The 57,671-nt window shown below is 72.5% G+C and carries 49 protein-coding genes and 1 pseudogene (1 of these 50 running past the window's edge); 20 read left to right on the plus strand and 30 right to left on the minus strand.

The genetic code is table 11. The annotated features are described in order from the left end of the window. Positions 1-222: 222 nt before the first annotated feature. Positions 223-3,117 (minus strand): vitamin B12-dependent ribonucleotide reductase, encoded by a 2,895-nt coding sequence (locus AB0N31_RS27270; RefSeq protein WP_366061078.1) that lies wholly within the window; start codon positions 3,115-3,117, stop codon positions 223-225. Between the two features lie 164 nt (positions 3,118-3,281). Continuing rightward, positions 3,282-3,848 carry a transcriptional regulator NrdR gene (nrdR, locus tag AB0N31_RS27275; RefSeq protein ID WP_366061079.1) on the minus strand — a complete coding sequence of 189 codons (567 nt, stop codon included), beginning with the start codon at positions 3,846-3,848 and terminating at the stop codon, positions 3,282-3,284. 645 nt (positions 3,849-4,493) lie between these two features. Between nrdR and lexA the strand changes: the two genes are divergently transcribed. Beyond that, on the plus strand, positions 4,494-5,273 hold the full coding sequence (gene lexA, locus AB0N31_RS27280; protein ID WP_366061080.1) for a transcriptional repressor LexA: 780 nt from the start codon (positions 4,494-4,496) through the stop codon (positions 5,271-5,273). A 211-nt stretch (positions 5,274-5,484) separates the two neighbouring features. Here lexA and AB0N31_RS27285 read toward each other — a convergent pair whose 3' ends face one another. From AB0N31_RS27285 to AB0N31_RS27300, 4 genes are all read right to left on the minus strand, one after another. Then, the gene (locus AB0N31_RS27285; RefSeq protein ID WP_366061081.1) at positions 5,485-7,458 is read right to left on the minus strand and encodes an ATP-dependent DNA helicase; all 1,974 of its coding nucleotides are present in this window, start codon (positions 7,456-7,458) and stop codon (positions 5,485-5,487) included. A gap of 174 nt (positions 7,459-7,632) precedes the next feature. Beyond that, on the minus strand, positions 7,633-8,364 hold the full coding sequence (locus AB0N31_RS27290) for a GNAT family N-acetyltransferase (RefSeq protein ID WP_366061082.1): 732 nt from the start codon (positions 8,362-8,364) through the stop codon (positions 7,633-7,635). Positions 8,365-8,391: 27 nt separating this feature from the next. After that, on the minus strand, positions 8,392-10,275 hold the full coding sequence (locus tag AB0N31_RS27295; protein WP_366061126.1) for an IucA/IucC family protein: 1,884 nt from the start codon (positions 10,273-10,275) through the stop codon (positions 8,392-8,394). Between the two features lie 77 nt (positions 10,276-10,352). Continuing rightward, entirely contained in the window at positions 10,353-11,840 is a 1,488-nt protein-coding gene (locus tag AB0N31_RS27300; RefSeq protein WP_366061083.1) for a diaminobutyrate--2-oxoglutarate transaminase family protein, read from the minus strand. A gap of 381 nt (positions 11,841-12,221) precedes the next feature. Between AB0N31_RS27300 and AB0N31_RS27305 the strand changes: the two genes are divergently transcribed. Next, entirely contained in the window at positions 12,222-13,451 is a 1,230-nt protein-coding gene (locus AB0N31_RS27305; protein ID WP_366061084.1) for a hypothetical protein, read from the plus strand. 58 nt (positions 13,452-13,509) lie between these two features. Here AB0N31_RS27305 and hflX read toward each other — a convergent pair whose 3' ends face one another. From hflX to miaA, 6 genes are all read right to left on the minus strand, one after another. Beyond that, positions 13,510-15,003: a GTPase HflX gene (hflX, locus tag AB0N31_RS27310; RefSeq protein ID WP_366061085.1), complete on the minus strand. Its 1,494-nt coding sequence runs from the start codon at positions 15,001-15,003 to the stop codon at positions 13,510-13,512. Between the two features lie 134 nt (positions 15,004-15,137). Next, entirely contained in the window at positions 15,138-16,679 is a 1,542-nt protein-coding gene (locus tag AB0N31_RS27315; protein WP_366061086.1) for a M1 family metallopeptidase, read from the minus strand. A gap of 127 nt (positions 16,680-16,806) precedes the next feature. Beyond that, positions 16,807-19,014 carry an HD domain-containing protein gene (locus AB0N31_RS27320; protein ID WP_366061087.1) on the minus strand — a complete coding sequence of 736 codons (2,208 nt, stop codon included), beginning with the start codon at positions 19,012-19,014 and terminating at the stop codon, positions 16,807-16,809. A 298-nt stretch (positions 19,015-19,312) separates the two neighbouring features. Beyond that, complete coding sequence (gene dapF, locus AB0N31_RS27325) at positions 19,313-20,182, minus strand: diaminopimelate epimerase (RefSeq protein ID WP_366061088.1); 870 nt, start codon at positions 20,180-20,182, stop codon at positions 19,313-19,315. A 67-nt stretch (positions 20,183-20,249) separates the two neighbouring features. Beyond that, a complete protein-coding gene (locus tag AB0N31_RS27330) occupies positions 20,250-20,852 on the minus strand; it encodes a hypothetical protein (RefSeq protein WP_366061127.1) in 603 nt (200 codons plus the stop codon). A 108-nt stretch (positions 20,853-20,960) separates the two neighbouring features. Next, positions 20,961-21,899, minus strand: coding sequence for a tRNA (adenosine(37)-N6)-dimethylallyltransferase MiaA (miaA, locus tag AB0N31_RS27335; protein ID WP_366061089.1), 939 nt, complete (start codon positions 21,897-21,899; stop codon positions 20,961-20,963). Positions 21,900-22,090: 191 nt separating this feature from the next. Between miaA and AB0N31_RS27340 the strand changes: the two genes are divergently transcribed. Together AB0N31_RS27340 and AB0N31_RS27345 are read left to right on the plus strand one after the other, a co-directional pair. Next, positions 22,091-22,351, plus strand: coding sequence for a hypothetical protein (locus AB0N31_RS27340; RefSeq protein ID WP_366061090.1), 261 nt, complete (start codon positions 22,091-22,093; stop codon positions 22,349-22,351). Positions 22,352-22,375: 24 nt separating this feature from the next. Continuing rightward, a complete protein-coding gene (locus AB0N31_RS27345) occupies positions 22,376-22,645 on the plus strand; it encodes an antitoxin (protein WP_366061091.1) in 270 nt (89 codons plus the stop codon). Between the two features lie 187 nt (positions 22,646-22,832). Here the strand turns inward: AB0N31_RS27345 and AB0N31_RS27350 are convergent, their stop codons facing one another. The 3 genes from AB0N31_RS27350 to AB0N31_RS27360 all read right to left on the minus strand — a co-directional run bounded on the left by AB0N31_RS27350 (position 22,833) and on the right by AB0N31_RS27360 (position 27,255). Continuing rightward, positions 22,833-23,549, minus strand: a complete 717-nt coding sequence (locus tag AB0N31_RS27350) for a class III extradiol dioxygenase subunit B-like domain-containing protein (protein WP_366061092.1) — start codon at positions 23,547-23,549, stop codon at positions 22,833-22,835. An 86-nt stretch (positions 23,550-23,635) separates the two neighbouring features. Continuing rightward, positions 23,636-25,165: a tRNA (N6-isopentenyl adenosine(37)-C2)-methylthiotransferase MiaB gene (miaB, locus tag AB0N31_RS27355; RefSeq protein WP_366061093.1), complete on the minus strand. Its 1,530-nt coding sequence runs from the start codon at positions 25,163-25,165 to the stop codon at positions 23,636-23,638. 308 nt (positions 25,166-25,473) lie between these two features. Continuing rightward, on the minus strand, positions 25,474-27,255 hold the full coding sequence (locus AB0N31_RS27360) for a M20/M25/M40 family metallo-hydrolase (RefSeq protein ID WP_366061094.1): 1,782 nt from the start codon (positions 27,253-27,255) through the stop codon (positions 25,474-25,476). Between the two features lie 414 nt (positions 27,256-27,669). On the opposite strand from AB0N31_RS27360, the pseudogene AB0N31_RS27365 reads away from it, so the two are divergent. Both AB0N31_RS27365 and AB0N31_RS27370 read left to right on the plus strand, forming a co-directional pair. Next, positions 27,670-27,999: pseudogene (locus AB0N31_RS27365) on the plus strand (LysR family transcriptional regulator); the annotation flags it as partial. Next, entirely contained in the window at positions 27,887-28,456 is a 570-nt protein-coding gene (locus tag AB0N31_RS27370; RefSeq protein WP_366061128.1) for a CHAT domain-containing protein, read from the plus strand. The pseudogene AB0N31_RS27365 and the gene AB0N31_RS27370, both read left to right, overlap by 113 nt. A 30-nt stretch (positions 28,457-28,486) precedes the next feature. On the opposite strand, the gene AB0N31_RS27375 is transcribed toward AB0N31_RS27370, so the two are convergent. Together AB0N31_RS27375 and AB0N31_RS27380 are read right to left on the minus strand one after the other, a co-directional pair. After that, a complete protein-coding gene (locus tag AB0N31_RS27375; protein ID WP_366061095.1) occupies positions 28,487-29,158 on the minus strand; it encodes a response regulator transcription factor in 672 nt (223 codons plus the stop codon). Positions 29,159-29,234: 76 nt separating this feature from the next. Then, complete coding sequence (locus tag AB0N31_RS27380; RefSeq protein ID WP_366061096.1) at positions 29,235-30,236, minus strand: sensor histidine kinase; 1,002 nt, start codon at positions 30,234-30,236, stop codon at positions 29,235-29,237. Positions 30,237-30,574: 338 nt separating this feature from the next. On the opposite strand from AB0N31_RS27380, the gene AB0N31_RS27385 reads away from it, so the two are divergent. Further along, the gene (locus AB0N31_RS27385; protein ID WP_366061097.1) at positions 30,575-31,060 is read left to right on the plus strand and encodes a TrkA C-terminal domain-containing protein; all 486 of its coding nucleotides are present in this window, start codon (positions 30,575-30,577) and stop codon (positions 31,058-31,060) included. Positions 31,061-31,064: 4 nt separating this feature from the next. Then, positions 31,065-32,291, plus strand: coding sequence for a cation:proton antiporter (locus tag AB0N31_RS27390; protein WP_366061098.1), 1,227 nt, complete (start codon positions 31,065-31,067; stop codon positions 32,289-32,291). 216 nt (positions 32,292-32,507) lie between these two features. Here the strand turns inward: AB0N31_RS27390 and AB0N31_RS27395 are convergent, their stop codons facing one another. Continuing rightward, complete coding sequence (locus AB0N31_RS27395) at positions 32,508-32,915, minus strand: MazG nucleotide pyrophosphohydrolase domain-containing protein (RefSeq protein ID WP_366061099.1); 408 nt, start codon at positions 32,913-32,915, stop codon at positions 32,508-32,510. Between the two features lie 99 nt (positions 32,916-33,014). Between AB0N31_RS27395 and AB0N31_RS27400 the strand changes: the two genes are divergently transcribed. Next, complete coding sequence (locus tag AB0N31_RS27400) at positions 33,015-34,010, plus strand: TAXI family TRAP transporter solute-binding subunit (protein ID WP_366061100.1); 996 nt, start codon at positions 33,015-33,017, stop codon at positions 34,008-34,010. 11 nt (positions 34,011-34,021) lie between these two features. On the opposite strand, the gene AB0N31_RS27405 is transcribed toward AB0N31_RS27400, so the two are convergent. Both AB0N31_RS27405 and AB0N31_RS27410 read right to left on the minus strand, forming a co-directional pair. Beyond that, a complete protein-coding gene (locus AB0N31_RS27405; RefSeq protein WP_366061101.1) occupies positions 34,022-35,434 on the minus strand; it encodes a HAMP domain-containing sensor histidine kinase in 1,413 nt (470 codons plus the stop codon). A 9-nt stretch (positions 35,435-35,443) separates the two neighbouring features. Next, positions 35,444-36,127, minus strand: a complete 684-nt coding sequence (locus AB0N31_RS27410) for a response regulator transcription factor (protein WP_363091952.1) — start codon at positions 36,125-36,127, stop codon at positions 35,444-35,446. A gap of 325 nt (positions 36,128-36,452) precedes the next feature. Between AB0N31_RS27410 and AB0N31_RS27415 the strand changes: the two genes are divergently transcribed. The 8 genes from AB0N31_RS27415 (at position 36,453) to AB0N31_RS27450 (ending at position 42,998) form a co-directional block, all read left to right on the plus strand. Then, the gene (locus AB0N31_RS27415) at positions 36,453-37,229 is read left to right on the plus strand and encodes an amino acid ABC transporter ATP-binding protein (RefSeq protein ID WP_366061102.1); all 777 of its coding nucleotides are present in this window, start codon (positions 36,453-36,455) and stop codon (positions 37,227-37,229) included. Between the two features lie 91 nt (positions 37,230-37,320). Next, entirely contained in the window at positions 37,321-38,166 is an 846-nt protein-coding gene (locus AB0N31_RS27420; RefSeq protein WP_366061103.1) for a glutamate ABC transporter substrate-binding protein, read from the plus strand. A gap of 132 nt (positions 38,167-38,298) precedes the next feature. Then, positions 38,299-38,967 carry an amino acid ABC transporter permease gene (locus AB0N31_RS27425; protein WP_366061104.1) on the plus strand — a complete coding sequence of 223 codons (669 nt, stop codon included), beginning with the start codon at positions 38,299-38,301 and terminating at the stop codon, positions 38,965-38,967. After that, positions 38,964-39,863: an amino acid ABC transporter permease gene (locus AB0N31_RS27430; protein ID WP_366061105.1), complete on the plus strand. Its 900-nt coding sequence runs from the start codon at positions 38,964-38,966 to the stop codon at positions 39,861-39,863. The genes AB0N31_RS27425 and AB0N31_RS27430 overlap by 4 nt, the downstream gene beginning before the upstream one ends. Positions 39,864-40,038: 175 nt before the next feature. Next, positions 40,039-41,634 carry an FAD-dependent monooxygenase gene (locus AB0N31_RS27435; protein ID WP_366061129.1) on the plus strand — a complete coding sequence of 532 codons (1,596 nt, stop codon included), beginning with the start codon at positions 40,039-40,041 and terminating at the stop codon, positions 41,632-41,634. A gap of 233 nt (positions 41,635-41,867) precedes the next feature. Further along, positions 41,868-41,939 carry a putative leader peptide gene (locus AB0N31_RS27440; RefSeq protein WP_309544753.1) on the plus strand — a complete coding sequence of 24 codons (72 nt, stop codon included), beginning with the start codon at positions 41,868-41,870 and terminating at the stop codon, positions 41,937-41,939. An 82-nt stretch (positions 41,940-42,021) separates the two neighbouring features. After that, complete coding sequence (locus AB0N31_RS27445; RefSeq protein WP_366061106.1) at positions 42,022-42,561, plus strand: cysteine dioxygenase; 540 nt, start codon at positions 42,022-42,024, stop codon at positions 42,559-42,561. A 23-nt stretch (positions 42,562-42,584) separates the two neighbouring features. Then, positions 42,585-42,998 (plus strand): rhodanese-like domain-containing protein, encoded by a 414-nt coding sequence (locus AB0N31_RS27450; protein ID WP_366061130.1) that lies wholly within the window; start codon positions 42,585-42,587, stop codon positions 42,996-42,998. Between the two features lie 336 nt (positions 42,999-43,334). Here the strand turns inward: AB0N31_RS27450 and recX are convergent, their stop codons facing one another. The 4 genes from recX to AB0N31_RS27470 all read right to left on the minus strand — a co-directional run bounded on the left by recX (position 43,335) and on the right by AB0N31_RS27470 (position 47,105). Further along, positions 43,335-44,123, minus strand: a complete 789-nt coding sequence (gene recX / locus AB0N31_RS27455) for a recombination regulator RecX (RefSeq protein WP_366061107.1) — start codon at positions 44,121-44,123, stop codon at positions 43,335-43,337. A gap of 8 nt (positions 44,124-44,131) precedes the next feature. Then, positions 44,132-45,268 carry a recombinase RecA gene (gene recA / locus AB0N31_RS27460; protein WP_366061108.1) on the minus strand — a complete coding sequence of 379 codons (1,137 nt, stop codon included), beginning with the start codon at positions 45,266-45,268 and terminating at the stop codon, positions 44,132-44,134. 325 nt (positions 45,269-45,593) lie between these two features. Next, positions 45,594-46,850: an AI-2E family transporter gene (locus AB0N31_RS27465; RefSeq protein WP_366061109.1), complete on the minus strand. Its 1,257-nt coding sequence runs from the start codon at positions 46,848-46,850 to the stop codon at positions 45,594-45,596. Positions 46,851-46,910: 60 nt separating this feature from the next. Next, positions 46,911-47,105 carry a DUF3046 domain-containing protein gene (locus AB0N31_RS27470; RefSeq protein ID WP_366061110.1) on the minus strand — a complete coding sequence of 65 codons (195 nt, stop codon included), beginning with the start codon at positions 47,103-47,105 and terminating at the stop codon, positions 46,911-46,913. Between the two features lie 79 nt (positions 47,106-47,184). Between AB0N31_RS27470 and AB0N31_RS27475 the strand changes: the two genes are divergently transcribed. Continuing rightward, on the plus strand, positions 47,185-48,129 hold the full coding sequence (locus AB0N31_RS27475) for a hypothetical protein (protein WP_366061111.1): 945 nt from the start codon (positions 47,185-47,187) through the stop codon (positions 48,127-48,129). Between the two features lie 54 nt (positions 48,130-48,183). Here AB0N31_RS27475 and AB0N31_RS27480 read toward each other — a convergent pair whose 3' ends face one another. From AB0N31_RS27480 to AB0N31_RS27490, 3 genes are read right to left on the minus strand one after another with little or no spacing between them, the layout of a single operon-like run. Further along, positions 48,184-48,492, minus strand: coding sequence for an AzlD domain-containing protein (locus tag AB0N31_RS27480; RefSeq protein ID WP_366061112.1), 309 nt, complete (start codon positions 48,490-48,492; stop codon positions 48,184-48,186). Next, complete coding sequence (locus AB0N31_RS27485) at positions 48,489-49,211, minus strand: AzlC family ABC transporter permease (RefSeq protein ID WP_366061131.1); 723 nt, start codon at positions 49,209-49,211, stop codon at positions 48,489-48,491. The genes AB0N31_RS27480 and AB0N31_RS27485 overlap by 4 nt, the downstream gene beginning before the upstream one ends. Further along, complete coding sequence (locus AB0N31_RS27490) at positions 49,109-50,101, minus strand: AraC family transcriptional regulator (RefSeq protein WP_366061113.1); 993 nt, start codon at positions 50,099-50,101, stop codon at positions 49,109-49,111. The genes AB0N31_RS27485 and AB0N31_RS27490 overlap by 103 nt, the downstream gene beginning before the upstream one ends. A 200-nt stretch (positions 50,102-50,301) precedes the next feature. Between AB0N31_RS27490 and AB0N31_RS27495 the strand changes: the two genes are divergently transcribed. Then, entirely contained in the window at positions 50,302-55,284 is a 4,983-nt protein-coding gene (locus tag AB0N31_RS27495) for an ATP-dependent helicase (protein WP_366061114.1), read from the plus strand. Positions 55,285-55,335: 51 nt separating this feature from the next. Further along, positions 55,336-56,178, plus strand: coding sequence for a DNA-formamidopyrimidine glycosylase family protein (locus tag AB0N31_RS27500; protein ID WP_366061115.1), 843 nt, complete (start codon positions 55,336-55,338; stop codon positions 56,176-56,178). Between the two features lie 65 nt (positions 56,179-56,243). Here the strand turns inward: AB0N31_RS27500 and AB0N31_RS27505 are convergent, their stop codons facing one another. The 3 genes from AB0N31_RS27505 to AB0N31_RS27515 form a co-directional block, all read right to left on the minus strand. Next, entirely contained in the window at positions 56,244-56,519 is a 276-nt protein-coding gene (locus AB0N31_RS27505) for a hypothetical protein (RefSeq protein ID WP_366061116.1), read from the minus strand. 377 nt (positions 56,520-56,896) lie between these two features. Continuing rightward, positions 56,897-57,277 (minus strand): helix-turn-helix transcriptional regulator, encoded by a 381-nt coding sequence (locus AB0N31_RS27510; RefSeq protein WP_366061117.1) that lies wholly within the window; start codon positions 57,275-57,277, stop codon positions 56,897-56,899. Positions 57,278-57,386: 109 nt separating this feature from the next. Then, positions 57,387-57,671, minus strand: partial view of a nicotinamide-nucleotide amidohydrolase family protein gene (locus tag AB0N31_RS27515; protein WP_366061118.1) — the 3' portion only. Its footprint extends 261 nt past the window's final position; only the last 285 of its 546 coding nucleotides appear in the window; its start codon lies off the right edge, out of view; the stop codon is at positions 57,387-57,389.

The raw sequence follows: 57,671 nt of genomic DNA on the forward strand, positions 1-57,671 counted from the left end.
CGTGATCTCCTCGACCGCCGCGTCCAGGAAGGCGCGGTCCACCGGGAACTGGTCCGCCACCACGTCGGCGCGCTCGCTCCGTCCCGGCCGAAGTCTCCGGGAGGTCCGCAGCTCCGGATCCCGCGCCACCGAACGCCGAGGGCGGTGGAGCCGGAAACCGGCTCCACCGCCCTCGCCAGGTCGTTCACCCCGGGCAGGCCCTACCGCCCGGGGTCACCGGGGTCAGCTGCAACCGCTGGTCGAGCCGCAGCCCTCGCAGATGTAGCAGGAACCGGCGCGCTGCATCTTCGTACCGCAGGAGAAGCACAGCGGGGCGTCGGCGTGGATGCCCAGCTGCATCTCCACCAGCTCGGCGCTGGTGTGGGCCTGCTGCGGGGCCGGCTTGGCGGCCTCCACCTCGGCCTTCGGCGTGGCCACGGCCTTCAGGTCCTGGGCGCGCGGGGCCGACTGGGCCAGACCCTCGACGTCGACGTCCTCCTCGGACGGCTCGTACGAACCGGTCTCCAGGTGGCGCTGACGCTCCTCGGCGGAGTGGATGCCGAGCGCGGAACGGGTCTCGAAGGGCAGGAAGTCGAGTGCCAGGCGGCGGAAGATGTAGTCGACGATCGACTGGGCCATCCGCACGTCGGGGTCGTCCGTCATACCGGCCGGCTCGAAGCGCATGTTGGTGAACTTCGAGACGTACGTCTCCAGCGGTACGCCGTACTGGAGGCCGACGGAGACCGCGATGGAGAAGGCGTCCATCATGCCGGCGAGCGTCGAGCCCTGCTTGGACATCTTCAGGAAGACCTCGCCGAGACCGTCGTCCGGGTAGGAGTTGGCGGTCATGTAGCCCTCGGCGCCACCGACCGTGAACGAGGTCGTGATGCCGGGACGGCCCTTGGGCAGGCGCTTGCGGACCGGACGGTACTCGATGACCTTCTCGACCGCGGCGCGGATCGTGTCCTCGGCCTTCTCGGTGACCTCGGTCTTCTCCTTCTCCTTGGTCTTGGCGGAGAGGGGCTGGCCGACCTTGCAGTTGTCGCGGTAGATCGCGAGCGCCTTGACGCCGAGCTTCCAGGCCTCGAAGTAGATCTCCTCGACCTCCTCGACGGTCGCCGTCTCCGGCATGTTGACCGTCTTGGAGATGGCGCCGGAGATCCACGGCTGGATCGCGGCCATCATGCGGACGTGGCCCATCGGGGAGATGGCGCGCTCGCCCATGGCGCAGTCGAACACCTCGTAGTGCTCGTGCTTGAGGCTGGGGGCGTCGATCACATTGCCGTGCTCGGCGATGTGGGCGACGATCGCCTCGATCTGCTCCTCCTGGTAGCCCAGGCGGCGCAGGGCCTGCGGCACGGTGCCGTTGACGATCTGCATCGAGCCGCCGCCGACCAGCTTCTTGAACTTGACCAGGGCGAGGTCGGGCTCGACACCGGTGGTGTCGCAGGACATCGCCAGACCGATGGTGCCGGTCGGGGCGAGAACGGACGCCTGGGAGTTGCGGAAGCCGTTCTTCTCGCCGAGGTGCAGCACGTCCTGCCAGGCCTCGGTGGCGGCGGCCCAGACGGGGCTGTCCAGGTCGTCGATGCCGACGGCCTTCTGGTTGGCGTCGGAGTGCTGCTTCATGACGCGGTTGTGGGCGTCGGCGTTGCGGGCGTAGCCGTCGTAGGGACCGACGACCGCGGCCAGCTCGGAGGAGCGGCGGTAGGCCGTACCCGTCATCAGGGAGGTGATGGCGCCGGCCAGCGAGCGGCCGCCGTCCGAGTCGTACGCGTGGCCGGTCGCCATCAGCAGGGCGCCGAGGTTGGCGTAGCCGATGCCGAGCTGGCGGAACGCGCGCGTGTTCTCGCCGATCTTCTGGGTCGGGAAGTCCGCGAAGCAGATGGAGATGTCCATCGCGGTGATGACCAGCTCGACGACCTTCTGGAAGCGTTCGGCCTGGAAGGACTGGTTGCCCTGGCCGTCGTCCTTCAGGAACTTCATCAGGTTCAGCGAGGCGAGGTTGCAGGACGTGTTGTCCAGGTGCATGTACTCGCTGCACGGGTTCGACGCGGTGATCCGGCCGGACTCGGGGCAGGTGTGCCAGGTGTTGATGGTGTCGTCGTACTGGATGCCCGGGTCGGCGCAGGCCCAGGCGGCTTCGGCGATCTTGCGGAAGAGCGACTTGGCGTCGACCTCCTCGATCACATCACCGGTCATCCGCGCGCGCAGGCCGAACTTGCCGCCCTGCTCGACGGCCTTCATGAACTCGTCGTTGACGCGGACGGAGTTGTTGGCGTTCTGGTACTGGACGGACGTGATGTCGTCGCCGCCCAGGTCCATGTCGTAACCCGCGTCGCGCAGGACGCGGATCTTCTCCTCCTCCTTGACCTTGGTCTCGATGAAGTCCTCGATGTCGGGGTGGTCCACGTCGAGGACGACCATCTTGGCGGCGCGGCGGGTGGCACCACCGGACTTGATGGTGCCGGCGGAGGCGTCGGCGCCGCGCATGAAGGAGACCGGGCCGGAGGCGTTGCCGCCGGAGGAGAGCAGCTCCTTGGAGGAGCGGATGCGGGAGAGGTTCAGGCCGGCGCCGGAGCCGCCCTTGAAGATCATGCCCTCTTCCTTGTACCAGTCGAGGATCGACTCCATGGAGTCGTCGACGGACAGGATGAAGCAGGCCGAGACCTGCTGGGGCTGCGGCGTGCCGACGTTGAACCAGACAGGGCTGTTGAAGCTGAAGATCTGGTGCAGGAGGGCGTACGCCAGCTCATGCTCGAAGATCTCGGCGTCGGCGGGCGACGTGAAGTACTTGTGGTCCTCCCCGGCCTTCCGGTAGGTCTTCACGATGCGGTCGATCAGCTGCTTGAGGCTGACCTCGCGCTGCGGGGTGCCGACGGCACCCCGGAAGTACTTGCTGGTGACGATGTTGACCGCGTTCACCGACCAGAAGTCGGGGAACTCGACGCCACGCTGCTCGAAGTTGACCGAGCCGTCGCGCCAGTTGGTCATGACGACGTCACGGCGCTCCCAGGCCACCTCGTCATACGGGTGCACGCCGGGGGTCGTGTGGATGCGCTCGATACGCAGGCCCTTGGTCGCCTTGGCGCCCTTGGCTCGGGAACCCCGTGCCGGACCGCTCGCCGTCTCTGTCATGCCGCCTCCCTGTACGGGCTAAAACGCCCTGAAATGCCACGCTGTTCCCGTGACACGGTGTTCTGTCTTGTGCTGCGGGCACCACCGTTCGCCACGCCCGCAGCAGGTCTCGTCCGCCGTCGCCCGGCCCGGTCCGGAACCTGTGTTCCGGTTCCGGACCGCGGTCAGTCGGCGGAGTGGGCGGGCTCGGGAACCTGCACGGTTCCTCCGCGCCCGCCGTCGTCCTCCCGGCCCCCCGCGACAGCGTCTGCCGCGCCCTCGCGGCCGCCGTCGTCCGTCTCGGGGTGCCGCGCCTGCCTGAGTTCCGCGATCGCGGCCTCGAAGTCGTCGAGCGAGTCGAACGCCCGGTAGACGGAGGCGAACCGCAGATAGGCGACGAGGTCCAGTTCCTGCAACGGGCCGAGTATGGCCAGCCCCACGTCGTGGGTGGTCAGCTCGGCGCTCCCGGTGGCCCGCACGGCTTCCTCGACCCGCTGACCCAGCTGGGCGAGCGCGTCCTCCGTGACGGGCCGTCCCTGGCAGGCCTTGCGCACGCCGTTGATGACCTTGGTGCGACTGAAGGGCTCGGTGACCCCGGACCGCTTGACCACCATGAGCGAGCACGTCTCCACGGTCGTGAAACGACGGGAGCAGTCAGGGCACTGGCGGCGCCTGCGGATCGACGTGCCGTCGTCGGTCGTACGACTGTCGACGACACGGCTGTCGGGGTGCCTGCAGAAGGGGCAGTGCATGATCCATCCCTCCTCACAGCAGTCTCCATGGCCTCGCGGGCCTCACGGGCCCCTCGAAGCAGCCCCCAGCATAGGTGATTCCGGAGGGTGCGAAGTCCCGGGGGAACACAACTTGTGGGCTGCGGGGGACATCCAACCACTAGATGTAGGGCTTGGCTTATTCACCCAGGCCGTGTCGCGTGTCGCGCCGACGGCCCTCACAGGACGCGTTCCGGCGGTCACGGCGAGCACACGGAACCGGTCGCGCACGGCCCGCCGCGCACGCGCGCGTACGGCTGCATACGGCCGCGTCGTCGCGCGCACGACCGCGCGGCCGCCCGCACACGACCGTGCCGCCGGGCCGCGCACGGGGATACCGTGAGCGCCAGGAGGAGGAGGGGTGGGACTCTCGCACAGAGTCGGGCCCGGCTCCCGGCCCGCCGGGGTACGGGTGGCAGACTGGGGCCACCTCTCACAAGGCGATCGGCTCCGGCGGCGAAGAGTACAACAAGCACCCTTCACGTCCAGTGGGCGGCGCGTCAGCTATACACCCCGACACATGATCAAGTCAGGCTATCCACGCTTTTTCACTCGAACGTGTGTTTGGCGCAACCTTTCGAAAGCAACTACCGTTGTGCAGCAGGGAGACAACCGAGAGGGGCCGACGTGACCACCACCGCAGACAGTGCCACCATCACTGCCCAGGACCGCTCCCAGGGCCGACTCGAGCCGGTGCACGCGATGAACGAACCCATGAATCCGGAGGGGCACAAGCGCTCCCTGCCGGGCCGACCTCCAGGCATCCGGGCGGACAGCTCGGGGCTCACCGACCGTCAGCGGCGGGTGATCGAGGTCATCCGGGATTCCGTGCAGCGGCGCGGATACCCGCCGTCGATGCGGGAGATCGGCCAGGCGGTCGGCCTGTCCAGCACCTCGTCGGTCGCACACCAGCTGATGGCACTGGAGCGCAAGGGCTTCCTGCGCCGTGACCCGCACCGTCCCCGCGCGTACGAGGTGCGCGGGTCCGACCAGGCCGCGACGGTGCAGCCCACGGACACCGCCGGCAAGCCCGCCGCGTCCTACGTCCCCCTGGTCGGCCGGATCGCCGCCGGTGGCCCGATCCTCGCCGAGGAGTCGGTGGAGGACGTCTTCCCGCTCCCCCGGCAGCTCGTCGGCGACGGTGAGCTGTTCGTGCTCAAGGTCGTCGGTGACTCGATGATCGAGGCCGCGATCTGCGACGGCGACTGGGTCACCGTCCGCCGCCAGCCGGTCGCGGAGAACGGCGACATCGTGGCCGCCATGCTGGAGGGTGAGGCCACCGTGAAGCGCTTCAAGCGCGAGGACGGCCATGTGTGGCTGCTCCCGCACAACGCGGCGTACGAGCCGATCCCCGGCGACGACGCGACCATCCTCGGCAAGGTGGTGGCCGTTCTGCGCCGCGTCTGAGTGCGGCGGCGGACGGGCCTCCTCGACCGCCCCCCTGACTGGGCCCCGGGATCCCTGCGCCGGTTCCGGGGCCCTGTGCTGTCCGGGCGCCGGTCGGTCCAGGGCCTGGTCGGTCCTGTGGCGTGGGGCGGTCCGGTCACCGGGCGGAACCGACGGGACGGAAGGGGGCCTGTCCTCACGGGGACAGGCCCCCTTTCTCATGCCCCGTGCCCTATGCGTCGGCCTGCTTCGCAGCCGCGTCGATCGCCGCCAGCGACCTGCGGACCTGGTTCGGGTCCGTCGTGAACCAGAAGTCGGGCATCGAGGCCTTCAGATAGCTGCCGTAGCGGGCCGTGGCGAGCCGCTGGTCCAGCACGGCGACGACTCCGCGGTCGCCCGACGCGCGGACGAGCCGGCCCGCGCCCTGGGCCATCAGCAGCGCGGCGTGGGTGGCGGCGACCGCCATGAAGCCGTTGCCGCCGGCCTCCTCGACCGCCTTCTGGCGAGCGCTCATCAAGGGATCGTCCGGACGCGGGAAGGGGATCTTGTCCATCACCACCAGCTGACAGTTCGGGCCGGGCACGTCGACACCCTGCCAGAGCGACAGCGTGCCGAAGAGGCAGGTCTCCGGGTCGGCCGCGAAGTTCTTGATCAGCTCGCCGAGCGTCTCCTCGCCCTGCAACAGGATCGGGAACTCGGGGATGCGGGCGCGCAGCTCCTCCGCGGCCAGCTGCGCGGCGCGCATCGAGGAGAAGAGACCGAGGGTGCGTCCGCCGGCCGCCTGGATCAGCTCCGTCAGCTCGTCCAGCATGTCCGCGCGGTCGCCGTCGCGCGCGGGGCGGGCCAGGTGCTTGGCGACATACAGGATGCCCTGCTTGGGATAGTCGAAGGGGGAGCCGACGTCGATGCCCTTCCACTGGGGGACGTCCTCGCCCTGGGTGCCCTCCGGGGCGAGCCCCATGGAGGCGCCCACGCCGTTGAAGTCGCCGCCCAGCTTCAGTGTCGCCGAGGCCAGGACCACGGAGCGGTCCGCGAAGAGCTTCTCGCGCAGGAGGCCCGAGACGCTCATGGGGGCGACGCGCAGGGAGGCGCCGAAGCGATCGTGCCGCTCGTACCAGACGACGTCGTACTCGGAGCCGTTCACGAGGCGCTCCGCCACGTCGTGGACGCTCTCCACCGACGCCAGCGCCTGCTTGCGGACCGAGTCCTCGTCCTGGACGGACTTGTCGCGGGTCGCGCCGATCGCGGAGATCACCGTGCGGGCGGCGTCGCGCAGCGCCATGAGGGCGTAGCCGAGGTCTTCCGGGATCTCTTCCAGGCGGCCAGGAAGGGCCAGCTCCATCAGTCGCTCGAAGCCCTCGGCGGCGGTCTGGAGCTGATCGGCCGCCTTCTCGTCGACGAGCTTCGCGGCGCGGCGCACGGCCCTGTTGACCTGGCCCGCGGTCAGCTCGCCGGTGGCGACGCCGGTGACCCGCGAGACCAGCTCGTGGGCCTCGTCGACGATCAGCACCTCGTGCTGGGGAAGGACGGGGGCGCCCTCGATGGCGTCGATGGCCAGCAGAGCGTGGTTGGTGACGACGACCTCGGCCAGTTTGGCCCGCTCGCGGGCCATCTCCGCGAAGCACTCGGCACCGTACGCGCACTTCGTGGCGCCGAGGCACTCGCGGGACGAGACCGAGACCTGGCCCCAGGCGCGGTCGGAGACGCCGGGGGTCAGGTCGTCCCGGTCGCCGTCCTCCGTCTCGTCGGCCCAGTCGCGCAGCCTCAGCAGGTCCTGGCCCAGCTTGCTGGTGGGCGCGGCGGCCTCGAACTGGTCGAAGAGGCCCTCCTCCTCGTCCTGGGGCATGCCCTCGTGCAACCGGTGCAGGCACAGGTAGTTCGACCGGCCCTTGAGCATCGCGAACTCCGGGCGGCGACGCAGCAGCGGATGCAGCGCGTCGACCGTGCGCGGCAGATCGCGCTCCACGAGCTGGCGTTGCAGCGCCAGGGTGGCGGTCGCCACGACGACCCGCTCGCCGTGCGCGAGCGCGGGCACAAGGTACCCCAGCGACTTACCGGTGCCGGTGCCGGCCTGGACCAGCAGATGGGATCCGTCGTCGATCGCCTCCGCGACGGCTTCGGCCATGGTCACCTGGCCGGGGCGCTCCGTGCCGCCGACGGCGGCGACGGCGGCGTGCAGGAGTTCGGGGAGTGAGGGCTTCGTCATAGCGCGACCACCCTACGGGGCGGCACTGACAAAGGTGTGGTCACGGGGGACGGGAGCGACGCGATCAAGACGGTGGGCCTCCCGGTGGGCGGGACGGGGCGCCGGTTTCGGCACGCGGGTGACCGATCGGGACCGGATGCGGGCGGCCGCTGATCGGACGGCTCGACAGGGTGTTCAGAGCAGATGACGCGAAGCCCGGTCCCGGATCATGAGAGCGGCTCGCTTGGCGGGCAGGCCGACCTCCGCGGAGAACCGGAAGCCGGCGGTCAGGAAGGCCGCGACGGACGGCGTGTTACGGATGTCGGGTTCGGCGACGACCCGCGCGCAGCCGGGTCTGCTGTCGAGGACGAGATCGGCGACCGCCCTGAGCAGTACGGCACCGAGGCCGCGGCCCCGGTCGGCGCCGCGGCCGAGGAGAACGTGGAGGCCCGTGTCGTGCGGTCGGGCCGGATAGAAGCCGGCCAGAGGGTCGAGGTCCGCCCGGTAGATCTCCCAGTAGCTCATCGGGACGCCCTCCAGCAGGCCGAGGCACGGGACGCTGCGGCCGTCTCCGGCCAGTTGCCGGTGCAGGTGCGCCGCGGTCACGGTGTCCGGGCCGGCCAGTTCCCAGAAGGCCGCGACCTCGGGGTCGTTCATCCACCGGGCGATGTGGGGCAGGTCCCTGTCGAGCCGGACCGGGACGAGCCGGAAGGCCCCGACGGGGGTGGCTGCGGGGCCCCAGCCGGCGATGTGGTCGAGCGGGGTTTCCGGGGCGGCGGGGCCGGGCCGGGGGCTCGGGACGGCCGTGACGGACGCCGATGCTCCGGGTGGCGTCCGGATCGCGCCCTCTCCTGGCGGGGTGAGCGAGGCGAGGACGCCGTCGGGCGGACGTGGCTCCGAGGTGTCCTCTGCATCGGCGGCGGGCACGGCTCCACTCCTCTCGGCGAGCGGGTTTCAACGGTGCAGGGGATTGGCGATGGTGACGTAGACGGACTGGGTGTCGACCGGGCCGACGAGTTCGTCCAGGCCGTGGAGGCGGGTGAGGAGGTTGGCCTTGCAGCGCAGGCGCGGTGAGTCGAGCAGCCGGGCGGGCAGCGAACTCCGTGTCCGGCCGGGACCGGTGCGAGAGCGCGGGCCGGGACCGGTGCGAGAGCCGGCGTCGGTATCCGCAGCGGCACCCGCGTCGGCATCGGCCAGGAAGCGTCGGAAGGCGGCGAGCAGCACGCGTTCGTCGGCGAGCCGCTGGGAGCCGAAGGCGCCGATGAGTCCCAGCACGTTGTTGATGCCGAGGTAGTAGGCGAAGCGCTCGTCGGCGACCTCGTCCGGGACGAAGGCGTCGCCGGCCTCGCCGATGCCGGGCAGCCGGGCGTCCAGGTCCGCGCGGCGGGACTCGCGGAAGTAGTAGCCCTGGTTGTCGCGGTAACGGCCGCCGCTCGGCCAGCCGTCGGGGTCCAGCAGCACCAGGGTGTTCTGCTGGTGCGCCTCCAGTGCGATCCCCGCCTCGCCGTCGAGCCACAGCACGGGGCGGACGACCCGCTCCAGGTAGCGCAGGAACCACTCGGCGGCCACGGTCTCGCGCGGCCGGCCCGTCACCGCGGCGAGCCGCCCGACGAGCGCCGCGAGCCGGGAGGGCGCGGAGCCGCCGTCCTCGGCCCGACGCGGGTCGGGGCGGGGCGCGACGAGTCCGGCGAGGCAGGAGACGTCGTCGGCCGGGGCGAACGGATTGTGCCGGATCACCACGTCGAGCCCGGTCACCGGACGACCGTCCGGCCCGTCCACGGCGAGCCAGGCGGGGTCCCGGACGATGTCGAAGCCCGGGTGGGCCGCCCGCCACCGCTCACCGAGGCCGGTGCGCAGCAGGCGGTGGACCCCGACTCCCCGGTGCAGTTCCTTGCGGAGGTTCTCGCGGCGGGAGTTGGTGATGCGCAGTCCCAGCGAGAGCTTGAGCATCGCCGGTGCGCCGGAGCGGTGAACCGTGCGCACGGAGGAGGTCGGGTGCCACGGAGGGCCGTGGGCGCCGAGGTCCCGGAGCAGGCCGGCGTCGAGCAGGGCCGCGACCTCGGGACGGTGGCGGGCCTCACGGAGCTGCCAGGGGTGCACGGGCAGGACGGCGTACCCGTCGGGCAGCGGCAGTGGGGTACCGGCGAGCCGGGCCGTCAGCGACCGGGCGGGGACGGGACGGCCGCGCTCGGTCCAGGCGGAGTCGGCGGCCAGCACGCGGGGCGCGACAGCCAGCCAGTGAAGGGGGAAGGAGCCGTGCGCCTCGGGTGAGTACAGCCGGGCTTCCGCGTCGGAGAGGTCCTCGCGGCTCTTGGGGGCCGGATGCAGCGGGTGCCCGAATGTCAGCGCCTGCTCGGCCGAGAGGAAGAGGTCGGCTCGCTCGGCGGGGCGCTGCCGGTCCGCAAGGTGTTCCCGGTGCGCGCCGATGAAGGTGGCCGTGCGGCGGACGGAGTCTGCGACCCGGGCGACGAGGTCGTCGTGCCGCACCCCGCCCTCGGGCACCGCGTCCGCCACGCGGGGGGCCGCGCCGAGTGGGGCCCCGGACGCTCCGCCGGGCCCGGTGGGCAGCACCTCGCGGCTGAGCAGGGCCGCGAGCATGACCGCGTCCACGGGCGCGGAGTGCTCGGGGGCGTCGGCGGGGCGCGGAAGCCCGAAACGGTGCCAGCCGGTGGGCGACCAGTGGCGCACGGGGACGAGGAGCGCGGTGCCGGTGGCGGGCAGCGGGATGCGCAGAACACCGTCGTCGGGGGCGGACAGGCCGGTCTCGCGGACCCAGCAGCGCAGCAGGTTCTCCACAGCCGCCGCCTGGGCCGCCCGATGGGGGTCGGGGTGGTGCAGCGGGTCGGCCGCGGTGCCCCGCCGCCCGCGGGGGGCCGGGAGGACCGACGTGGGCGACGAGGACGGGGGCGGGGTGTTCACGGTCGTTCCTTTGCTCGCGTGCGGGCCACGGCGTGCACCGCGTCCGAGAATCGGTCGAGTACGGCCGCCGCCTGTTCGTCGGTGATGGTCAGGGGCGGCAGCAGGCGTACGACGCTCGCGTGGCGTCCGGTGAGTTCGACGATCAGGCCGCGGCTCAGGCACTCCCGCCGGACGGCGGCGGCCAGTTCGGGCGACGCGGGGAAGGTCGACGCGGGAGGAGTCCCCCGAGCGGCGGCACCACGTCCACCCGGGATCCCCTCCGGATCGACCATCTCCACCCCGATCATCAGGCCGCGCCCTCGCACGTCCCCGACGCACGGGAAGTCGTCCGCCAGACAACGGAGTCGGCGCAGGAGACGGTCGCCCAGGGCGGCCGCGCGTCCGGCGAGGCCGTTGGCGCGGACATGGGCGAGGGTGGCCGCGCCGGCGGCCATGGCGAGCTGGTTGCCGCGGAACGGGCCCGCGAGGGCGCCGGGTTCCCGGACGTCGAGGTCGTCCCGGTGGACGATCACGGCCAGGGGCAGACCGCCGCCGACGGCCTTGGACAGGACCATCACGTCGGGGGTGATGCCACTGTGTTCGACGGCCCAGAAGGCACCGGTCCGCCCGACGCCCGTCTGGGTCTCGTCGGCGATCAGGGGGATCGAACGTTCGGCGGTGACGCGGCGCACGCGGCGCATCCAGGCGTCCGGCGCGGGGATCACTCCCCCCTCGCCCCGGACGGGTTCGAGGATCAGCCCGGCCGGCGGGCGCACCCCCGACTCGGGGTCGTCGAGGACCGACTCGGTCCAGCGGGCGGCGAGTTCGGCGCCCCGCTCGCCACCGACACCGAAGGGACAGCGGTGATCCTGGGGGTACGGCAGCCGGGTCACCCGTGCGTCCGGGTCGTGGCCGAAGGCGTCGAGGGAATCCGCGGTCGTTCCGTGACGGGCCCCGGTGAACGCCAGGACCCCGGTGCGGCCCGTGGCGGCCCGGACCAGCGCGAGCGCGGCCTCCACCGCGTCCGAGCCGGCCGGTCCGCAGAACCGCACGCGCGCGTGGCCGGCCAGTCCCGGCGGCAGGGTGTGCAGCAGTTCGGCGACGAAGGCGTCCTTGAGCGGCGTGGCGAGATCGAGGGCGTGCAGCGGGGCGCCCGAGTCGAGGACCTTGCGGACCGCCTCCAGGACGACGGGGTGGTTGTGGCCGAGCGCGAGGGTCCCGGCGCCCGAGACGCAGTCGAGGTAGCGGCGGCCGTCGGCACCCTCGACGGTCAGCCCCCGGGCCCGGACCGGCACGACCGGCAGGGCCCCGGCGTGGGTCCGCGCCGCCGATGCGCGTGCCGACTGCCCGCCCGGGACGCCCTCCCGGGCGGAGCGTCCGCGCACGGGAGGGCCGGGCACGGGGACCTCCGCACCGGCCGGGCTCCCGCACACCGGGGTCCCCAGGGCGGTTCCCCCGTCGGCATCACGTCCCGCGGACGTCTCCCCCGGCACTGGCTGCGTCATGGCCACGGTTTCCTGTCCTCCCGCTGTCCACAGGCGAGTCGGTGCGCCGCGGAACTCCCCTCGCCGGGTCCTGACCGGCGTACCGGGCCGAGGGCGGCGACACCGCGCCCTCGGGGAATTCCCGCTGGAAGGGCCACGCACGGACCGTCGTTCCACGCCTACCAACCGCCGACGGTCCTGCGGGTTACGGGTTGCCCCAAGATCCTTGCCGTGACGGAACCGTTGCTGTTCCGTCGGTGCTCCCCCACAGCGAACGCATATCGTGTGATGCCGTCCCACCCGGCCGTGAGACCCGCCCGAACCAGGCATGAGAGGAAGCCCAGTTCCCGCGGTGTGCGCGGCCACCGCTCCAAGTTCCTTGACACCACGGGGAGTCACACCATGCGATCCATACGGCCGTCCTTCATCGCTCGGCGGGGGAGGAAAGCCTCGCGCAGAATCTCCCCCGCGCTGGGTGCCGTCGCCCTGGCCTCGGCGCTCGCCCTCACCGCGACCGCCTGCGACTCGGGCGGCGCCGACGCCGACGATCAGGCCGGTGCCTCCGCCTCGGCCGCGGGCGCGGGCGACGGAAAGATCACGATCCCGGACGACATCAAGGACCGGCTCAAGGAACACGGGATCGATCTGGACAAGTGGAAGAACGGCGCCTGGAAGAACTGGGACAGGGACGACTGGCTGCGCGAGGCGCAGGACTACGTCAACCCGATCATCAAGGGCCTGTGGGACCCGGACCGGATGCGTGAGGCGGAGGACCCGGACCGCAGCGTCGACGAGAACGACCTCTCCGACGACCAGGGTGTGACCGACCCCGAGCCGGCGGCGGTGGACGCGGCGGCCGTGCCGACCACCTACCACGCCAACGCCCCCGAGGCGGGCAAGGTGTTCTTCGACTCCCCCGAGGGCACGATGGTCTGCTCGGCCACGGTCGTGCAGGACCCGGCCCACCCCGGCAAGTCCAACCTGGTGTGGACGGCGGGCCACTGCGTGCACGCCGGCAAGAAGGGCGGCTGGTACCGCAACATCGCCTTCGTGCCGTCGTACAACGACTCGGGCATGTCGGCCGCGAAGCTGCAGACGGCGACCAAGGAAGAGGTGGCGCCGTACGGGGTCTGGTGGGGCGACTGGGCTCAGACGTCCGACCAGTGGATCGAGCAGGGCGGGCAGACCGGCGGCGACGGCGCCTCGTACGACTTCGCCGTCATCCATGTGACGCCCGAGGAGGGCAGCGCCGGGAAGTCGCTGGAGGAGATGGTCGGTTCGGCGCTGCCGGTGGACTTCGCGGCCCCGGCGGTGACCAAGGTGAAGAGCATCACGGCGACCGGCTACCCGGCGGCGGCGCCGTACGACGGGCAGACGCTGTACCAGTGCCAGGACAAGCCCGGGCGGCTGTCGCTCAACGGCACCGACCCGACGATGTACCGCATCGGGTGCACGATGACCGGCGGTTCGTCCGGCGGCGGCTGGGTGGCCGCGGGCTCGGACGGCAAGCCCGCGCTGGTGTCCAACACCTCGATCGGCCCGGTGAACGCCGGCTGGCTCGCGGGTCCGCGGCTGGGTGAGGTGGCCAAGGGCGTGTACGACTCGGTGAGCGAGAAGTTCGCCGGCCGGTAGACCGGCGCACGGCGAAGGCCCGCCCGAGCGAGGGCGGGCCTTCGGGTGAACCGACGCGTCAGACGAGCGGCGCGGGAACGTACGGCGTGAGATCCGCCGCCAGTTCCTCGTGCACCCGCGCCTTCAGCAGGGTGCCCTCCGCCGTGTGCTCCTCGGAGATCACCTCGCCCTCGGCGTGGGCGCGCGCGACCAGCTTGCCGTGGGTGTACGGCACGAGCGCCTCGACCTCGACGGACGGCCTGGGCAGCTCGTCGTCGATGAGCGCCAGCAGTTCGTCGATGCCCTGGCCGGTGCGGGCCGAGACGGCGATGGAGTGCTTCTCGTTGCGCAGGAGCCGCTGGAGCGTGAGCGGGTCGGCCGCGTCGGCCTTGTTGATCACGACGATCTCGGGCACGTCGATGGCGCCGACGTCCCTGATCACCTCGCGCACGGCGGCGAGCTGCTCCTCCGGGGCGGGGTGCGAGCCGTCCACCACGTGCAGGATCAGGTCGGACTCGCCGACCTCCTCCATGGTGGAGCGGAACGCCTCGACCAGGTGGTGCGGAAGGTGACGGACGAAGCCGACGGTGTCGGCCAGCGTGTAGAGCCGGCCGCTCGGGGTCTCGGCCCGGCGCACGGTCGGGTCGAGGGTCGCGAACAGGGCGTTCTCGACCAGTACGCCCGCGCCCGTGAGCCGGTTGAGCAGCGAGGACTTGCCGGCGTTGGTGTAACCCGCGATGGCGACGGAGGGCACCTTGTGGCGCTTGCGCTCCTGGCGCTTGATCTCGCGCCCGGTCTTCATCTCCGCGATCTCCCGGCGCATCTTCGCCATCTTCTCGCGGATCCGGCGCCGGTCCGTCTCGATCTTGGTCTCACCGGGACCGCGGGTGGCGAGGCCGCCGCCCTTGCCGCCGCCCATCTGGCGGGACAGCGACTGACCCCAGCCGCGCAGCCTCGGCAGCATGTACTGCATCTGCGCGAGTGCGACCTGCGCCTTGCCCTCTCGGGACTTGGCGTGCTGGGCGAAGATGTCCAGGATCAGGGCCGTGCGGTCGATGACCTTGACCTTGACGACGTCCTCGAGGTGGATCAGCTGGCCCGGGCTCAGCTCACCGTCGCAGATGACGGTGTCCGCGCCGGTCTCGAGGACGATGTCGCGCAGCTCGTCGGCCTTGCCGGAGCCGATGTAGGTGGCGGCGTCGGGCTTGTCGCGGCGCTGGATCACGCCGTCGAGCACGAGTGCGCCCGCGGTCTCCGCGAGGGCGGCCAGCTCGGCGAGGGAGTTGTCCGCGTCCTGTGCGGTCCCCGAGGTCCAGACGCCGACGAGCACGACCCGCTCCAGGCGGAGCTGACGGTACTCGACCTCGGTGACGTCCTCGAGTTCGGTGGAGAGACCGGCGACGCGGCGCAGGGCCGCCCGCTCGGAGCGGTCGAGCTGGTCGCCGTCCCGGTCTCCGTCGGTGTCGAGGCTCCAGGCGACGTCCTCTTCCATCAGGGCATCGGCCCGAAGACCTTCGGGGTAGGCGTGCGCGAGGCGCTTGGTGTCCTGGGAAGGGGAAGAAGAGGAGGTCATTGGGTCCTTACGTCGTTGGGGATGCCGGTTCGGCGGTCATAATGCACAACGCACGAGCGGTCCGGGAGATTCCCGCGTCCCGTGCCCCGCCGACCCGACGATGGTCGCACGGTACGGCCCGTCTCGTCATCGCCTTATTCGGAGGCCTTGACGGCGGGGCCGGGGGCCTTGCCGGCGGGCGCGACCGGCTTCCACTCCGGGTGGCCGGGCATCGGCGGGGTCTTCTCGTCGTACAGCCAGTGCTGGAAGAAGCTCCCGAGGTCACGGCCGGAGATCCGGGCGGCGAGGCGGACGAAGTCGGCCGTGCCCGCGGTGGCGTCGCGGTGGTCGCTCAGCCAGCTCCGTTCCAGCCGGCCGAAGGCCTCCTGGCCGATCTCCTGGCGCAGGGCGAAGAGCACCAGGGCCGCGCCGTCGTAGACGTTGGAGCGGAAGATACCGATCTTCTGGCCGGGCGCCGGTGGCTTGGGGGCGCCGGGCGGGCCGCCGACCGCGCGCCAGCGGTCGGAGGCGCCGTACGCCGCCTTCATGCGGGCCTGAAGGGTGCGGTCGGCCTTCTCCTGCGCGTACAGGGCCTCGTACCAGGTGGCGTGGCCTTCGTTGAGCCAGAGGTCGGACCAGGTGCGCGGGCTGACGCTGTCGCCGAACCACTGGTGGGCCAGCTCGTGCACCATGATCGACTCGACGTACCACGTGGGGTAGGCGGGCTCGGTGAACAGGGCCTTCTCGAAGAGGGAGAGGGTCTGCGTCTCCAGTTCGAAGCCGGTGGCGGTGTCGGCGACGAGCATGCCGTACGTCTCGAAGGGGTAGGGGCCGACCTTGCTCTCCATCCAGGCGATCTGGTCGGGGGTCTTCCGCAGCCAGGGTTCGAGGGCCTCGCGGTCCTTGGCGGGGACGACGTCCCGCACGGGCAGCCCGCGCGGTCCCTCGCGGTGCAGGACGGCGGAGCGCCCGATGGAGACCTGGGCGAGTTCGGTGGCCATCGGGTGCAGGGTGCGGTACGTCCATGTCGTCGCGCGGCCCGCCCGGTCGACGCCGGTCGGCAGACCGTTGGCGACGGCCGTGTACCCGCTGGGCGCGGTGACCCGGACGGTGAACATGGCCTTGTCGGAGGGATGGTCGTTGCACGGGAACACCAGGTGGGCGGCGTCGGCCTGGTTGGCCATGGCGAGTCCGTCCGCGGTCCGCAGCCAGCCGCCGTCCCGGCCGTCGGCGCTCACCGGGTCGCTGGTGTGACGCACGGTGACGCGCATCCAGTCGCCGCGGGGCAGCGGGTGCGCGGGCGTGATCACCAGGTCCTCGCCGGCGGTGGCGAAGTCGGCGGACTCCCCGTCGACCTCGACGGACCGGACCTCGCCGTGGGCGAAGTCCAGATTGATCCGGTCCAGGGTGGCGGTGGTCCAGCCGTCGATCGTGGTGACCGCCTGGAGCGGTTCGTCGTTGCTTCCGGAGTACGTGAGGGCCAGGTCGTACGACGCCACGTCGTAGCCGGGGTTGCCCAGGTGGGGGTAGAGGCGGTCGCCGACGCCGAGCGGGGTGGGCGGGGCGCCCGCGGCGACGAGGCAGACGGAGACGGCCGAGGCGAGGAGGGCGGAGGTGAGGCGGCGGGAGCGGGCGGTGCGGGGCCGGCGGGAGCCGGTGCCGTCCCGGTGGGCCTGGGCGCGGGGGGAGAGCAGCATGCACCACGGCTACCAGCGCGCCCCGCCCGTGCGGCGCCGACGCGCGACCGGCCCACCCGAACGGGTTGCGCACGCGCGTGTGCGGTGACGGACGGGACGGGAAGGGCCCGGGCCGTGCCTCAGGGGATCAGGAGAACGGCGGCGTCTGGTGGTGCGCGCGTCCCACGTCGTACACACCGGGGACGTCGCGCATGGCGCGGATGAGGGTGGGCAGCCGGGCTGCGTCGGGGAGCTGGACGGTGTAGGTGTGGCGGACCCGCTGCTGGCTGGGCGGTTCGACGGTCGCGGAGACGATCTCGGCGCCCTCCAGGGCCATCGCCTCGGTGAGGTCCGCGAGCAGATGGGGGCGGCCGAACGATTCGGCGAACAGGGTGACCCGGCACTCGGTGGTGTCCCCCCAGCGCACGTCGACCGCCGCGCGCCCCGCCTCCGTCATGCGCGCCACGGCGGCGCACTCCACGCGGTGCACGGTCACCACGCCGCCGCGTACGGCGAAGCCGGTGACCTCGTCGGCCGGGACGGGCGTGCAGCACCCGGCGAGCCGGACTCCGGCGCCGGGGCGGTCGACGACGGTGATCGCGGCGCCGGGGCGGGGTCCGGGGGCCTCGGGCGCGGAGGCGTCCGGTGCGGGGTGGGCCGGGACGCCGTCGGACGGCGGCCGGGTCGGGCCGGCCTTCGTGCCGTCGGCCTCGGCGGGCGCGCCGTCCGTACCCGGGTGAGCCGCGAGCCACCGCTGGATGGCGATGCGCGCGGCGGGCGTGTGGGCGTGCTCCAGCCACTCCCTGGAGGGCTCGGAGGCGGGGTCCTGGCCCATGAGGAGCTGGACGCTGTCGCCGTCCCGCAGCACGGTGCTCAGGGTCGCCAGGCGGCCGTTGACACGGGCGCCGAGGCAGGCGTGGGCGTCCTCGCCGTACTGCGCGTACGCGGCGTCCACGCAGGTGGCGCCCTCGGGCAGGCCGAGGGTGCCGCCGTCGGGGCGGAAGACGGTGATCTCCCGGTCCTGGGCGAGGTCCTCGCGCAGGGTGGACCAGAACGTGTCCGGGTCGGGGGCCGCCTCCTGCCAGTCGAGGAGACGGGAGAGCCAGCCGGGGCGGGTGGGGTCGACGCGCTCGCCGTCGGGCGCGCCCTGCTCCTCCGCCGGCGGGGCGTAGGGATTGCCGAGCGCGACGACTCCGGCCTCGGCGACCTTGTGCATCTGGTGGGTGCGGATGAGGACTTCGGCGACCTGGACGTCGGCGGGAGTGCCCCCGGACGAGTCCGTCCGGGCCCGGGGGAGGGAGACGGCGGTGTGCAGCGACTGGTACAGGTTGAACTTGGGGACGGCGATGAAGTCCTTGAACTCCGAGACCACGGGCGTCATACAGGTGTGCAGTTCACCGAGGACCGCGTAGCAGTCGGCGTCCTCGTTGACGAGGACGAGCAGGCGGCCGAAGTCGGAGCCGCGCAGCCGTCCGCGTTTGCGGGCGGTGCGGTGCAGGGAGACGAGGTGCCGCGGCCGGATGAGGACTTCGGCCTGGATGTCGGCGTCGCGCAGCACCGCGCGCGTCACGTCGGCGAACTCGGCGAGGGCGTCGTCCGCGCGCGAGGCGTTGTCGACGATCAACTTGCGCGTGTGCTCGTACTCCTCGGGGTGCAGGATGGCGAAGACCAGGTCCTCCAGTTCGGTCTTCAGCGCCTGGACACCGAGGCGTTCGGCGAGCGGGATGAGGACGTCGCGGGTCACCTTGGCGATGCGTTCCTGCTTCTCGGGACGCATCACGCCGAGGGTGCGCATGTTGTGCAGGCGGTCGGCGAGTTTGATGGACATCACGCGGACGTCGTTGCCGGTGGCGACGAGCATCTTGCGGAACGTCTCGGGTTCGGCGGCGGCGCCGTAGTCCACCTTCTCCAGCTTCGTCACGCCGTCGACGAGGTAGCGCACCTCGGCGCCGAACTCGTCACCGACCTGATCGAGCGTCACATCGGTGTCCTCCACCGTGTCGTGGAGCAGCGAGGCCGTCAACGTGGTGGTCTCGGCGCCGAGCTCGGCCAGAATCAGCGTCACGGCCAGCGGGTGCGTGATGTACGGCTCGCCGCTCTTGCGCATCTGGCCGCGGTGGGAGGACTCCGCGAGCACGTAGGCGCGGCGCAGTGGTTCGAGGTCGGCGTCCGGGTGGTGGAAGCGGTGGGCCTCGACCACGTGACCGATCGCGTCGGGCAGCCTGCCGCGGGAGGCGGGGCCGAGCAGGGCCGCCCGGCCCAGGCGGCGCAGGTCGATCCGGGGGCGGCTGCGCCTGCGGGGCGCGGCAGGCACTACCGGGCCTGGGGTCGCGGGGTTCGTGGCCTCCGCACTCATGGGCACCTCCGGCTGCGTGGACCGGCGGACGGGGTGCCCCAGGGCGGACACGGCTCGGGGGGCTGGCGACAGTCCCCCGTCCGGGCCGGTGCTTGATGCTACCGAGCCCACCACGCCCGACCGACCGCCTCTCGCCGAGCGTGAAACGGATCACCCATTCGAGCGAAGCCTTTGAGGTTTACGGTTTTGCGCCACCCGGCACCGGGTCGGTCTTGATTTCGAACTCGCGGCCACGGACCCGGCTGTACTCCTGTGCATGCCGGGCCGTCACGGCCTCCGATGCCAAGCCGCATCCTCTTCAGAGGGCGGCGTTTTCCAGCCACTCGGAGTCGATCTCGCCTTCGGCGACGATCACCGCGGGACCGGTCATCTCGATCTCGCCGTCGGGCCGCTCGGTGATCACGAGCCGCCCGCCGGGGACATCCACGGTGTACGTCACCGGAGTACCGGTGACGGACGGGTCGGCGCCGTCCCTGCGGGCGGCGGCCACGGCGACGGCGCACGCGCCCGTGCCGCAGGACCGGGTCTCGCCGGAGCCGCGCTCGTGCACGCGCAGCGCGACGTGCCGCGGGCCGCGGTCGACGACGAACTCGACGTTGACCCCGTCCGGGTAGGCGGAGGCGGGGCTGAAGGGGGGCGGCGCGTACAGGTCGCCCGCGTGCGCGAGGTCGTCGACGAAGGCGACGGCGTGCGGGTTGCCCATGTTCACGTTCCGTGCGGGCCAGCTGCGCTCGCCGACGGCGACCGTGACGTCGCCCTCGGGGAGGCGCGCCCTGCCCATGCCGACGGTGATGTCGCCGTCCTTGGCGAGGTGCACGCTCTTCACGCCCGCACGCGTGGCGATCGCGAGGTCGCCTTCGGGGACGAGGCCGGCGTGGCGGAGGTAGCGGGCGAAGACCCGGACACCGTTGCCGCACATCTCGGCTATCGAGCCGTCGCCGTTGCGGTAGTCCATGAACCACTCGGCCTCGGCCGCCAGGTCCTTCGCCTCCGGGTGCGCGGCGGAGCGCACGACGTGCAGCAGTCCGTCGCCGCCGATGCCCGCGCGGCGGTCGCACAGGGCGGCGACGGCGGCCGGGGAGAGGTCGATGGCGTTCTCGGGGTCCGGGACGATCACGAAGTCGTTCTCGGTGCCGTGTCCCTTGAGGAAGGCGATCCGCGTGCTCATCCCCCGATCGTACGGGGTGGGTACGACGCTGCCGCGCGGCGGCGACGTGGGACGGGGCGGACGGGGTCTAACGCAGCCGTGCGACCCGCAGGACGGCCAGGACCACGACCGCGGCGACCAGGACGACGTAGGCGAGGACGACCCGCCAGTCGGGACGGCGGCCGGAGCCGCGCTGCGGCAGGCCGGGCCAGGTGTGTCCGACGCGGCGGGCGGCCATCATTCCCCAGCCGGCCGCACAGGAGCAGATCAGCAGGCCCAGCATGGCGATCACGGCGCCGCTGTCGCCGAAGTCGAAGGCGAGCGGGAAGGCGAACATCAGGGAGCCCGTCGCGGCCAGGGCGACGATGGGGGCGAGCTGCCAGATCCGCAGCCTGCGCTGGGGGCGCAGCTCGACCTCGACCTCCGGGCCGCCGGCGAACATCTCCTCCGGCTCGGGACCGTCGGCGGTCACGCCGCCCTCGGCCTCGTCCGTGTCGTCGATGTCGTCCGTGCCGTCGATCCCGTCGATGCCGTTCGAGCCGTCGACGGCGTCCGTACCGCCGTCGCCGTTCGAGCCGTCGGCGCCGTCCGCTCCCGCGGGACCCGGACGGTCGTCCACCGGCTCCGGTTCACCCTGCTCGCCGGTGACGTGCTCGGTGCCTTGTGCGGTGTCACGAGGGCCGGCCTCCATCGCCACGCGCCCTCCCCACTCGGACTCCACTTGGTCGATCGAAGCTCGATGATGGCACGGGGCCGGAGGCCCGGATGACGGCCTGAGCGTCCCGATGCCATGACGTGATCAGGCTGTGACCGGTCGTTCGACCAACGCCAACGCGAGCTGCGGAAGTTCCGCGAGGTCCGCCGCGGCCCCACTCAACCAGTGCACCCGCGGATCGCGCCTGAACCAGGAATCCTGACGGCGCGCGAAGCGTTTGGTGGCGCGGACCGTCTCCGCCCGCGCCTCGTCCTCGGTGCACTCGCCGGCCAGGGCCGCGAGGACCTGCTGGTAGCCGAGCGCGCGGGAGGCCGTGCGCCCCTCGCGCAGGCCTCGCGCCTCCAGCGCGCGCACCTCGTCCACGAGCCCCGCGTCCCACATCCGGTCCACCCGTCGGGCGATGCGCTCGTCGAGTTCGGGGCGGGTCACGTCCACGCCGATCTGGATCGTGTCGTAGACGGAGTCGTGCCCCGGCAGATTGGCCGTGAAGGGCTTCCCGGTGATCTCGATCACTTCGAGGGCGCGGACGATACGGCGGCCGTTGCTCGGCAGGATCGCCTGCGCCGCCTCCGGATCGGCGGCCGCCAGGCGGGCGTGCAGGGCGCCGGAGCCGCGCAGCGTCAGCTCCTCCTCCAGCCGGGCCCGCACCTCGGGGTCGGTGCCGGGGAACTCCAGGTTGTCGACGGCGCCGCGGACGTACAGCCCGGAGCCGCCCACGAGGACCGGCCAGCGGCCCTCGGCGAGCAGGGCGTCGATGCGGGCCCGGGCCAGGCGCTGGTACTCGGCGACCGAGGCGGTGACGGTGACGTCCCAGATGTCGAGGAGGTGGTGCGGAACGCCGCCGCGCTCCTCGGGCGTCAGTTTGGCGGTGCCGATGTCCATCCCTCGGTACAGCTGCATGGAGTCGGCGTTGACGACCTCGCCGCCGAGTCGTCGGGCCAGAAAGACGCCCAGATCGGACTTTCCGGCCGCGGTCGGTCCGACGACGGCGATGACCCGGGGGGTGGGGGGTGCGCTGCTCACCGCACCAGTCTCCCAAACGTCACCCCGTGCCCTCGAACGAGTGAGGTGACAGGACTCGCGCCAGGTCGTTGCCCGTTGCGGGATTTCCGTCGCCCGTTCACGGGGCGGCGTGATCCGGTGACGCAGACGGACGCACCGGGCGACGCGGGATTTCGCCCGCACGAGTACCGTATGGAGTGAATATGGGCGTTATGGAATGGCTTTTCCGTAGGTCGAAGGCCGCACGGCAAGCGGACACGGGCGGGACGGTCGCGGACGGGACAGTCGCGGACAGGACGGTCGCGGAGGAAGCGGCCGATCCGGAGGCGGCGGCCGCCTCCGGGACACCGGCCGGTTCGTCCGAGGGCGGCACCGGGGCGGAGGAATCCGCCGAGGACGGTGTCGGCATCCCGGGGCAGCAGTCGTCCGGCAAGGCCGCCGACGGTCGGACCGGCGAGAACGCCCGCACCTGACGGACCCGCCAGGGAAGGTGACCCATGGGTCTTTTGCACAACCTGAAGGCCAGGCTCAGCCCTGCCAAGGACAAGGTGTCCGGCCTCGCGCAACAGCACGGGGACAAGATCCATCACGGGATCGACAAGGCCGCCCACGTCGTCGACGAGAGGACGAAGGGCAAGTACTCGGGCAAGATCCAGTCGGGCACCGGCAAGGCCAAGGGCGCGGTGGACCGGCTTGCGCACAAGGACGAGCCGGGGGCGGGCGGCGACACGTTCACGCCCCCGACCTCGCCGCCGCCGACGTCCTGAGCGACGGGCGGCAGCAGCAGCACGATGGAGACGGACGGGCGGCCGTGGTGCGCGTGCGCACACGCGGCCGTCCGCCGTCCCCCGCGCGCCGACGCCGGTGCGGCCGGGACCGCGCCGGACGGCGAACCGCGCTTGACGGCGGCCGGGGCTCGGACCGGGCGGCGACCGCGCGGCCCGGCCGAAGGGACTAGGACCAGGCCGCGACCACGTACCCGACGCCGTACGGCGCGTCCTCGTACAGCAGGCTGCCGGACAGACCGGCGTCCTGCGCCGCGCCCGCGAGCACCTGCCAGGGGGCCCGCCCGGCCGCCTTCAGCTCACGGGCCAGTCCGGCGTCGAGGGCCGTCAGGGCCGCGATGTCGGCGGCGCCGAGCGCCCTCCCGGCCTCGGCGTCGAAAGGGGCCGCGCGCTCGTCCAGATAGCCCGGCGCCTTCAGCGTGCGGCAGGCGCTCGCGTCGCCCATCACCAGGAGCGCGGTCCGACCGGGCCGGGCGGCGATCTCCCGGCCGGCCTCGGCACATCGTCCGGGCGCGAGGGACTCCTCCACGCCGAGTCCCTCGACCGGGGCGTCCGACCAGCCGGCCCGCTCCAGCAGCCAGGCGCCCACGGCCAGGGAGGGCGGCAGGCCGCGCCCGGACGCCGCCTCCGTGCCCGCCCCGCCGAGCCGTACGGCGAGATCCACGCCGAAGCCGCGGAAGGAGCCCGGCGTGCCCGCGGGATACGCGCCCCGCCCGGCCTCCTCCATGGGGCCGATCACCACGAGCCGGTCCGGCCGGGCGGCGGCGAGCACCGACAGCGCGTCCGAGCAGGCGGTACGCGCGGCGTCCAGCTCGGGTGCGGCGCCCGCGGCCACCTCGGGCACGAGCAGGGGCGGACAGGGGCAGACTGCGGCGGCGACAAGCATGATCGGCAGGGTAACCCCGAGCCGCCGGCCCCGCGTGCGCCGGTACCGGCGTACGCCCGCGGGAGGCGGGGCGGGCGGAGCACCGGTCAGTCGCGGCCGCAGCCGCTGCCGCCGGCCACCGGGAGCGGCGCGGGGGCGCCGATGCCGGGCAGGCCCAGCATGACGCCGGCCGACTTGGCCGCCTTCTCAGCGGTGCGCTTCTCCCAGGCGTCACCCGCGCGCGTGCGGCGCACGTCGAGGACGGCGCCCTCGGCGAGGAGGTGGTGGGGGGCGGCGTAGGTGATCTCGACCGTGACGACGTCGCCGGGGCGGACCTCCTGATCGGGCTTGGTGAAGTGGACGAGGCGGTTGTCGGGGGCGCGGCCGGAGAGGCGGTGGGTGGCGCCGTCCTTGCGGCCCTCGCCCTCGGCGACCATCAGCTCCAGGGTGCGGCCGACCTGCTTCTTGTTCTCCTCCCAGGAGATCTCCTCCTGGAGGGCGACGAGGCGCTCGTAGCGCGCCTGGACGACCTCCTTGGGGATCTGGTTCTCCATGGTGGCGGCCGGGGTGCCGGGCCGCTTGGAGTACTGGAAGGTGAACGCCTGGGCGAACCGGGCCTCACGCACCACGTGCAGGGTCTCCTCGAAGTCCTCCTCGGTCTCGCCGGGGAAGCCCACGATGATGTCGGTGGTGATCGCGGCGTGCGGGATGGCCGCGCGGACCTTCTCGATGATCCCGAGGTAGCGCTCCTGGCGGTAGGAGCGGCGCATCGCCTTCAGGACGGTGTCCGAGCCGGACTGGAGCGGCATGTGCAGCTGGGGCATCACGTTCGGCGTCTCGGCCATGGCGGCGATGACGTCGTCGGTGAAGTCGCGTGGGTGCGGCGAGGTGAACCGCACGCGCTCGAGGCCCTCGATCGTCCCGCACGCGCGCAGCAGCTTGCTGAAGGCCTCCCGGTCGCCGATGTCGGAGCCGTAGGCGTTGACGTTCTGGCCGAGCAGCGTGATCTCGCTGACGCCCTCGCCCACCAGGGCGTCGATCTCGGCGAGGATGTCGCCGGTGCGGCGGTCCTTCTCCTTGCCGCGCAGGGCCGGGACGATGCAGAACGTGCAGGTGTTGTTGCAGCCGACGGAGATCGACACCCAGGCCGCGTACGCGCTCTCGCGGCGCGTGGGCAGCGTCGAGGGGAACGCCTCCAGGGACTCGGCGATCTCGACCTGCGCCTCCTCCTGCACGCGCGCGCGTTCCAGCAGGACCGGGAGCTTGCCGATGTTGTGGGTGCCGAAGACGACGTCGACCCAGGGGGCCTTCTTCACGATGGTGTCGCGGTCCTTCTGCGCCAGGCAGCCGCCGACCGCGATCTGCATGCCGGGCCGCGAGGCCTTCCGCGGCGCGAGGCGGCCGAGATTGCCGTACAGCCGGTTGTCGGCGTTCTCCCGCACGGCGCACGTGTTGAAGACGACGACGTCCGCGTCGCCGTCCGACCCCTCGGGGGCGCGCACGTAGCCGGCGTCTTCGAGCAGCCCGGACAATCGCTCGGAGTCGTGGACGTTCATCTGGCACCCGTAGGTGCGAATCTCATAGCTCTTGGGTGCGGGAACGTCCACTGCGAGGCTCCGGTCGCTGCTGCTGGTCATGCCTTCAAGGTTAGACGGCCCCGCGGTGAGCATTCCCCGGCGCTCCCGCGTCGGGAGGAGCGCACCGCCGCCGTCCCCGGAAGCCGCTCCCGGCAGCGGCACCGTGATCATGCTCGCTCCGGACGCGGGGGCGACGCCCCGCGCCACGGCCGTCGCGGACGGCGGTTCCCGGGGCACCGGCCCGGAACGAGGAGGCGGCGCCCCACCGGCGGGGCCGGCGTCTCCCGGCGCGGTCCGACACCGCGGCAGGAGGCGGGTGAGCCCGAAGGCCCGTCCGTCTCCTGCCGACGGTGCCGAACGGCCCCGTGTCAGCCGGTCTGCACGCTCACGTCGTCCAGCACGAAGCTGGTCTGGAGGCTGGCGTCCTCGGTCGCGGTGAACGACAGCGTGACCTGCTGGCCCGCGTAGGGGCTCAGGTCCAGGGTCCGCTGGACGTAGCCGCTCGCCGCGTCGACGTTGGACAGGGTGGCCAGCGTGGTGCTGCCCGCCTTGACCGTGAACCGGTCGTAGACCGTGCTGCCGGATTCGTCCGTGTCGATGTGCAGCCAGTACGTCAGGGTGGCCTTGGCGCACCCGGTGGGCACCGTCACCGTCTGGCTCAGGTTGTCGGATCCGGTACGGCCGTAACCGCCCAGCCAGGCGAGGCGCGTGCCGCTGTGCGCGGACTGACCGGAGTAGGCGCCGATCGCCGCGGTGTCACCGGTCCACGGCGAAGTCCCGCTCTCGAAGCCGCCGTTGACCACGAGCTGGCCGGGCTGGCAGGTGCCGGTGCCCTTGACCGTCAGCGTGTACGTGGCGGTGCGGGTGACGGCACCGGTGCCGGTCAGGGTGATCGGGTACGTGCCCGGGACGACCGACGAGCCCACCGCGAACGTCGCCGTGGACGACTGGCCCGAGGTGAGCGTGGCCGGGCTGAAGGAGACGTTCACGCCGGAGGGCGCGCCGGAGGCCGACAGGTTCACCGTCTGCGGCGAGCCGTTGGTGGTGGCCGTGGCGACGGTGGTGGCCACCGAGGTGCCCCGGTCGGCGGTGCCGGAGGCCGGGCTCGCCGCGACGGAGAAGTCTGCGGCCGGGACCTGCTGGGAGACGGCGACCGTCCACAGGGTGTGGGCGATGCCGTCCGCGGCACGGTTGAGCCCGGTCGCGTTGACGTTGCTGAGGGTGTCGCAGGACTGGTGGTAGCAGGGGTCGTACGCGGAGCCCGCGGTGCCACCCCACTTGGCCGCCTGCGCGGAGGTCTTGCGGGCGCTCGCGCCCATCGCGTAGCCCGAGGTCGGGATGGAGTACTGCTCGAACGGGTAGTCGTCGGAGCGGCCCGCGCCCTCGGTGTTCTCCTCCGGCTGGAGGTTCAGCGAGTCCCAGTACGCCTTCATCGGCTGGGCGGCCGTGGAGGTGACGTGGTTGATGAAGTAGCCGCCGTTGGTGGAGGCGATCATGTCGAAGTTGTAGTACGCCTTGATCGTCGAGCGCTGCGTCGAGGTCAGCGAACGGACGTAGAAGTCCGAGCCGTTGAGGCCCTGTTCCTCGTCGGTCCACCAGGCGAAGCGGACCCGGTTGGTCATCTGCGGATTGTTCGCGGCGAGGGTCAGCGCCGCCTCCAGGATCGCGGCGCTGCCGGAGCCGTTGTCGTTGATGCCGGGCCCGGCCGAGACGCTGTCCAGGTGGGCGCCGAACATGTAGACCCTCGAGGCGTCGCCGCCCGGCCACTCGGCGATGAGGTTCGGTCCGGCATTGGTGGTGCAGCCCGAGGTGCAGGGCTGCTCGGTGACCGTGTAACCGGCCGCCTGGAGCTTGCCCTTCACGTACGCGAGGGAGTCGCGGTAGCCCTGGCCGGTCGAGCGCCGGTTGCCGCCGTTGTCGGCGGCGAAGCGGCTGAACTCGGTCAGGTGCGCCTGGACCTTGGAGACGTCGATGTCGGGGGCAGCCGCGGCGAGCACGGCGGCCGCCGTGCCGGCGGCGGTGTCGCCGTGACCGAGCCGGGCCGTCGGGCCGCTCGTCGGCGACGAGGCGGCCGCTGACGCGGCGGGCAGGGACGCCAGTCCCAGGGTCACGGCCAGGGAGAGGCCGGCGAGGCTGAGTCTTCGTAGCACCGTGGCTCCTTGTATGGGTGGAGATGGCGAGGTGGTGCGGGCGTGACGGCGTGCCGCCTCCGGCTCCTCCCGGTGAGGAGGGAGCCGGATTTTGTGACATGGCCATGCCTAACGTGAGGACGGTCGCAGCAGCCGCGAGCTCGCGTCAATGGGGTCCGCGGGGGAAGGAGTTGGTCATTTCGCGATCAGGAACGGGGTGACCTCGGTGCGGACGGAGGCCTTGCGGGCGCCGTGCCGCAGTTCGCCGGAGCCGCCGGCCGCAGCCCTGCCGGCGACGAGAGCGAGGAACCCACCGCGACCGGGAAGCGGCCCGGACCTGCCCTTCCCGACCGCGCCGGGGCGACGGGGGCGAGGGCGGCGAGGGCGGCCGCGGGACTCGCCGAGAGCTCCGGGGCCGCCGCAGCGGCAGCGGCAATGACCGCGGTCGGACGCAACGTCGTACTCCGTCCGCCGCGGGGAGGCGGATCGTTGCGGCCGAGTACGGGTCCGCACCCAGCTGGCTGGGTACATGCCAATTTCGACAAGGCGCGGGCTCTGGTGCGGCGCCGTGCGTACGCTGCGCCGATGAAGCTGGAGTTGAGGCATCTCGAAGCCGTGTGCCGGATCGCCGAGGCCGGCAGTCCGAGCGGGGCTGCGGGGCAGCTCGGGATCACCCGGCCCGCGCTTTCGGCCCAACTGCGGCGGATCGAGCGCGTCGCGGGCGGGGAGCTGTTCCTCCGCAGCCGTCGGGAGGTGGAGCCGACCCCGCTGGGCGAGTTCGTGCTCCGCAAGGCTCACCTGGTGCTCGGCGAAATGGAGGCCCTGGCCGCCGGCGTCCGGGCCGTCGCTCCGCACTCGACACTGCGGCTCGGCTGCATCCTCCTCGTCCTCGTCGACCACGGGTGCGGCGCGCCTCGCCTTCCTCGCGGCCTGCGGTACGGCCCGCGCCTCCGAGCGGCTCAGCGACGGGGCGATCCACATCACCAGCGCGTTCCTGCTCGCCGGTTTCCCGACCGCCGTCGGCACGCTCTGGGAGATCGACAGCACGCACGCCGACCACGTCACCGCGGCTTCTGCCGCCGGGCCGCGGGGGAACCGGCACACGGCCGGGCCCTCGCCCCGCACCACAGCGTCCGCGCCCTGCGCGAGCGGATGCCGCAACGCCCGCACGTCTGGGCGGCGTACGTGTACGCGGGCGCGCACGGGACGCGGGCGGGGCTGAGGCTGCGGCGGGACCGGGGCAGAGTCAGGGTCAGGGGTCGATCAGGCCCGCCCGGATGGCGTAGCGCGTGAGTTCGAGGCGGTCGCGCATGCCGAGCTTCTGGAGAAGGTTGGCGCGGTGCCGTTCGACGGTCTTGGCGCTGATGAAGAGGAGCGCGCCGATCTCCTTGGAGGTGTGCCCCTCGGCGACGAGCTTGAGGATCTCCTCCTCGCGCTCGGTGATGGGCCGGTCGGGCAGACCGTCCACGCCGACGCCGCGGTGCAGCCGTTCGAGGTACGACCGCACGAGCGCGCGCTCCGCGCCCGGGTAGATGAACGGCTCGTCGCGCACGGCCGCCCGGCACGCCTCGACGAGGTCCCGGTCGGCGACGGACTTCAGCACGTACCCGCCCGCGCCGGCCTTGAGGGCCTCGAAGAAGTACTGCTCGTTGTCGTACATGGTGAGGATCAGGATCCGCAGGCCGGGCAGCCGCCGGGAGAGTTCGCGGGCCGCCTGGAGACCGGTCATCCTCGGCATGGCCACGTCCAGGACGGCCAGGTCGATGTCCCCCGCGCGGGCCCGCTCGACCGCCTCGGCCCCGTCTCCCGCCTCCGCCACGACCGTCAGGTCGGGTTCACCGTCCAGGATGAGCCGCACTCCGCGGCGCACGAGGGTGTGGTCGTCGGCGAGGAGCACGCGGGTCGGTGCGGACTCGTCGGTCATCGGCGGCCTCCGGGGAGGGTGGGGCGGGTGTGAGGGCTGAGCAGCGAGGACCCGCGCCGGGGCGGACGGCCCCCGGTCACCGGAGGCCGCCTCCCCCGGGCGGCGCAGCGGCGGACGGCGCGGTGACGGACGGCGCGGGCGCGGTCCGCAGGCGTACGGCGGTCCCGCCGAGACCGGGCCCGAAGGTGAACGTCGCTCCGATCAGCAGCGCCCGTTCCCGCATGCCCAGGACCCCGGCCCCCTCCCCCGCGGTCGGCCCGGGCCCCCGGCCGTTGTCCCGTACGAGGAGTTCGACGCCGTCGGCGACGGGACGGAGACGGAGTTCGGCGCGGTCGGCACCCGCGTGCCGGGCGGTGTTGGTCAGGGCTTCCTGGGCGACCCGGTAAAGCACCAGTTCGGTCTCCTCGGTCAGCGGGGGCAGGCCGGGCCGCAGGTCGGGGCGGACCGTCAGCCCGTGGGTGGTGAACTCGGCGGCGAGCGAGCGCAGGGCGCTGACCAGGCCGAGTTCGTCCAGGACACCGGGGCGCAGACGGCGGGCGATCCGGCGGATCTCGTCCAGTCCCGCGCGCGTGGCCTCCTGCGCCTGCCCCACCTCGTCACGCAGGTCGTCGGGGGCCCGGTCGGCGACGCGCTTGAGCTGGAGGAGTACGGCGGTGAGGGTCTGGCCGACCTCGTCGTGCAGTTCGCGGGCGATGCGGTGGCGTTCGCGTTCCTGGGCGGACAGGGCCCGGGCGGCACTGTTCGCCCGCTCCGATTCCAGCCGGTCGAGCATGGCGTTGTACGTCGTGATCAGCTCGGCCGTCTCGACCGGGCCGGAGACGACGGCACGGGCGCCGGGGTGCAGCAGGTCGGCGTCGCTCATGGCCCGCCCCAGCCGCCCGAGCGGGGCGAGCCCGACGCGCAGCACGACCGCGTTGACGGCCAGCAGCGAGGCCAGCAGCGAGGCCAGACCCGCCACGACGACGAACGCCTCGGCCGGCAGGACGGGTGTGGAGACGGTGACCGGACCCAGGAGCAGCGCGGCGGCCACCACCAGGCCGACGGCGTTGAGAGCGAAGATCCGCCAGAACAACGACACGTGTGCGACTCCTCCTCCCCCGGCTCCCCCGGTCCTCTTCGCCGGCCGGTCGCCCCGCGACGACCGAGCCGTGCCCGGCCGGCCCGTCCGGGACCATGGCACCGCCCTGACCAGCATCTCCGTCCTGCGCCGGCCTTGTCCATCCGTGACGACACCCATGTCGTCACCGTACGGCGGGATGACAGCATGGCGCGTCGGCGCACTGACGACCGACGGTCCCGAGGGCCGGTCCGGCACCGACCACCGCCGCCCTCGCGGGCCGGTACCGGTACCGCGAGGGCATCTGTCCCGGCATCGGCGCCGACATCGACCGTCCACGACCTCAAGGGGAAGAAACCGTGTCCGCTCCACGCCTCCGGACGACGCCGCTGCCAGGCATCGGCGTCCAGTACGACCTCGTGACGCGGGAGCAGCGCCACCTGTCCGTGGTGGCCCACCGTGACGGAACCCGGACGGTGAGCGTGTACCAGGCCGACGACCCGGACGCCTGCGCCCAGTCGCTGCGCCTCTCCGGCGCCGAGGCGGGCTCGCTGATCGACGCGCTGAAGCCGTCCCACCACAGCGCGAGCCTGCTGTACACGACCGGCCTCGGGCTGGTCGCCGAGCGCATCGAAATGGCCGCGACGTCCCGCTGGAACGGGCGGCTGCTGGGCGACACCCGGATGCGCACGGAGACCGGCGCGTCGATCGTGGCGGTGCTGCGGCGGGCCGAGGCGATCCCCTCGCCGACGCCGGACTTCCGGCTGGCGGGCGGCGACACCCTGATCGTGATCGGCACCCGCGAGGGCGTGGACGCGGCCGCGGCGATCCTCGGTCGGGAGTGAACCGGTGCACTCCTCCGCGGTCCTGCTGATCGAGTTCGGTTCCATCATTCTGGCCCTCGGACTGCTCGGCCGGTTCGCCGCCCGCTTCCGGTTCTCGCCGATCCCCCTTTACCTGCTCGCCGGCCTGGCCTTCGGCGAGGGCGGGCTGCTCCCGCTGGGCGCGAGCGAGGAGTTCGTGGCCACCGGCGCCGAGATCGGCGTCATCCTGCTGCTGCTCATGCTCGGCCTGGAGTACACGGCCAGCGATCTGGTCTCCAACCTCAAGGCCCACTATCCCTCCGGCCTGGTGGACTTCACCCTCAATGCGCTGCCGGGCGCTGCCGCCGCGCTGCTGCTGGGCTGGGGGCCGGTGGCGGCCGTGGTGCTGGCGGGCGTCACCTGGATCTCCTCGTCCGGGGTGATCGCCAAGGTGCTGGGCGATCTGGGCCGGGTCGGCAACCGGGAGACGCCGGTGATCCTGAGCGTCCTGGTGCTGGAGGACCTGGCCATGGCGGTCTACCTGCCGATCGTCACCGCGCTGGTGGCCGGCGTGGGGCTGGCGGCCGGCAGTCTGACCCTGGCGATCGCGCTGGGCGCGGCGGGGCTCGTCCTGTTCGCGGCGGTGCGCTACGGCCGGGTCATCTCCCGGTTCGTCTCGAGCGACGACCCGGAGAAACTGCTGCTCGTGGTCCTGGGGCTGACGATCCTGGTCGCAGGGGTGGCGCAGCAGCTCCAGGTGTCGGCGGCGGTCGGCGCGTTCCTGGTCGGCATCGCGCTGTCCGGTGAGGTGGCGGAGGGCGCGCACACCCTGCTGAGTCCCCTGCGGGACCTGTTCGCGGCCGTCTTCTTCGTGTTCTTCGGGCTGCACACCGATCCCGCCAGCATTCCTCCGGTCCTGCTGCCCGCCCTGCTGCTGGCCGCCGTGACCGCCGCGACGAAGGTCGCGACGGGGCACTGGGCGGCGCGGCGCGCCGGCATATCGGTCAAGGGCCGCTGGCGTGCGGGTGGCGCCCTGGTGGCCCGCGGGGAGTTCTCCATCGTCATCGCGGGGCTGGCGGTCACCGCCGGCATCGAACCGTCCCTGGGCCCGCTGGCGACGGCGTACGTCCTGATCCTGGTCGTCCTGGGCCCGCTCACCGCCCGCTACACGGAACCCCTGGCGACCCGCTGGACCCGCCTGCGCGAAGCGCGCCGGACCCCGTCGCCGGAGCGGGCGGCCGAGCCGCGCGCGGAGGCGCCGGTGGGCGACTGAGGAACGGGGCGGCACCCACGGGGGGCGCGCATCGCACCACGGGCGCCGGTCGCCCGGGTGCAGGCCTCCGACAGCGGTCACGTGAGGGTGAGCCCCCACCACGGAGACCGGCGCGTGCGGGGAACCGCGCCTCGCCACCGGCCGTGGGGCACGCTTGCCGGCCCAGCGGCCGGGCCTGCCGCCGGTCGGCGGCGCCCCACGCCGCTCCGAGGTTCGTCAGGCCGCGCCGCCGGGGACCCACCCCTGGCGGCGCAGCACCGCCGACACGTCCGGTGCCTCGTAGTGCTCGCCCTTGAGGACCTTGCCGTCCGCCCGGCGGGCCACCTGCCCGTCGGGGCCGAGCTTGGTCATGTTGGAGCGGTGGATCTCGGCTATCACCGCGTCGAGATCGATCCCGTGCACCAGGGCCGTGCCGTACGCGACGTAGACGACGTCGGCCAGTTCGTGCGCGAGGCGGTCCAGGGGCCCGTCCACCGACACCTCGGCCACCTCGGCGGCCTCCTCGGCGAGCAGTTCCCCGCGGTGCGCGGCGAGGTCGGCCGGCACCTCCGTCGGCGTGCTGCGGGTGTCGAGACCGAAGGCGAGGTGGAACTGACGGACCAGGTCGGCGGGCGAAGAACTCATGCGACCGACTGTATCGACGGCCACTGACAGTCACTCCGGGCACCGCCCGGAGTGCCCCGCCCTGGCCAGTTCGCCGCCCCACCTGGCAGGATCGCGCGCATGTCCAAGGTGTTCCCTCCCGTCGGCAGGCGCCGGGCCGCGCAGGGCGCGGCCGCCGCCGTCGTCCTCGGGCTGCTGCTGTGGTGGCTGCTGCCGCTGGGCGAGGACCCGCCGAGCGGCACCATCACCTTCAGCACGGGCACCACGAGCGGCGTCTACCACGAGTACGGCAGCCGGCTGCGCACCGAGCTGGCCGAGGACATGCCCGGCCTGGACGTGAACCTGACCACCAGCAACGGTTCGCAGGAGAACGTCGCGCGCGTGGCGACCGGGCAGGCCGACTTCACCATCGCCGCGGCCGACGCGGTGGAGACGTACGAGCGGGAACACCGTGACGCGGTCGCCCGGCTGCGCGGGGTCGCCCGGCTGTACGACGACTACGTGCAGCTGGTCGTGCCGCGCGACTCGGACGTGCGGACCGTGGCCGACCTGAAGGGACGGACGGTCGCGACCGGGCTGCCCCGTTCGGGGGTGCGGCTGATCGCCGAGCGGGTCCTCAGGGCGGCGGGCGTGGACCCGGCGAAGGACATCAGGGCCGTGTCGGAGGGCATAGACACCGGCCCGGAACGGCTGAAGCAGCGGAAGATCGACGCGTTCTTCTGGTCCGGCGGGGTGCCGACGGCCGGTCTGGAGAGGCTGGCCGACGGCTTCACCTTCCGGTTCGTGCCGATCGACGCCGCGCTGGTGGCCAAGATGCACGAGCAGGACGACGCGACGGGCTACTACCGGGCCACCAACATGCCCGAGTCCGCCTACCCGATCATCCAGAACGGCTCCACGGTGCCGACGATCGCGGTGTCCAACCTGCTGGTGACCCGCACGGACGTGGACCCCAGGCTCACCGAGTGGCTGACGCGGACCGTGATCAAGAGCCGCGACGGGATCGGACGGCACGTGCACTCCGCCCAGCTGGTCGACCTGCGCACGGCCATCTACACCGACCCCCTCCCCCTGCACGAGGGCGCCCGGCGCTACTACCGCTCCGTCAAGCCGTAGCGGGGCCGGTCTCAGGCCACCGGCCTCGACCTCGGCACGGACACCGTCACCTTCAGCCCGGTGGGCTCGTGGTGGTCGTATGCGATCGTGCCGCCGCCCGCCGCGAGCAGGGCACGGGAGATGGACAGGCCGAGGCCGGAGCCCTTGATGTTCTGGTGCCGGCCGCTGCGCCAGAAGCGGTCGCCGACGCGCTGGAGCTCCTCGTCGGTCAGGCCGGGACCGCGGTCGGTGACGACGACGGTCGAGACCTCGCCGTCGACGGCGACCGTCACCTCGACGCGCTCGCCCTCCGGCGTGAACTTGACCGCGTTGTCGATCACCGCGTCCAGGGCGCTGGAGAGCGTGACCGGGTCGGCCCAGGCCGTGGTGGGCGGGCAGTCACCGGCCAGGTGGACACCCTTGGCCTCGGCGGTGGGCGCCCAGGCGGCGACGCGCTCGGCGGTCAGCGCGCCGATGTCGGTGATCCGCAGGTCCGCCTGGGTGTGTTCGGCCAGGGCCAGGTCGAGCAGGTCGTCCAGGACCTGGGCGAGGCGTTTGCCCTCGCTCTGCACGGACGCGATCTCCTCGTTGCCCTCCGGAAGTTCGTAGCCGAGCAGTTCGATGCGCAGCAGCAGCGCCGCGAGCGGGTTGCGCAGCTGGTGCGAGGCGTCGGCGACGAAGGCGCGCTGCTGCTCCAGCACGTCCTCGACGTTGTCCGCCATCTCGTTGAACGACCGGGCCAGCCGCCTGAGTTCCGGCGGACCGCTCGCGACCGCGACCCGGGACTTCAGCCGGCCGGTGGCGATGTCGTGGGTGGTGGCATCCAGGACCCGCACGGGCCTGAGCACCCAGCCGGTCAGCCGCAGGGCCGCGCCGATGGCGAGCAGCATCGCCGCGATCTCGCCGGCGCCGACGACCAGCCAGCCGTGCAGGATGCGCGAACGCATCGCCCCGGTGGGCGAGTCGGTTACGACGACCGCGACGACGTCGCCGTCCCGGATCACCGGGGACGCCACCACGAGCCGGTTGCGCTGCCAGGGCCACACCTGCTGGGGGTCGTGGCTGCGCCGGCTCAGCAGCGCCTCCTCGAACGCTTCCCGCACCTCGCCCTTTTCGGGGAGGTACCAGTCCCTCGGCGCGTGGGCCATGGGGGTGTCGCTGCCGTAGAAGACACCGGCACGAATGCCGTAGACGTCGTAGTAGTTGACCAGTTCGCGCATCAGCGTCCCGCGCCGCTCGTCGTTGGTCGTGGCGAGCGGGTCGAAGGCGCCGGTCGGGGCGGTGACGAACTGGGCGAGGGCGGCGAACCGTGCCGTGTCGTCGATGCGGTCGACGACCACGTCCTGTTGCTCGGCGCGGGCCACGCTGACCGCCAGCGGCACGCCCAGGGCGAGCAGCACGGCCGCCATCAGGACGATGAGCAGCGGCAGGAGACGTGTGCGCAACGGTCCCCGCTAGGCCGGAGCCACGAGCCGGTAGCCGACGCCGCGCACGGTCTCGATCAGGGCTGGCATGCGCAGTTTGGCGCGCAGGGAGGCGACGTGCACCTCCAGGGTCCGCCCGGTCCCCTCCCAGCTCGTGCGCCACACCTCGCTGATGATCTGCTCCCGCCGGAAGACCACGCCGGGACGCTGGGCGAGCAGCGCCAGCAGGTCGAACTCCTTGCGGGTCAGCTGGACGACGGCACCCTCCACGGTGACGCGCCGGGTGGGCAGTTCGATGTGCACGGGCCCGAGCAGCAGCTCGCCGTCCCCCGCGGCCGCCGCGTCCTCGGGGACGGTTCGCCGGCTGACGGCGTGGATGCGGGCGAGCAGCTCACCGGTGTCGTACGGCTTCACCACGTAGTCGTCGGCGCCCAGGTTGAGGCCGTGGATGCGGGAGCGCACGTCGGAGCGGGCCGTCACCATGATCACGGGGGTGGCGGTGCGCTTGCGGATCTTGCCGCAGACCTCGTAGCCGTCCTGGTCGGGCAGGCCGAGGTCGAGCAGGACGACGCCGAAGCCGGGACCCTCCGGGACGAGCGCCTGGAGTGCCTCCTCGCCGCTGCGCGCGTGGGTGACGTCGAAACCGTGCCGCTTCAGGACCGCGGACAGCGCGGCGGCGACGTGGTTGTCGTCCTCGACGAGCAGCAGTCTCATCCCGGCCTCCTCCGGTTCATCGGGCGTACCATCTGGTTCTGTACAAAGTCGTACGACCCAGGCGTACGGTTTCGGTGGGCGAAAAGCGCGGTGCACGCGCGCGTGCACCATGGCAGTCACGCTGATGGACGAGGACGCCGTCAAGTGGGTTCCGGTTGCGCGAGGCTTCCGTTATCCGCCCGATACGGTCCCAGGTCCCCGGCGCTACGACACGTGTCCGATTGCTATCGGATCGTGATGCTCAGATTCCCCTCAGATGTAATGACGCTGATCGCGAGTGGTCACTACTGTCCTCCGAAACCGAGGAGGACGGAGCCCGAAAGCGATGACCGAAGTATCGGTGGCCAAGGAAGACGCGGCCGCACCCGGCGAACTGGTCGTCCTGAAGAGCGTCAACAAGCATTTCGGCGCGTTGCACGTTCTCCAGGACATCGATCTGACCATCGAGCGCGGTGAGGTCGTCGTGGTCATCGGACCCTCCGGGTCCGGCAAGTCCACGCTGTGCCGCACCATCAACCGCCTGGAGACGATCGACGAGGGTTCGATCACGATCGACGGGAAGCCGCTGCCCCAGGAGGGCAGGGAGCTGGCCCGGCTGCGCGCCGACGTCGGCATGGTCTTCCAGTCGTTCAACCTGTTCGCGCACAAGACCGTGCTGCAGAACGTGATGCTGGGCCAGGTCAAGGTCCGCAAGGCCGACAAGAAGAAGGCCGAGGAGAACGCGCGCGCCCTGCTCGACCGCGTCGGCGTGGCCAGCCAGGCCGACAAGTACCCCGCACAGCTCTCCGGCGGCCAGCAGCAGCGCGTCGCCATCGCGCGCGCCCTGGCCATGAACCCCAAGGTGATGCTCTTCGACGAGCCGACCTCCGCCCTGGACCCGGAGATGATCAACGAGGTGCTGGAGGTCATGCAGCAGCTCGCCCGGGACGGCATGACCATGATCGTCGTCACCCACGAGATGGGATTCGCACGATCGGCCGCAAACCGCGTGGTGTTCATGGCGGACGGCCGCATCGTCGAACAGGCTTCGCCGGACCAGTTCTTCAGCAATCCGCGCAGCGACCGCGCCAAGGACTTCCTGTCCAAGATCCTGCACCACTGACGGCGCCCCGCGCGCCCGCGACCAGCGTCACCCGCCTCTCGACGGCTCGCACCTCTCCTTCATCGAAGGCATCACCCAAAGGAAGTTGATCATGAAGCTTCGCAAGGTCTCCGCCGCCTCGGCCGCCGTCCTCGCCCTCGCCCTCGCCGCCACCGCCTGCGGCTCCGACGACAAGGACGACACGAGCAGCGGCTCCAGCGGCGGCGGCGACAAGATCAAGATCGGCATCAAGTACGACCAGCCGGGTCTCGGCCTGAAGGAGCCCGACGGTTCCTTCTCCGGCTTCGACGTGGACGTGGCGACGTACGTGGCCAAGGAGCTCGGCTACAAGCCCGACCAGATCCAGTTCGTCGAGACCAAGAGCGCCGACCGCGAGAACGCCCTCTCCCGTGGCGACGTCAAGTTCATCACGGCCACCTACTCGATCAACGACGAGCGCGCCAAGAAGGTCGACTTCGCCGGCCCGTACCTGCTGGCCCACCAGGACCTGCTGGTCAAGAAGGACTCCGACATCGCCAAGGGTGCGGACCTCAACGGCAAGAACCTGTGTTCGGTGACCGGCTCGACGTCGGCGCAGAACGTCCGGGACAAGATCGCCCCGAAAGCCAACCTGAAGCAGCTGGCCGGTTACTCGGAGTGCATCGCCGCCCTCCAGAGCGGCTCCGTCGACGCGGTGACCACCGACGACTCGATCCTCGCGGGCTTCGCCGCGCAGGACAAGTACAAGGGCCAGTTCAAGCTCGTGGGCGAGAAGCTCTCGAACGAGAACTACGGCGTCGGCGTCAAGAAGGGCGACAAGGCCACCGTCGACAAGATCAACGCCGCGCTGGAGAAGATGGTCAGCGACGGCTCGTGGGACAAGGCCGTCAAGGAGAACTTCGGCCCGGCCGAGTACAAGAACGAGCAGGCCCCGAAGATCGGCGTCATCGTCAAGTAACCCGGCACCCGCTGCCTCAGGAATCCCGCGCCCGGCGTGGGGTTCCGCGGGCGCGCCGTCCGTCGTCGCGATCACGGCGGACGGCGCGCCACGCCCTCCACGTACGCCACACACCCGGAAGCGCGGGAGATCGTGTTCGACTTTCTTGAAGGCTACGACGTCCTCGCGGCGTTCTGGACGACGGTCAAACTGACCGTCTTCTCCGCCGTCGGCTCCCTGGTCTGGGGCACCCTGCTGGCCGCGATGCGCGTCAGCCCGGTCCCGCTGATGCGCGGGTTCGGCACCGCCTACGTCAACATCGTCCGGAACATCCCTCTGACGGTCATCATCGTCTTCACCTCGCTCGGCCTCGCCGACATCTTCGGTATGACGATGGGCGCGTCCGACGACTTCGCCCTCCAGGGCTTCCGCCTCGCGGTGCTCGGTCTGGTCGCCTACACGGCGGCCTTCGTCTGCGAGTCGATCCGGTCCGGCATCAACACCGTGCCCCTCGGTCAGGCCGAGGCGGCGCGCGCGATCGGGCTGAGCTTCAGCCAGACGCTGCGGCTCGTCATCCTGCCGCAGGCGTTCCGCTCGGTCATCGGCCCGCTGACCAACGTCCTGATCGCCCTGACCAAGAACACCACCGTGGCGGCCGCCATCAGCGTGGCCGAAGCCGCCTTCCTGATGAAGGAAATGATCGAGAACGAGGCCCAGACACTGGCCATCGGCGCGGTCTTCGCCTTCGGGTTCGTGGTCCTTACCCTTCCCACCGGCCTGCTGCTCGGCTGGCTCGGCAAGCGACTGGCGGTGAAGCGATGAGCTCGGTCCTCTACGACACCCCCGGGCCCCGCGCCAAACGGCGCAACGTGCTCCTCTCCGTCGTCTTCTTCGTGCTGCTCGCCCTGGCCCTGTGGTGGGTGTGGCAGAAGATGGACGACAAGAAGCAGCTCGAATGGGCCCTGTGGGAGCCGTTCACCACGTCCCAGGCCTGGACGACCTACCTGTTGCCGGGCCTCGCGAACACCATGAAGGCCGCGGCGCTCGCCATGGTCATCGCCCTTCCCCTGGGCGCACTCCTCGGCATCCTGCGGATGTCCGACCACCGCTGGGTGCGCGTCCCGGCCGGCGCGGTGGTCGAGTTCTTCCGGGCCATCCCGGTGCTGCTGCTGATGCTGTTCGCCAACGAGCTGTACGTCCGCTCCTCGGACATCACCAGCGAGGACCGTCCCCTGTACGCGGTCGTCACCGGCCTCGTGCTCTACAACGCCTCGGTGCTCGCCGAGGTCGTCCGGGCCGGCATCCTCTCCCTGCCCAGGGGGCAGACGGAGGCCGCGTTCGCGATCGGCCTGCGCAAGGGCCAGACGATGACCAGCATCCTGCTGCCGCAGGCCGTCACGGCGATGCTGCCGGCCATCGTCAGCCAGCTCGTGGTCATCGTGAAGGACACCGCGCTCGGCGGCGTGCTGCTCGGGTTCACCGAGCTGCTCAACGCCCGCAGCACACTCGCGGCGAACTACGCCAACGTCGTCCCCAGCTTCATCGTCGTGGCGCTCATCTACATCGTCGTCAACTTCGTCCTCACCTCCTTCGCCTCCTGGCTGGAGGCCCGGCTGCGCCGCAGCAAGCGCAGCACGGGCGCGGTGCTCGCCCCGGACGACGTCGAGGACAACCCCGCCGCGATCGCCGGCAGCTACGGAACGGGCCAGGCGGTCTGACCCTCGCTCACACGGCGTGACCTGTACGGAGGCAGTGGCGTGCGCGCCGCTGCCTCCGTCACTTGACGCGAGCTGTGGCAATGGGTTGCATACGTTCTGTGATCGTGCACCCTGCTCCTACCCCTTGTTCACCTACGTCCCTGAGGACACCGTCGCGGGCAGGGGGCACCACGCCGTGGACCCGGTGATCATCGTCGGAGCGGGGCCCGTCGGGCTCACGCTCGCCCTGGCTCTGGCGCGCCAGGAGGTGCCCTCGGTCGTCCTCGACGAGGGGCCGGGCAAGGACGAACCGCGGCTCGCGCGCACGGTCGTGCTCCGCGAGGACACCGCCGCCCTGATCGAGCGGCTCACCGGCGCCCCGCTCGCCGGGGCGGGCGTCCGCTGGGCCGGTTGGCGGTCGATGCGGCGCAAGCAGGTGACACAGGAGATCACGTTCGACGACGCCGACCCGGCTCCGCTGCACATCCCCCAGCACCTGCTGACCGACGCCCTGCGCGCGGCCCTGGCCGGCGAGCGGCTCGTCCGCGTCGCCGTGGAAAGCCGCCTGGACGGCGTCGAGCAGGAACCCTCCGGTGTCACGGCCCACACCCGCGGCCCCAAGGGCACCTGGTGGCGCGGCAGTTACCTGGTGGGCTGCGACGGCCCCCGCTCCACGGTCCGCAAGCTCCTCGACATCCGCTTCCCCGGCCGTACGGCGGTGGAGCGGCACGCCGTCGCCGCACTGCGCACGGAACTCCCCTGGGCCGACCGGGCGTTGCTCCATCGGACACCCCCGTGGCGGACCTCCGGCCCCTCCACCGGGGAGATCACCGGACGTCCGCTGCCGGAAGGCGTCTGGCGCCTGGACTGGCTGCTGCCGCCCGGCAAGGACCTCGTCACCCCCGAACTGCTGGTCGCCCGCGTCCGCGAGACCCTCGCGGGCTGGAACGGCGGCACCACCCCGGCGTACGAGCTGCTCGACACCGGTGTCCACACCGTCCACCACCGGCTGGCCCGCCGCTGGCGCGCCGGTCGGGTCTTCCTCGCCGGGGACGCCGCCCACCTCCTCGGTGCCTTCGGCACCCAGGGGCTGGACGAGGGCCTGCGGGATGCCGGCAACCTCGCCTGGAAGCTGGCCCTGGCCTGGCACCACGGCCCGCACGAGACGCTGCTCGACAGCTACCAGGCGGAGCGGCGCGCGGTCGTCGCCGCCCGGCTGCGCGCCGCCGACCAGATCCTGCCGACACTGCGCGGCGGTCCCGGCATAAGGGCGTACGTCCCCGGCGCCACCCGCGCCCACGACGCCCTGCTCACCGACGGTCACCTGGGGCGCGGCCAGCTGGGCGCGCCGGGCTCGTACGCCGGTTCCCCGCTCGCGCCCCGGAGCCTGGAGGCGGAGGTGCCGGTGGACACGGCCCCCGGCGCACCCGTCACGGACGTCCGCGTCACCGCCGAGGACGGCTCCTTCGTACGGCTGCGGGACCGGCTCGGCCGGAGAGCCCTGATCGTCCTGCTGATCGCGCCGGGCACCGGCGTCTGGGAGCGCCGGCACTGGGTGGGCGCGGGGATCATGCCCCGGCTCGCCGCCGCGGTGACGGCGCTGCCGAGCCCGGCCGAGCTGCTGGTCGCCGAGAGCTATCCGGGCGCGGCCGCCCACACCGTCCTGCTGATCCGGCCCGACGGCCACCTGGTCACCGCGCTGAGCGGGGTGCGTCCAGCCGATCTGTACGCGGCGGCGGAGGCGGCGGTGGGAGGAGCCGCGGAGGCCGAGGCGGGGGCCGGGGCCAGGTGAGGAGCCGCGGAAGCGGGGACAGGGTGGGAACCAGGTGAGAAGGGGCGGGAGCCGAGAGCCGGGGCCCGGTGACGTGACCGGAAGGGGCTGTGGGGCGGCACCGTCGACGAGGTGCCGGGCACCCCTGCCCGGTGCGATGATCCGCTGATCCGCCTCACCGCGGTCCACATGGTGACGGTCGGTTGACCGGCGCACCCCGGCATGGTCTACTCCCGATCGTGACCGACACCTGTGTGCGCCTGTGGCGGAGGGTCCATATGGACCTCGTCCGCTATGCGGGCTGCGTGTGTCGTCCGTCCTGCTGAACTCGCACCCCCTTTCCCCCGGCGCGCGCCACCGCGCTCTCGTGCGGCCGCACGCTCCCGCGAACGCCCCAGGACGGTACCCGTGTCTGTCTTCCCCTCCGCGTCCCCCGCTCTGTCCGCATCCGCCGCCACGCCCACGCAGGCGGACCTCCTCGACTTCGTACGGCGTACGGCCGCCGACACCGCGCTGATCGCCTCGCTCCCCCTCGATCCGGAAGGGCGCACCTGGGTGCGCCTCGAGGGCCCCGGCGGCAGCGAGGCCTGGCTGATCGGCTGGCCGCCCGGCACCGGCACCGGCTGGCACGACCACGCCGACTCGGTGGGCGCCTTCGTCACCGCCCGCGGCGAGCTGAAGGAGAACTCGCTCGCCGCGCGGCTGCCCACGGACGGCTGGAAGACCCTGGAACTGTCGGAGGGCGTGGACCGGGAGCGCCGGCTGTCGGCCGGCAGGGGCCGCGCCTTCGGACGCCACCACGTCCACGAGGTCCTCAACGAGTCCCTCGACGAGCACGCGGTCTCCGTGCACGCCTACCATCCGCCCCTGCCGAGGATCCGGCGGTACAGCCGCACGGGCCAGGTGCTGCGCCTGGAGCAGGTCGAGCGCCCCGAGGACTGGCAGTGAGCGGCGGCGCGGCGGGCGGTGACGTGGTGAAGGGTGCAGCGGGGAAGGACGAGCGGCCCGTGGGCATCGACGAGTTGCTGGAGCGGGTACGGGCCGGGTACGCGCGCATGGAGGCGCGGGAGGCTTACGAGGCCGCCCGCGCGGGCGAGGCACTCCTCGTGGACATCCGGTACGCGGCCCTGCGCGAGCGGGACGGGCTGATCCCCGGCGCCCTGGTCGTCGAGCGCAACGAACTGGAGTGGCGGCTCGACCCGCAGGGCAGCCACCGTGCCCCCGAGGCCACCGGTCACGACCTGCGGATCGTCGTGATCTGCAACGAGGGCTACGCGTCGAGCCTGGCGGCCGCGTCCCTGCACCGGCTGGGGCTCAGCCGGGCCACCGACCTCGTGGGCGGGTTCCAGGCGTGGCGGTCGACGGGGCTGCCGGTGACGTACTAGAGAACGGGCGTCTCGGGAACGGCCGCCGTGGCAGCAATCCTCCGGGACTCATCGGAGCGGGGGGAGTCGCGGGACGCGTGCGTGGGGTCAGACCTCGGGCGGGCAGTGCAGCGGGGGTGTCCGCATTATCCCTGGTCACCAACCGCACCCGGGTCTCCTCGTTCTTGTCGACCGTCACCCCCTGCGGGAAAGTCGGCGAGGCACGGCGTGACCACCCGACCTGACGGGTCGTCGACAAGGAACGGCGGGAGGGGAGGAGCCCACGCCTCCGTCTCCGCCGCACCGGCTCCCTCGGCCTCGGCCCGCCCTCGCCTCCGAAGAGTTCCGTGCCGGAGGTCAGAGATCCCCGTCCTCCAGGAATTCCGTGTCCTCGCCCTCCTCCTCGAGCGCCTGCCGGACCACTCGCAGGGCCATGCCCTGGGGATAGCCCTTGCGCGCGAGCATCCCGGCGAGACGCCGCAGCCGCTTGTCACGGTCGAGTCCGTGGGTCGAGCGCAGCTTGCGGGCGACCAGTTCGCGGGCGGTGGCCTCCTCCCGCTCGGAGTCGAGCTGGGCGACCGCCTCGCCGATCAGGGCCGGGTCGACGCCCTTGGTGCGCAGCTCCTGTGCGAGCGCGCGCCGGGCCAGACCGCGGCCGTGGTGCCGGGACTCCACCCAGGCGTCCGCGAAGGCGCTGTCGTTGATCAGTCCGACCTCCTCGAACCGCGAGAGCACCTCCTCCGCCACGTCGTCCGGGATCTCCCGCTTGTTCAGGGCGTCGGCGAGTTGCTTCCGGGTGCGCGGGGTCCCGGTGAGCAGGCGCAGGCAGATCGCCCGTGCCCGCTCAGCCGGGTCCCCTGAAGACTCCCCCTTCTCGGCCCTCGACGAGGCAGAGGTGTCTTCGTCCTCGGCGGACGGTTCTCCGAAGCCGCGCCGACGGCGCCCGCCCCGTGAACCGTCCTGGCCGCCGCGTCCTCCGCGGCGGCCACGGGACCGGCCTGCGTCGGCCGACCCGTCGTCCCCGCGGGACCCGCTGTCCGGCCGGTCTTCATCGCCCCGGGCCGGGCCGTCGCCGTCCCCGCTCCCCGGCAGGGGGAGGATTCCGGGGTGGGCGTCGTACTCGGCCCAGTCCGTTCGTCGTGTCACGGCTCGGCTCAGCTCTTGGCGGCCGCGGCCTTGGTCTTGGTGGCCTTGGCTGCGGAAGCGGGAACCGTCTTGGCCGCGTCAGCCGCCGGTGCGCCCGGGGCGGCCGCGTCATCCGCGCCCGTGGTCGTGGTCTCGGCGGGCTGCTCGGGGCGTACACCCACCCCCAGCTTCTCCTTGATCTTCCTCTCGATCTCGTTGGCGAGGTCGGGGTTGTCCTTGAGGAAGTTGCGGGCGTTCTCCTTGCCCTGGCCGAGTTGGTCGCCCTCGTACGTGTACCAGGCGCCGGCCTTGCGGACGAAGCCGTGCTCCACGCCCATGTCGATCAGGCCGCCCTCACGGCTGATGCCATGCCCGTAGAGGATGTCGAACTCGGCCTGCTTGAAGGGCGGCGCCACCTTGTTCTTGACGACCTTGACGCGGGTGCGGTTGCCGACCGCGTCGGTGCCGTCCTTCAGGGTCTCGATGCGCCGGATGTCGAGCCGCACGGAGGCGTAGAACTTCAGCGCCCGGCCACCGGTCGTGGTCTCCGGGGAGCCGAACATCACACCGATCTTCTCGCGGAGCTGGTTGATGAAGATCGCGGTGGTCTTGGACTGGTTGAGCGCGCTGGTGATCTTCCGCAGGGCCTGGCTCATCAGACGGGCCTGCAGACCCACGTGGCTGTCACCCATCTCGCCCTCGATCTCCGCACGCGGGACGAGCGCGGCGACGGAGTCGATGACGATCAGGTCGAGGGCCCCGGAGCGGACGAGCATGTCCACGATCTCCAGGGCCTGCTCGCCGTTGTCCGGCTGGGACAGGATCAGGTTGTCGATGTCCACGCCGAGCTTCTGCGCGTACTCGGGGTCGAGGGCGTGCTCGGCGTCCACGAACGCCACCTGGCCGCCGGCCTTCTGGGCGTTCGCCACCGCGTGCAGGGTCAGGGTCGTCTTGCCGGAGGACTCGGGTCCGTAGACCTCGATGACACGGCCGCGCGGCAGACCGCCGACGCCGAGGGCCACGTCGAGCGCGGTCGACCCGGTCGGGATGACCTCGATGGGCTCCTTCGACCGGTCGCCCATGCGCATGACCGCGCCCTTGCCGAATTGCCGTTCAATCTGTGCGAGTGCGGCGTCCAGGGCCTTCTCGCGGTCGGTGCCTGCCATGGGTTCCACCCGATTTGCTTGAGTCGATCGCTTCACGTCAAAGACGCTAACGCCTGCCACTGACAATGCGCCTCGACGCCGGCCCGGCCTGTGGATAACTCGGACATTTACCCTTTCAAACCGGGACGAAGTACCCGCCGATAGCTTCGCCGGAGCTTCCATCAGAATGGATGTTCGATTTTCATGTCAAGCGCACCGCGCGGCGCCTCCGAGCCTGCGTTCGCGCATCCGCAACGCCCCGGTCCCCGCCCCGGTCCCGTCGCGACGGACCATGCGAGACCTCTTGTCAGTCAGCTGATCCATGGGGGCGGACCTGCGCCAGGTGTCAGCGGGACCCTTCCCCCGGCCCGGCCGTCCGCTCCCGCGCCCTCGTCCACAGCTGTCGCGCGCGCGCGAGCGGATTCGGCCCCTCACCCCGTCTCCGGTGCCCGTGCACACGGGGATCGTCCGTGACGTCGTAGCGCTTCACATAGGCGCCGAGGAACGCCTGGAGCGTGGCGACCGCGGGGATCGAGATCAGTGCCCCGACCGCGCCGAGCAGCGCGGTGCCGGCGATGACCGAGCCGAAGGCCACGGCGGGGTGGATGTCGACGGTCTTCGAGGTGAGCTTCGGCTGCAGCACGTAGTTCTCGAACTGCTGGTAGACCACGACGAAGATCAGTACCCACAGCGCGTACCAGGGGTCGACCGTGAAGGCGATCAGCATGGGCAGCGCACCCGCGAGATAGGTGCCGATGGTCGGGATGAACTGCGAGACCACGCCGACCCACACGGCGAGCACGGGCGCGTAGGGGATACCGAGGATCTGGAGCAGTACGTAGTGCGCCACACCGGAGATCAGGGCCATCAGACCGCGTGAGTACAGGTAGCCGCCGGTCTTGTCGACGGCGATCTCCCACGCGCGCAGCACCTCGGCCTGCCGGGCGGGCGGCAGGATGGAACACAGGGCGCGCCTCAGCCGGGGCCCGTCGGCGGCGAAGTAGAACGAGAACAGTCCGATCGTCAGCAGCTGGAAGAGACCGCCGAGAACCTGCGTGGAGACGTCCAGGACGCCGGCCGCGCTGTTCTGCGCGTACTTCCTCAGCCAGTCGGAATGAAGCAGGCCCTCCTGGATGTCGACCCGCCTGAGGTCGGTGTGGAAGGTGGTGTTGACCCAGTTGATCACCGAGTCGAGGTACTGCGGGAAGCCCTCGATCATCTTGATGATCTGCCCGGCGAGCATCGAACCGAGCAGCGTGAAGAAGCCGGCGAACACGATCAGCAGGCCGAAGAAGACGAGGAAGGTGGCGAGCCCCCTGCGTATGCCGCGCGCCGCCATCCGGCTCACCGCCGGTTCGACGGCGAGGGCGAGGAAGAAGGCGATGAGGATGTTGATCAGCAGGCCGATGACCTGGTGGAAGGCCCAGGTTCCCAACTGGAACGCGCCGACCAGGGCGAGTGCGAGCACCATCGCGCGCGGGAGCCAGCGCGGCATCCGCGCGCTCGGCGCGGTGTCGGTGCCGGACGGCGGCCGAGTGGGCGGCGTCGGGCCCGACGGGGGTGCCTGCGGGCCGACGCGCCCGTTCTCGTCAGTGGGTGCCACAGACCAAGTCTCGCCCACGCCACCGACAATCGGTGACCCCCCTGCGATCTTCCCGTCGCATCAGTGCCTCTCCCGCGGAACGTTCATCACCGCGCACACCACACGCCAGACGTCCTTGGCGTCCCAGCCGGCCGCCAGCGCCTCGTGCACGGTGCGCCCGCCGAGTTCCGTCATCACGTGATCGCGCGCGAAGGTCTCGGCGTACCCCGTGCCGAAGTGCTCCGCCATCCGCTGCCAGAAGACCGTCAACCGCATGACACCAGTATCCCGCGCCCGGGGGTGGCCACGGCCGGGACCGCCTGCGGAGACCGCTTTGCGGCCTACGGTCTGACCCATGGTCGAATCCGGAGCATCCCCACTCCCCCCGACGCCGTCGGCGCCCTCCCCGCTCTTCCGCGCCGAGCACTTCGTCTGGCTCACCGCGCGCGTGCTGGAACAGCGTCTCTTCGCGCACCACTTCCTCCATGGCGCCGCCGACCCCGTGGAGACGGCACTCGACGCGTACCGCAACGAGGACGGCGGATACGGCCACGCGCTCGAGCCCGATCTCCGCGGCCCCGTCAGCCAGCCCCTGCACACCGCCCGCGCCCTGCACGTCCTGGACTCGCTCGGCCGCTGCGGCGGGCAGCGCGCGGAACGGGTGTGCCGCTACCTCACCTCCGTCTCCACCTCCGACGGGGCGCTCCCGGCGGTCCTTCCCAGCCAACGCGGCTACCCCGCCGCCCCGTTCGCCCCGATCGTGGACGACCCGCCCAGCGAACTGCTGGCGACCGGTCCGGTGGTCGGTCTGCTGCACCGCAACGAGGTCTGGCACGCCTGGCTCTTCAGGGCGACGGACTTCTGCTGGCGGGCGGTCGACTCCCTGGAGACGTCCCACCCGTACGAGATCCAGGCCGCCGTGGTCTTCCTGGACTCCGCCTCGGACCGCCCGCGCGCGGAGGCGGCCGCCGACCGCCTGGGCCGCCTGGTGCGCGAGCAGCGGCTCGCCGTGCTCGACCCGGACCGCCGGGACGCTTACCCCGTCGCCCCCGGCTACGCGCCCGGCGAGCACCACTTCCCGTACGACTACGCGAAGACACCGGGTTCGCTCGCGCGGGCGTGGTTCACCGACGCCGAGATGGCGGGCGCCCTGGACTTCCTCACCGGCGAGCAGCGGGAGGACGGCGGCTGGCCGATCCGGTGGCGCCGGTGGGCGCCGGGCACGGAGCTGGAGTCCCGCCCGGTGGTGACGATCGAAGCGCTGAGCACCCTCCGGTCGTACGGCCGCGCCATCGGCTGACCCGGCGCGCCGGCACGGGACGGGACCCACGAGGACACCCGCCCTCCCCCTCCCTCACCCGCCCAGGGCCCGTACCCCCGCCGTGACCGCCACGGCCGCCGCGACGACGAGCAGGAACGGCGCTCGCAGGACGAGCGCCACGGCGGCCGCGGCGAGCCCTGCGGCCTTGGCGTCCAGCACGAGGGACTGGCCGTCGGCGAAGGTCTGCTGCGCCGTGAGGGCGGCCAGCAGGGCGACGGGGAGCAGGGCCGCGAGCCGCCGGACCAGAGGCCGTTCCAGCACCCCGGCGGGCACGAGCAGACCGGTGAGCTTGACGGCGTAGCAGCCGAGGGCGGTCGCACCGATCGCGATCCAGACGTTCACCGGCGCCCCTCCTCCGCCTCGCCGCGCGCGCGGCCCTGACGTCGGCCCTCGGCCCACAGGGCGAGCGGCGCGGCGAGAGCGGCCACCAGGACGGGCACGCCGCCGGGCAGGACGGGCAGCAGGCCGAGTCCGAGCAGGACCGCGAGCGCCGCGGCGACCCGCTCGGTGGTGGACTTCAGCATGGGCGCGAGCAACGCGAGGAAGACGGCCGGGCCGGCCGCGTCGAGCCCCCACGCGTCGGTGTCCCCGATGGCTTCCGCACCGAGGGCGCCCAGCAGGGTGGTGAGGTTCCACAGCACGTACAGGCTGAGCCCGGTCACGGCGAACCCGATCCGCGCGCCTCGTCGATCGCGTTGCGCCAGCGAGACGGCTGTGGTCTCGTCGATCACCCACTGTGCGGCGAAGGGGCGCACCGCGCGCGGGAGTGCCAGCAACTGCGACAGGCGCAGACCGTAGAAGGCGTTGCGGACGCCGAGGAAGAAGGCGCCGGCGGCCGCCGTGAACGGATTGCCGCCCGCCGCGAGCGCCCCGACGAGCGCGAACTGGGACGCGCCGGTGAACACCAGGAGGCTGAGCGCGCAGGTCTGCCACACCGTGAGTCCGCCGCCCGCCGAGGTCACTCCGAAGGCGAACCCGGAGAGTCCGACGGCGATCCCGACCCCGAGGGCGTCCCGAACGACGGCGGCGTCCGGCCTTCCTCCCCGGTCGTCGTCCCGTATGTCTGCGAGAGCTGTCTGTTCTGCCACCTGTCGGACGGTAGGAGCAGTCCGTCCCGCGCGTCTTGTACGTTCTTGCGCTCCCGCTGGTACGCCCCCGGCGGCACGCCCACGATCCTGGCGAAGTGACGGTTGAGGTGCGGCTGATCGGTGAACCCCACCGCGAGCGCCGCCTCCGCCGGGGCGGTCCCGGCGTCCAGCAGCCGCCGCGCCCGCCTGACCCGGGTGTCGGTGAGCCAGGTGTGCGGCGGCATCCCGTAGGCGTCCCGGAACGCCCGCAGCAGGGCGAAGGGGCTCGTCCCGAGGTCGCCCGCGAGCCGCTCCAGGGTCGGCGGATCGACGAGCCGCTCCTCCAGCACGGCACGCGCGCGTGCCGCCGTGCGGGCCCCGGCCGTGCGCACCTGCCGGTCGGGCAGCGTCCCGCCGTTCAGCCGCAGCAGCCGTGTCACGGCGACCCGCAGCAGGGTGTCGGCGGCGAGCGCGTTGCCCTCGTCGGCGGCCCGGAGGACCTGGTGCACGAGCGCGACGGCGTACGGATCGTCGAGCACGGGGCTGACGAACCCCGGAGTACCCCGCAGGGTCGTCGTCTCCGCGGCGATCCCGGCCACGAGTCCGGGCGACGGGTACACCGCGCCGTACCGCCAGCCCTCGGGCACACCGGCCCGTCCGGTGTGCGGGGTGTCGGGATTGACCAGAGCGAGCGTTCCCGCACCCGCGTACTGGTCACCTCCCCGGTGCTGGAAGACCTCCACCCCCTCCGCGATCCCCGCGATCACGAAGTGCTCGTGCGTGTGCCGCACGAAATTCTTCCGCACGTACCGGGCCCGCAGCAGGTCCACACCGGGCAGTTCCGCGTACTGCCAGTGCCGCGCCACCTCACGAGTTCCCGCCACACCCCCATTCTCCGCGACGCGAACCCGAGACCTCCGGCTGACTCCGCTCCGCGCCGGGCGGCACTCTCGCTTCGCCCCGCCGTACCCGCGATCCGCCGCCGTTCCGGACCACCCCGCGCCGACATCCGTGACCCGGATCGGATCGCGACGCGAAACCGCAGGTCAGACGCATTGTCAGTACGCGGGTGCAGGATGGACGCATGGTCGGCAAAGCACACCGGGCCCTGGACGGCTTCTCCCCCGCGACCCGCGCCTGGTTCACGGGGGCGTTCTCCGCGCCCACCGCGGCCCAGGCGGGCGCGTGGCGGGCCATCGGCGAGGGCTCGGACGTGCTGGTGGTGGCCCCGACCGGCTCCGGCAAGACCCTGGCCGCGTTCCTGGCGGCCCTGGACCAGCTGGCCTCGACGCCCCCGCCGGCCGATCCGAAGAAGCGCTGCCGCGTGCTGTACGTGTCACCGCTCAAGGCCCTCGCTGTCGACGTCGAGCGCAACCTGCGCAGCCCTCTCACCGGCATCCGCCAGGAGTCCGTGCGCCTGGGCCTGCCCGAGCCCGAGGTCAAGGTCGGCATCCGCTCCGGTGACACGCCGCCCGCCGAGCGCCGCGCTCTCTCCACGCGCCCTCCGGACATCCTGATCACCACCCCGGAGTCCCTGTTCCTGATGCTGACGTCGGCCGCCCGCGACGCGCTGACCAACATCGAGACGGTGATCCTCGACGAGGTCCACGCCGTGGCGAGCACCAAGCGCGGCGCCCACCTCGCCCTCTCCCTGGAGCGCCTGGACGAGCTCCTGCCGAGGCCGGCCCGCCGTATCGGCCTCTCGGCCACGGTCCGTCCGGTCGACGAGGTCGCCCGCTATCTCTCCCCGCGCCGCAAGGTCGAGATCGTGCAGCCCGAGTCGGGCAAGGAGTTCGACCTCTCGGTGGTCGTCCCGGTGGAGGACCTGGGCGAGCTGGGCGGCTCCCCGGTCGCCGACGGCTCCGAGGGCGCCGAGCGCCCGTCGATCTGGCCGCATGTCGAGGAGCGCATCACCGACCTGGTCCAGGCCCACCGCTCCACGATCGTGTTCGCGAACTCCCGGCGCCTGGCGGAGCGCCTGTGCAACCGGCTCAACGAGATCGCCTACGAGCGGGCCACCGGAGAGCCCCTCGACGAGCACCACGCCCCGGCCGACCTGATGGGCGGCTCGGGGGCGGCCCAGGGCGCCCCGGCGGTCATCGCGCGCGCCCACCACGGCTCGGTCTCCAAGGAGCAGCGCGCCCTGGTGGAGGAGGACCTCAAGGCCGGCCGCCTGCCCGCGGTGGTCGCCACCTCCAGTCTGGAGCTGGGCATCGACATGGGCGCGGTCGACCTGGTCGTCCAGGTCGAGTCCCCGCCCTCGGTGGCCTCCGGCCTCCAGCGCGTGGGCCGCGCGGGCCACCAGGTCGGAGCGGTCTCCACCGGTGTGGTCTTCCCGAAGTACCGGGGCGACCTGGTCCAGGCCGCGGTGGTCACCGAACGCATGCGCACGGGCTCCATCGAGTCCCTGAGGGTCCCGGCGAACCCGCTGGACGTGCTGGCCCAGCAGCTCGTCGCGATGACCGCGATGGACACCTGGCAGCTGGACGACCTGCTCGCCCTCGTCCGCCGCGCCGCCCCCTTCGCCTCCCTCCCCGAATCGGCCTTCACGGCGGTCCTGGACATGCTCGCCGGCCGGTACCCGTCCGACGCCTTCGCCGAGCTGCGCCCGCGCGTGGTGTGGGACCGCGTGGCCGGCACGATCACCGGCCGCCCCGGCGCCCAGCGGCTCGCCGTGACCTCCGGCGGCACCATCCCGGACCGCGGCCTGTTCGGCGTGTTCCTCGCGGGTGCCGACCCCAAGAAGGGCGGCGGCCGGGTCGGCGAGCTGGACGAGGAGATGGTCTACGAGTCCCGCGTCGGTGACGTGTTCACCCTGGGCACCAGTTCCTGGCGCATCGAGGACATCACCCGCGACCGCGTCCTGGTCTCGCCCGCTCCGGGCGTGCCGGGCCGCCTGCCGTTCTGGAAGGGCGACCAGCTGGGCCGCCCGCTGGAACTGGGCCGTGCGGTCGGCGCGTTCCTGCGCGAGGTCGGCTCGCTGTCCGAGGACGACGCCAGGCTGCGCCTGCTGACCGCCGGCCTGGACGCCTGGGCCGCCGACAACGTCCTCTCCTACCTGGACGAACAACGCCAGGCCTGCGGCCACGTGCCCGACGACCGCACCATCGTCGTGGAGCGTTTCCGCGACGAACTGGGCGACTGGCGGGTCGTCGTGCACTCCCCCTTCGGCGCCCAGGTGCACGCCCCCTGGGCGCTCGCCCTCGGCGCCAAGCTGTCCGAGCGGTACGGCATGGACGCCCAGGTGATGCACGCCGACGACGGCATCGTCCTGCGGCTGCCCGACGCCGACCTCATGGGCCTGGACCTGATCGACCAGCCACCCCCGAAGGCCGGCACGGAGTACGACGCCGAGCGGGCCCCGATCGGCGCGGCGGACGTCGTCTTCGACAAGGGCGAGGTCGACCAGGTCGTCACCGACCAGGTGGGCGGCTCGGCCCTGTTCGCGGCCCGCTTCCGCGAGTGCGCCGCCCGCGCGCTGCTGCTGCCGCGCCGCAACCCCGGCAAGCGCACCCCGCTGTGGCAGCAGCGCCAGCGGGCCTCCCAACTGCTCCAGGTGGCGAGCGAGTTCGGCTCGTTCCCGATCGTCCTGGAAGCGGTCCGCGAGTGCCTCCAGGACGTCTTCGACGTCCCCGGACTCGTCGAGCTGATGGGCGACCTCGAGTCCCGCAGGGTGCGGCTGGTCGAGGTCACCACCCCGGAGCCGTCCCCCTTCGCCCGATCCCTGCTGTTCGGCTACGTCGCCCAGTTCCTCTACGAGGGCGACTCCCCGCTCGCCGAACGCCGCGCCGCCGCCCTGTCGCTGGACTCACGGCTGCTGGCCGAGCTGCTCGGCCAGGCGGAGCTGCGCGAACTGCTCGACGCCGAGGTGCTCACCGAACTGGAGCGGGAACTCCAGTGGCTGGCCGAGGACCGCCGGGTGAAGGACGTCGAGGGCGTCGCGGACATCCTGCGCGTGCTCGGCCCGCTCACCGACGCGGAACTGGCCGAACGGGGCGCCGAGCCGCACTGGGCCCACGAGCTGGCCGCGGCCCGCCGCGCCATCAGGGTCCGTATCGCCGGCGCCGACCACTGGGCGGCCGTCGAGGACGCGGGCCGCCTGCGCGACGCCCTGGGCACAGCACTGCCCGTCGGTGTGCCGGAGGCCTTCACCGAACCGGTCAAGGACCCGCTGGGCGACCTCCTCGCCCGCCACGCCCGCACCCACGGCCCGTTCACCTCGGCCGACGCCGCCGCCCGCTTCGGCCTGGGCGTCGCGGTCACCGAGGGCGCCCTCCAGCGGCTCGCGGCGGGCGGCCGCGTCGTCCAGGGCGAGTTCCACCCGGCCGGCATCGGCCAGGAGTGGTGCGACGCGACCGTCCTGCGCAGGCTGCGCCGCCGCTCCCTGGCAGCCCTGCGGCAGGAGCTCGAGCCGGTCCCGCCCGCCGCGCTCGCCCAGTTCCTCCCTCAGTGGCAGCACATCGGCGCGGGCCACTCCCTGCGCGGCATCGACGGCCTGGTGCGCGCGATCGAGCAACTCCAGGGCGCGTCCGTGCCCGCCTCCGCCCTGGAGAAGCTCGTCCTCCCGTCCCGCGTCAGGGGCTACGCGCCGGCGATGCTCGACGAACTCACCGCCGCGGGAGAGGTCCTCTGGGCCGGCGCGGGCGCCCTGCCCGGCAAGGACGGCTGGGTGTCCCTGTACCTGGCGGACGCGGCGCCGCTGCTCCTGGCCCCGCCGCATCCCCTGGAGCTGACGGCACTGCACCAGTCCGTCCTGGACACCCTCGCCGGGGGCTACGGGCTGTTCTTCCGCCAGATCGCCGACCAGGTCCGTGCCACCACCCACCCCGAGGCCACCGACCCCCAACTGGCCGACGCGGTCTGGGACCTGGCGTGGTCCGGCCGCCTCACCAACGACACGCTGGCGCCGATGCGCGCCCTGCTGGGCTCGGGCCGTACGGCCGGTTCCACCGCCCACCGCGCCAAGCGCGCGGCCCCCCGGGGGCGGTACGGCTCCCTCACCGCCGCCGCCCGCCCCGCGTCCCGCGGCGGCCCTCCGACCGTCGCCGGCCGCTGGTCCCTCCTGCCGGCCCACGACCCCGACCCCACCGTCCGCGCCCACGCCCTCGCCCGCACGCTCCTCGACCGGCACGGTGTGGTGACCCGGGGCGCGGTCGCGGCCGAGGGCGTGGAGGGCGGTTTCTCGGCGACGTACCGCATCCTGTCCGCCTTCGAGGACAGCGGCCAGGCCCGGCGCGGCTATGTCGTGGAGGGGCTCGGCGCCGCGCAGTTCGCGATGGACGGCGCCGTGGACCGCGTCCGCGCGGTGGCCACCGCCCGTGACCGCGGCGAGCCGCCCCCGGGCCCGACCGGCGCCCGAGGCGCGTGGTACACCGGTACCGCCGGGCCCACCCTGACCGGTCCGGACCGGCCCGACGGAACGGATGGCGGTGACGGACCGGACGGCGACCGCACCGGGCCCGGCGCCGACGCCCCCTTCACGCCGCCCACCGGATTCCCCCCGGCCGACATCGACTGGGGCCTCCCCGGAGCCCTCGGCACCGCCGGCTCCCCGCCGGCTCCCGGCGAGTGGGTCTCACCGCGCGACTTCGCGAACCCCGGCGCCGGTGCCCCCCGGGGCGGCAGCGGGTACGCGTTCGCCGGCCGAGGCCCGCGCACCCCGTCGCCCGCCTCCCGCGCCGTCGTCCTCGCCGCGGCCGACCCGGCGAACGCGTACGGCGCCGCCCTGCCCTGGCCCGAGCCGCCGACCGGCGCCGGACACAAGCCGGGCCGCAAGGCAGGCTCGCTCGTGGTGCTCGTGGACGGTGAACTGACCCTCTACATGGAGCGCGGCGGCAAGACCCTGCTGGCCTGGCCCGCCGCTCCGGACCACGCCGACTCGCCCGCCGACGACCCCCGGCTGCCCGCGGCGGCGGAGTCCCTCGCCGCGGCCGCCCGTGCGGGATCGCTCGGTACGGTCACGGTGGAGCGCGTCAACGGCGCCTCGGCCCTGACCTCCCCCTTCGGCGCCCTTCTGGAAGGGGCGGGCTTCATCGCGACCCCGCGCGGCCTGAGGTTGCGAGCATGAGGAGCCACCGGACGACCACAGGCCCCGCTCCCGCCGTGCCACCCTTGACGCATGCCTGAAGGTGACACGGTCTGGCAGGCCGCGAGCCGGCTGCACGGCGCCCTCGCGGGCAAGGTGCTGACCCGCTCAGACCTGCGCGTGCCCAAGTACGCCACCGCCGACCTCACCGGTCGCGTCGTCCTGGACGTCACCCCGCGCGGCAAGCACCTCCTCACCCGTGTCGAGGGCGGTCTCACCCTCCACTCGCACCTGCGGATGGACGGGGCCTGGAAAGTGTTCACGAACGGTCAGCGCTGGAGCGGTGGGCCGGCCCACCAGATCCGCGCCGTCCTCGGCACCCACGACCGCACGGCCGTCGGCTACCGCCTTCCCGTGCTCGAACTTCTGCGCACCCCCGACGAGGAGCGCGTGGTCGGCCACCTCGGGCCCGACCTGCTCGGTCCCGACTGGGATCCCGACCGGGCCCTCGCCAACCTGCTCGCCGACCCGGCCCGGGCCCTCGGCGAGGCCCTCCTCGACCAGCGCAACCTCGCCGGCATCGGCAATGTCTACAAGAGCGAACTCTGCTTCCTCCTGGGGGTCACCCCCTGGCTCCCCGTGGGCGTCCTTCCCGCGGACCGCGCCGCCGCGCTGCCGGCTTTCGCGAAGAAGCTCCTCGAGGCCAACCGCAACCGCCCGGTCCGCGTCACCACCGGCCGCAGCGGCCAGGCCCTGTTCGCCTACGGTCGCGCGGGCCGTCCCTGCCTGCGCTGCGGCACCCCGATCCGCGTGGCCGACCAAGGGGACGGCTCCCGCGAGCGGCCCACGTACTGGTGCCCCACCTGCCAGTCGGGCCCGGTCCCGGCACCGGGCTCCCCACCCACGCGCCGCGTCCGCACCCGCCCCACGGCTTGACGCCGTTCCGCATCCGTCACCGGTCACCGGGCCGCCCGCCCCGCGCGAACCCGGCTCACGGTGCCTCAGCACCGCCCTCGAGCCCGTCCGGCCCCCCTCCTCGCATCCGCTCCCCCCCGCCAGGCACCCTTCCACCGCCCCGCCGCGAGGGCCCCCGCGGCCCGCGACTTGGCCACGCAGTGCACGGGCAGCAGACTCAGCCCCCAGCCACCGGCCGCGACGGCCCCTTCGAGCGCCCCGGCGTCGGGCGTGAGGGCGAGACGCACCGCGGCCCACCACCACACCGCCCCGAGCCCGAGCACGGCCCCCCGGCGCACTATCGGTCCCGCCCCGGCCGTCACCTACGGCCCACCACCGGAACCCCCGTCGGCGCGCCGTCCACGACAGCACCGGACACGCGCACGACGCCGGGGAACCGCAGCACGCAGGAGGGCGGGCGCGGCAGGCACGGCGGGTCCGCGTCGGACAGACGACTCTTCACGGCGTACATCCGCACCTCCGGGTCGATCGGCTCCCGCCCTGACCCTCCACGATGGCGGCAGCCCGGAACCCCGGCAAACGGACTCGGGGCGCCCGACACAAAAACCCCGACCGCACCCCTCCGGATCTCCCGGAGAGGCCCCGGCCGGGGCCTCACGGCTGCCGTACGCCTACGCGTACCGGCAACCGTCCTCACGCACGTACTCGTCGTCGATCGACATACCCGGCCAGGGGCACGTCACGCGGCGACCACGTCCACCGCCTCGGCGGGTGCCTTGATGGTCACCCGCTCCGGTGGCACACCGGTCACCGACACGGAACCCAGCATCGGGCGAACCGACGCCGGTACAGGACCGCTGGGGGTGGCCGCAGCCGACTGGGCCAGCTCGGCGAGGGCGAGTTCGTCGCTCACTTCCCGCATGAGCTCGGACATCCGTACGTCCAGCGCGTCGCAGATGGCGGAGAGCAGCTCGGAGGAAGCCTCCTTCTGCCCCCGCTCCACCTCGGAGAGATAGCCGAGTGAGACTCGGGCGGACGAGGAGACTTCGCGCAGAGTACGGCCCTGACGCTGGCGCTGCCGACGCAGCACGTCACCCAGCAGGCGACGGAGCAGAATCATCGGTGGCTCCCTCCTCGGACCGCGTAGCCGCATCCTTCACGCCCCACCGTACCGCCTTGCGCCGCGGCCGTGCGGGGAGCGATGTCGTGTTCACTCAGGGCTGCAAACATCAAAACCCCCCGTTCTGTTCCGTATCCTGTGTCCGCTCATTCCCGGTCTGTTCGCCCGCCAGCTCTCTCAGGAGCACTGCGAGTACGCTCCGTACACTCTCTCTACGAATTTCCGCCCGGCTGCCGTTCAACCGCAGGGCCTCCACTTTTCCGCCAGAGGCGGAACCGGAATCGGGCCCCGAGGGACCCTCCACCGCGACGAAGACCGTCCCCACGGGCTGCCCGTCCTGAGCGTCCGGGCCGGCGACCCCGGTGGTCGCGATGCCCCAGTCGGCGCCCAGCGC

The sequence above is a fragment of the Streptomyces sp. NPDC051051 genome, assembly GCF_040682975.1.
GTDB lineage: Bacteria > Actinomycetota > Actinomycetes > Streptomycetales > Streptomycetaceae > Streptomyces.

Coding starts and splice junctions, on each gene's coding strand:
- AB0N31_RS27270 (WP_366061078.1), bottom strand. CDS start 3,117: ATGACAGAGACGGCGAGCGGTCCGGCACGGGGTTCCCGAGCCAAGGGC.
- nrdR (WP_366061079.1), bottom strand. CDS start 3,848: ATGCACTGCCCCTTCTGCAGGCACCCCGACAGCCGTGTCGTCGACAGT.
- AB0N31_RS27285 (WP_366061081.1), bottom strand. CDS start 7,458: ATGACGAAGCCCTCACTCCCCGAACTCCTGCACGCCGCCGTCGCCGCC.
- AB0N31_RS27300 (WP_366061083.1), bottom strand. CDS start 11,840: ATGACGCAGCCAGTGCCGGGGGAGACGTCCGCGGGACGTGATGCCGAC.
- AB0N31_RS27305 (WP_366061084.1), top strand. CDS start 12,222: ATGCGATCCATACGGCCGTCCTTCATCGCTCGGCGGGGGAGGAAAGCC.
- hflX (WP_366061085.1), bottom strand. CDS start 15,003: ATGACCTCCTCTTCTTCCCCTTCCCAGGACACCAAGCGCCTCGCGCAC.
- AB0N31_RS27315 (WP_366061086.1), bottom strand. CDS start 16,679: ATGCTGCTCTCCCCCCGCGCCCAGGCCCACCGGGACGGCACCGGCTCC.
- AB0N31_RS27320 (WP_366061087.1), bottom strand. CDS start 19,014: ATGAGTGCGGAGGCCACGAACCCCGCGACCCCAGGCCCGGTAGTGCCT.
- dapF (WP_366061088.1), bottom strand. CDS start 20,182: ATGAGCACGCGGATCGCCTTCCTCAAGGGACACGGCACCGAGAACGAC.
- AB0N31_RS27330 (WP_366061127.1), bottom strand. CDS start 20,852: ATGGAGGCCGGCCCTCGTGACACCGCACAAGGCACCGAGCACGTCACC.
- AB0N31_RS27340 (WP_366061090.1), top strand. CDS start 22,091: ATGGAATGGCTTTTCCGTAGGTCGAAGGCCGCACGGCAAGCGGACACG.
- AB0N31_RS27345 (WP_366061091.1), top strand. CDS start 22,376: ATGGGTCTTTTGCACAACCTGAAGGCCAGGCTCAGCCCTGCCAAGGAC.
- AB0N31_RS27350 (WP_366061092.1), bottom strand. CDS start 23,549: ATGCTTGTCGCCGCCGCAGTCTGCCCCTGTCCGCCCCTGCTCGTGCCC.
- miaB (WP_366061093.1), bottom strand. CDS start 25,165: ATGACCAGCAGCAGCGACCGGAGCCTCGCAGTGGACGTTCCCGCACCC.
- AB0N31_RS27375 (WP_366061095.1), bottom strand. CDS start 29,158: ATGACCGACGAGTCCGCACCGACCCGCGTGCTCCTCGCCGACGACCAC.
- AB0N31_RS27395 (WP_366061099.1), bottom strand. CDS start 32,915: ATGAGTTCTTCGCCCGCCGACCTGGTCCGTCAGTTCCACCTCGCCTTC.
- AB0N31_RS27400 (WP_366061100.1), top strand. CDS start 33,015: ATGTCCAAGGTGTTCCCTCCCGTCGGCAGGCGCCGGGCCGCGCAGGGC.
- AB0N31_RS27410 (WP_363091952.1), bottom strand. CDS start 36,127: ATGAGACTGCTGCTCGTCGAGGACGACAACCACGTCGCCGCCGCGCTG.
- AB0N31_RS27415 (WP_366061102.1), top strand. CDS start 36,453: ATGACCGAAGTATCGGTGGCCAAGGAAGACGCGGCCGCACCCGGCGAA.
- AB0N31_RS27420 (WP_366061103.1), top strand. CDS start 37,321: ATGAAGCTTCGCAAGGTCTCCGCCGCCTCGGCCGCCGTCCTCGCCCTC.
- AB0N31_RS27430 (WP_366061105.1), top strand. CDS start 38,964: ATGAGCTCGGTCCTCTACGACACCCCCGGGCCCCGCGCCAAACGGCGC.
- recA (WP_366061108.1), bottom strand. CDS start 45,268: ATGGCAGGCACCGACCGCGAGAAGGCCCTGGACGCCGCACTCGCACAG.
- AB0N31_RS27470 (WP_366061110.1), bottom strand. CDS start 47,105: ATGCGGTTGACGGTCTTCTGGCAGCGGATGGCGGAGCACTTCGGCACG.
- AB0N31_RS27475 (WP_366061111.1), top strand. CDS start 47,185: ATGGTCGAATCCGGAGCATCCCCACTCCCCCCGACGCCGTCGGCGCCC.
- AB0N31_RS27495 (WP_366061114.1), top strand. CDS start 50,302: ATGGTCGGCAAAGCACACCGGGCCCTGGACGGCTTCTCCCCCGCGACC.
- AB0N31_RS27500 (WP_366061115.1), top strand. CDS start 55,336: ATGCCTGAAGGTGACACGGTCTGGCAGGCCGCGAGCCGGCTGCACGGC.
- AB0N31_RS27510 (WP_366061117.1), bottom strand. CDS start 57,277: ATGATTCTGCTCCGTCGCCTGCTGGGTGACGTGCTGCGTCGGCAGCGC.